We start from the raw sequence: 55,958 nt of genomic DNA on the forward strand, positions 1-55,958 counted from the left end.
GCTAGCCTTGGCCTCTGGTCAGGGAGTTACGTCCGTCCCTCAGCGGGGACCGGCCGGAGGAGGTGGGGCTGCGGTGGATCCTAGTCGACCGTGCAGTACGACAGTTCCCCCGTTCCTCCGCTCCGGACGCGCGCTTTGTGAACTAGAAGCGAGTCTTTCGACCCGCCGCCTCCTCGCCGGCCTCCCGGAAGTCCTTCCGCGCCCGCGGCACTTGACGGGGGAGCGCTGCCCTCACGCCCCTCCTGCAAAGCCCTCTGCGAGTTCTCCGCGAACTGCCGCCAGCCCACGCACCGCACGGAGCGCGGCCCGCCGCATGGACGTCCGTCCGCCTGCCCCGGCGACAGGCGTGTACGTCCCCGTCGCGGACCGCGGTGCCGTGCGTCCCGGCCGGCGGCGGCCCGTGAATGGAGCCAGTCATGTCGATGATCCGTGACCTGCGTGCCGCCGTCCCGCCCCGCCCTGCGCAGGGCGGGACCCCGTACGAGCCGTACGCGTGCGACGACACCACCCGCGACCCGTCCGCCAGCAGCGCGGTCGTGGACTGCGCCGTTCTACCACGAAGGACGGCGGGTGAGCTCGCCGTGCGGGCCGGCGGAGGCGATGCGACGGGTGCGCGCCGAGGGCGGGTTCGCCTGGATCGGGCTGCACGAGCCACGGAGCAGGAGTTCGCAGGCATCGCCCGGGAGTTCGGGCTGCACCCGCTGGCCGTGGAGGACGCGGTCCACGCCCACCAGCGGCCCAAGCTGGAGCGCTACGACGACACGCTGTTCACGGTCTTCAAGACCATCCACTATGTCGAGCACGCCGAACTCACCGCCACCAGCGAGGTGGTGGAGACCGGCGAGGGTGATGTGCTTCACCGGCGAGGACTTCATCATCACCGTCCGGCACGGCGGCCAGGGCTCGCTGCGCGCCCTGCGGCACCGGCTCCAGGAGGACCCGCAGCTGCTGGCCAAGGGCCCCCTCGGCCGTGCTGCACGCCATCGCCGACCAGGTCGTGGACGGCTACATAGCGGTCGCCGACGCCGTGCAGGACGACATCGACGAGGTGGAGATCGACGTCTTCTCCGCCCCGAGCAAGGGCGGCTCCCGCCGGGGCGGCGACGCGGGCCGCATCTACCAGCTCAAGCGGGAAGTGCTGGAGTTCAAGCGGGCGGTGACGCCACTGATGCGGCCGATGCAGCTGCTCAGCGAGCGGCCGATGCGGCTGGTGGACCCGGACATCCAGAAGTACTTCCGGGACGTCGCCGACCACCTCGCCCGGGTGCACGAGCAGGTGGTCGCCTTCGACGACCTGCTCAACTCGATCCTCCCAGGCCAACCTCGCCCAGGCATCCCGTGGCGCAGACGAGGACATGCGCAAGATCACCTCCTGGGCGGCGATCTTCGCCGTGCCCACGATGATCGCGGGGATCTACGGCATGAACTTCAAGTACATGCCGGAGCTGGGGTGGAAGTACGGCTACCCCACGGTCATGGTCATCACGGGTCGCGATCTGTGTGACCATCCACCGCGGCTTCAAGAGGAACGGCTGGCTGTAGCGGGGCTCCGTCCGTCTGCGGTCGGCGAGGATCACCAGGGCCGGCCCCCGAGGATCACCGCCAGCGCGGGATACGCCGCCGCGGCGGCGTCTGCCCCAGCCAGAGCGCGGCTATCAGCGCGGCGCCCGGGGTCTCCAGCAGGAATCGCCGTCGAGGTCCACGGACGGGCCCAGGCTCTTGACCACCCGGTTGATCAGGGAGTGGCCGAGCAGCTGCGCGGTGGGCCGTCAGCAGCACGAGCTTGCCCCAGGTGCCCCCGTCGTACCCCGCGAGGGAGGCGCCGGACACCAGACACGCGACGAGCAGCAGCACCGTGGTGGTCGAGTAGCAGATGTAGGTGTACGCGACGGTGCCCACCGTCCCGGCGCACCTCCGCACCCAGCAGGACGTACCCGGCGGCCGCCATGCCGCCTATCAGCGCGAGGGCGTCGCCCGCCAGGGCGCGCGGCGAGCCGGAGAGGTCGACGCCGGTCAGGATCACCACGCCGAGGAAGGCGAGGGCGGTGCCCGCCCAGACCAGACCCGGCTGGCGGCGGCCCGGCCGAGCCGCATCAGGACGACCGTCCATATCGGGGTGGTGGTGACCAGCGCCGTCGAGGACGCCACCGAGGTCATGGAGAGACTCGGCAGCCACACCCCGAAGTGCACGGCGAGCAGCGCCCCGCTGGCCACCGCGAGCAGCGCGGCCCGGCGGCCGACCGCCCGCAGCTCCGCGCGGTGGCGCAGCAGGACGAGCGGGTGAGCGCGCCCACCGCCATGGCGTTTCCGCCAGAAGGCGATGGCGAGCGCGGGGGCGGCGGTCATGGAGGCGATCAGCGGTGCGGAGAGGGCGATCCCGGACACGGCGACCAGCAGCAGCGCGAGGTCGAGGCGGGCGCCGGCGGGACCGGCGGCGGCCAGGGCCGCTCCCGTCGCTGCGTCTGTGGGTACGGACATCGCTCACCGCTCCAGCCTAGGCCCAAGGGTGGCTCTGCGTACCGCGATGACGGGCGCATGGGCGGACGCACCGGCGCGTGCCCCTAGAGTTGAGCGCATGACGCAGACGCTGGCGCTGATCGAAGAGGCCACGAAGAAATCAGGTCTCCTCTGGGTGCAGGGCCCGACGGGGCCGAGCCGCGCCCTGTGGCACGTCTGGCACGCCGGCGCGGCCCACGTCGTCGGCGGCCCCGGCGAACAACCGCTGGACGACCTCGGGCTCGCCGACGGGGGCGACCGCGACGGTCACCGTCCGCAGCAAGGACAAGGGCGGCCGACTGGTCACCTGGACGGCCCGGGTGGGCGAACTGCCGCCGGACGGCGAGGCGTGGGGCGAGGCGGTGGCGGAGCTCAAGGGCAAGCGGCTGAACGCGGTGGGGTTCGAGACGTTGACGGAGCGGTGGGCCCGCGAGTGCCGGGTGCTGCGCCTGGAGCCCACGGGGTCGTCGGAGCCGCTGCCCGACGCGTCGCTGGCGGCGGTGCCGCTGCCGACGCCGGCGACGACGCGGCGGGCGATGGCCGGCGGCGTTGCCGCGCCTGCTCCGCCGCGGCCGGGGAAGTAGCCCCACCCCCGCCCTTTCCCCGTTTCCCCGGGGCTCCGCCCCCTGCACCCCTGACCGGGGCTCCGCCCCGACCCCGGGACGCGGCTGCGCCGCGTTCGTCCTCAAACACCGGACAGGCCGGAATGCGCTCCCGGAACGGAGCCCCGGCCAAAGGAACCAAGGGCGCAGCACCCGCCGGGGAAGCAGAGGCGCAGCCCCGCCACGGCCCAAGGGGCGGAGCTGGGGCGCAGGGGCAGAGCCCCGCCGGGTGTGCGGGGGCGCAGCCCCCGCCAGAGACCCAGGGGGCGGAGCCCCGTTGGGCGCAGGGACACAGTGGGGAACAGCACCCCTCCCAGGGGTCCAGGGGGCGGAGCCCCCGGCGGGGTGCAGGGGCGGAGCCCCGCCCACCGTGCGGTGCGCGGGGCTCGCGCACCGACGGGGTTACGAAGGGGCGCAGCCCCTGCGGAAACGGAGAAAGGGCGGGGCGGGGGCGAACAACCCCTACCGCCCCGCCGCAGGAATCCGCGACCCGTAATCCACCATCTCCCCCTTCCCCGGCACCTTCAGCGCAAAATCCTTCCCCCAGTCCCCCAGCTCCAACTGCCCCGCCCCACCCGCCCGTTGCACCCGCAACGGATACGGCGTCCCGACGAGGGACACATCGAGCACCCCCGCCCGTCCCCTTCTCGTCCCCTGCGTTGAGGCGGATCGACCGCACTCCCCCGACCGTCCCGTGCTCCCCCCGCGACAGCTTGCCGTGCAGCCCGAGGAGCCCGTCCAGGAGGACGTTCTTGTCGGTGAAGCCGAGCAGCTGCCGGTACGCGGGGTCGCCGGACGGGACCTTCACGTACTTCCCGTTCAGCTTCGCGGCAGCACCGGACGCAGCACCCGATGCGCCCCCCGGCGCGCCCGGCTTCGCAGCACCGGAGGAACCGGCGGGAGCACCGGGCTTCGCCCCCGCCCCACCCCGCCCCCAGAACGCCGCGTCCCCCTTCACGAAGAGCTCCTCGCCGACCCGGAGCAGTTCGAAGGAGACGTCCCCCGAGGCGACCCGCCCCGTCCCGCCGTCCTTCTTCAGGCGCACGTCGATGCGGTACGTCCGCCCCTGGCTGACCACCGCCCCGGACAGATGGACCGCGTCGGCGCCCTTCGCCGCCGCCCGCGCCCTGTCCTGGATCACCGCGGGACGCAGCTTTCCCACGCCGTTGGTCCCCGCGTCGGGGTCCTCGCCGCCGCCGCAGGCCGCGAGGGCCGGGGACAGCACGGCGCACAGGGCCCCCACGAGAGCCGCGTTCCGGGTTCGCACCTGCTCCTGCCTCCTGTCGGCACGGTCAGCACTGTCAGCGCTGGCGCTGGTCAGCACTGGATACGGCAGCGTACTCGCGCCCGTTCCCCGCCACCGGCGCGGAGCGGCAGCGCGCGGCCGGTCACGTTAGCCTGAACCGGAAAACGCCGGAGGCACGGCGACGGCGGAGGAGGTGCACGGCATGGCGGCGAGCGCCCGCGTGTTCGTCTCGCACCTCTCCGGAGTGGCCGTCTTCGACCCCAACGGCGACCGGGTCGGCCGGGTCCGCGACGTCGTCGCGATGCTGCGCGTCGGCAACCGTCCGCCGCGGGTGCTGGGCCTGGTGGTGGAGGTCGCCAGCCGGCGCATCGTCTTCCTGCCCATGACCCGGGTGACGGGCGTGGAGTCCGGCCAGGTCATCTCCACCGGCGTGATCAACATGCGGCGGTTCGAACAGCGCCCCACCGAGACCCTGGTCCTCGGCGAGCTCCTCGACCGCCGCGTGCGGCTGGTGGCCGACGGCGGCGAGGTCACCGTGCTCGACGTGTCGATCACCCAGCTCCAGGCCCGCCGCGAGTGGGAGATCGACAAGGTCTTCGTCCGCCGCGGCAAGGGCGGCGCGCTGCGCCGCAAGGGCGAGACGCTGACCGTCGAGTGGTCCGCGGTGACCGGCTTCTCCCTGGAGGAGCACGGGCAGGGGGCCGCCAACCTCCTCGCCACCTTCGAACAGTTGCGTCCCGCCGACCTCGCCAGCGTGCTGCACCACCTGTCCCCCAAGCGGCGCGCCGAGGTGGCCGCCGCCCTCGACGACGACCGGCTCGCGGACGTCCTGGAGGAGCTGCCGGAGGACGACCAGATCGAGATCCTCGGCAAGCTCAAGGAGGAGCGGGCCGCCGACGTCCTGGAGGCGATGGACCCCGACGACGCCGCCGACCTGCTCTCCGAGCTCCCCGAGGCGCACACCGAACGGCTGCTGGCGCTGATGGAGCCGGGGGACGCGGCGGACGTGCGGCGGCTGATGGCGTACGAGGAGCGGACCGCCGGCGGTCTGATGACGACCGAGCCGATCGTGCTGCGCCCGGACGCCACCGTCGCCGACGCCCTCGCCCGGGTCCGCAACCCGGACCTGTCCCCCGCGCTCGCCGCCCAGGTCTACGTATGCCGGCCGCCGGACGAGACGCCGACCGGGAAGTACCTCGGCACCGTGCACTTCCAGCGGCTGCTGCGGGACCCGCCGTTCACCCTCGTCGCCTCGATCACCGACACGGAGCTGCGGCCGCTGCACCCGGACACCCCGCTGCGCGCCGTGACGAGCTTCCTGGCCACGTACAACATGGTGGCGGCGCCCGTGGTGGACTCCGGCGGGTCGCTGCTGGGCGCGGTGACCGTGGACGACGTGCTGGACCACCTGCTGCCGGACGACTGGCGCGAGACGGAGCTGCACCAGGGCGCGTTCGGCATGGACGTGCCCGAGGAACCGGGGGAGGCGGGCGACGGTGAACGCTGAAGGCCGGAACAACCCGTGGGAACGGCTGCGGGAACGGGAGCGCCAGAAGGAGCGGGAACGGCAGAAGGAACGATCCGCCGCCGCAGTGCAGCCGGTCCAGCGCGTCCGGCTGGACCAGCCGCAGTTCAAGCGGCGCGGCTGGCTGCCGGAGTACGACCCGGAGGCGTTCGGCCGCACGTCCGAGAAGATCGCCCGCTTCCTGGGCACCGGGCGGTTCATCGTCTGGATGACCGTCCTCATCGTGGTGTGGGTGGTGTGGAACACCACCGCCCCGCCGCACGTGCGGTTCGACCAGTATCCGTTCATCTTCCTGACCCTGGTGCTGTCCCTCCAGGCGTCGTACGCCGCCCCGCTGATCCTGCTCGCCCAGAACCGGCAGGACGACCGGGACCGGGTCAACCTGGAGCAGGACCGCGAGCAGAACGAACGGTCCATCGCCGACACCGAGTACCTCACGCGGGAGATCGCGGCGCTGCGCATGGGGCTGGGCGAGGTCGCCACCCGGGACTGGATCCGCTCCGAGTTCCAGGAACTGATCAAGGAGATGGAACAGCGCAGGGTATTCCCCGCGGAGAGTGAGGAACGCGACCGCTGACGGCCCTTCCCCGCGCGTCGGTGGTGCGCCGTACCATCGGGGCATGGCTACCGAGACCCCCAACTCCGTCCCCGCCGAAGAGGCGGTGCGCGCCGCGCTCGCGACGGTGAACGACCCCGAGATCCACCGGCCGATCACCGAACTGGGCATGGTGAAATCCGTCGACGTCGCGGCGGACGGGACGGTCGCGGTCGCGGTCTATCTGACGGTCTCCGGCTGCCCCATGCGCGAAACGATCACCGAGAACGTCCGCAAGGCCGTCGCCGGCGTCGCGGGCGTGACCGGCGTGACGGTCGAGCTCGACGTGATGAGCGACGAGCAGCGGCGCGAGCTGGCCACCGCCCTGCGCGGCGGGACGGCCGAGCGCGAGGTGCCCTTCGCCAAGCCCGGCTCGCTGACCCGGGTCTACGCGGTGGCCTCCGGCAAGGGCGGCGTCGGCAAGTCCTCGGTGACGGTCAACCTGGCCGCGGCGATGGCGGCCGACGGGCTCAAGGTCGGCGTCGTCGACGCGGACATCTACGGCCACTCCGTCCCGCGCATGCTGGGCGCCGAAGGCCGTCCCACCCAGGTGGAGAACATGATCATGCCGCCGTCGGCCAACGGCGTGAAGGTCATCTCCATCGGCATGTTCACCCCGGGCAACACCCCGGTCGTCTGGCGCGGCCCGATGCTGCACCGCGCGCTCCAGCAGTTCCTCGCCGACGTCTACTGGGGCGACCTCGACGTCCTGCTCCTCGACCTGCCGCCGGGCACCGGCGACATCGCCATCTCCGTCGCCCAGTTGGTGCCCAACGCCGAGATCCTCGTGGTGACGACGCCTCAGCAGGCCGCCGCCGAGGTCGCCGAGCGGGCCGGCTCGATCGCCGTGCAGACCCACCAGAAGATCGTCGGCGTCGTGGAGAACATGTCCGGGCTGCCCTGCCCGCACTGCGGCGAGATGGTCGACGTCTTCGGCACCGGCGGCGGCCAGATCGTCGCCGACGGCCTGACGCGGACCACCGGCGCCACCGTCCCCGTCCTGGGCTCGATCCCCATCGACGTCCGGCTGCGCGAGGGCGGCGACGAGGGCAGGCCCGTCGTGCTCACCGACCCCCGAGTCCCCCGCGGGCAGCGCGCTGCGCGCCATCGCCGGCAAGCTGGGCGGGCGGCAGCGCGGGCTGTCGGGGATGTCGCTCGGCATCACGCCGCGCAACAAGTTCTGACGGCGGCCGGTCCGGTCCCGGGGAGCCCGGGGCCGGACCGTTCCCCGCGGCCCGTGGACCCGGCTCCGGTCAGCCCGAGTACGCGGCGTCAGCCCGAGTACGCGGCGATGTCGCCGATCGCCGAGAAACCCATCCCGTAGGCGCTCATCCCGCGCCCGTACGCCCCGATGTGCACTCCCCCGCCCTCCGCGGAGCCGGCGAGGACCCAGCCGTACTCGGACTCGCGGTAGCGGAAGTCGGTCGAGACCCCGTCCACCGGCAGCGAGAGCGTGGACCAGGGGTCCTCGTCCAGGTGGTCCGCCAGCTCCCAGGCGAGGGCGGTCTGCTGGTCGAGCCAGTGCTGCCGCAGGGCCCGCTCCATGCGGTCGGGCCAGGTGTACGAGAGCAGGCCCGCGCCGGCGAGCCAGGCCGCCGAGGAGACGGAGGTGGCCTCCAGCACGCCCGTGCCGTCCGCGCTGCGCCGCACGGGGCGGCTGGCGACGGTCACCACCACCGAGAAGCGCTGGGCGTCGGAGGGGGGTGCCGTCCGGTCGGGACGGCCCGAGCGGAGGTTGGGCTCCGTGCCGTGGCCCGTCGAGCCGTGCTCCACGGTGCCGTCGGCCGCCGCGCCCACCTGCATCAGCCAGCGGCGTCCGGTGAACGCGTCGTCCAGGCCGTACCAGGGGAACGACGCCTGCAGATAGCCGTCGACCGGGCGCCGGACGCCGGACGCGCCCGGCGGGGCGCTTCCCCCCCGCGCCGGCGTCCTCCCGGCGGGTGCTCCCGCCCCTGCCCGACTCGTGGTCTCCATCTGCGCGGCGCCTCCTCGTTGCCCCGTCGTGCCCGGCCGGCCCGTGCGGCGGGCACCGTCAACCCCGGACAAGGGGAGGATAGCCACCCCCGTCAATGGGGCCCGGCAGGCGAGGCTCAGGTGGCGTCGGAGTCGAACGGGGGCCGCTCGCCCGGCCGGAGCGGCTCCTTCTTCTTGAGCAGGTCGGGACCGCCGGCGGAGTGCGGGGCGGGCTCCGGGTCGCGGCCGTTGACGGCGTCGGTGACCTCGGACATCTCGGACCTGAGGTCGAAGCCGTTGCGGATCTCCTTCAGGCCCAGCTCGTCCTTGTCCAGGACGTGCTTGCGGACGAAGGTCTTGGGGTTGAGGTCCTCGAACTCGAAGTCCTTGAACTCCGGCCCCAGCTCGGAGCGGATGTCCTCCTTGGCGCTCTCCGAGAACTGCCGGATCTTGCGCAGGGTGCGCGACACGTCCTGGATCATCTTCGGCAGCTTGTCCGGCCCGAAGATGAGCAGAGCGAGGACGACGAGCGCGATCAGCTCGGGAAGTCCTATGTCGAGCACCTGAAGCTCCTTGATGCGGGGGCGGCCGACGGTTTCTGGCCGCCTATCACGGTACCTGGCCCGGACGTATGCGGGGGAGACGCCCGGGCCAACATCGGGCCAAGGGTCAGCCCGAGCTCGCCGACCCCAGGGTCAGCGGCACGGTCCGTTCCTTGCCGTCGCGCTCCACGGTGAGGGTGAGCCGGTCCCCGGGCCGGTGACTGCGGATCTTGACGATGAGCTCCTGGCCGCTGTGGACGGGCGAGGAGTCGACCTTCTTGATGACGTCGCCCGGTGCGATGCCCGCCTTGTCCGCCGGGCCGCCCCGGGTCACGGGGGTGCCCCCGCCCCCCTTGGGGTTCACCCGGGCGCCGTCCCCCTGATACCCCATGTCGAGCGAGACGCCGATCACCGGGTGGGTGGCCTTCCCCGTGTTGATCAGCTCCTCGGCGACGCGCTTGGCCTGGTTGATCGGGATGGCGAAGCCCAGCCCTATGCTCCCGCCCTGGCCGCCGCCCGCCTCCGAGCCGCCGGCCGAGCGGATGGCGCTGTTGATCCCGATGACCCGGGCCCGGGTGTCCACCAGCGGTCCGCCCGAATTGCCCGGATTGATCGGGGCGTCCGTCTGGAGCGCGTCGACGTAGCTGACGTCGCTGCCGTCCTGCTTCCGGCCGCCCGCGGTGATCGGGGCGCTCCTTGGCGCTGATGATCCCCGTGGTGACCGTGCCCGCGAGGTCGAAGGGGGGCGCCGATGGCCACCACGGAGTCGCCGACGTGCACGGAGTCGGAGTTGCCCAGGGCGAGCGGGGTGAGCCCGGAGACGCCCGAGACCTTCACGACGGCCAGGTCGTAGCCGCTGTCGCGGCCGACGACGGTGGCCTTGGCGGTCTGGCCGCCGTTGAAGGTGACCACGATCTCGCCGCGCTCGCCGGCGGGCTCGACGACGTGGTTGTTGGTGAGGATGTGTCCCCGCCCGTCCAGGACGAAGCCGGTGCCGGTGCCACGGGCGGAGCTGCCGCGCACGTGCAGGGTCACCACTCCGGGCAGCGCGCGGGCGGCGATCCCGGCGACGCTGCCCGGGTCCCGGTCGCCCTTGTCGACGGGCGCCTGCGGCAGCGTCACGCGCCGCCCGCCGCCGTCCCGCTCCAGCCAGGCCCCGATCCCGCCGCCCACGCCCCCGGCGACCAGCGCCACGACGAGCGCCCCGACGACGACCTTGCGCCGCGCCACGGCCTTGCCCGCCGCGGGCGCCGCGGGCTCCGGCCGCCGCTCCACGGCCCAGGGGTCGTACTGCCAGGGGCCCTGCGGGGCGGCCGGCGCGGCGTACGGGGAGGTGACGCCGAGGACGGGGGGCCGGGCGGGGGTGGGGTACGGCTGCGCACCGGTGGCCGCGTGGCCGCCCGGCATCGGCTGCGCGCCGGCGGCTACGTGGCCGCCCGGCATCGGCTGTGCACCGGCGGCGCCCGGAGCACCGGGCGGCATCGGGGCGCCGGGCTGCGGCGCCTGAGGCCCCTGATGCCCGGCCGCCGCCGCGTAAGGCTGCGGGAAGCCGGGGCCGGCCGGCCGGGGCCCGTCCGCCGAGGGATACGGCTGCGCGCCGAGGTGCGCAGGCGCGGGCATCGTCGAGCCGTCGGCCGGACCGGGGGCGGCGACGGGCGACGCACCGCCCGTACCGGGCATCGGCGGATGCAGAAGCGGAAGTTGAGGCGCCGCGTCCGGTATCGACTCGAGCGCGGGCGAGGCGCCTGTCGGGGGCTGGACCGGCGGTGCCGGGGCCCAGGGGCCCGGGCGGCCGTACGGCGGCGTGCCGTACGGATCGGGTTCGTGCAGCGGCGCCGGCGCCGACGGGTCCCCGGCCCCGTCACCGTCGCGACGCGCACGGCTCCACCAGTGCTCCCTGCCCTCGCCCATCCCGGTCTCCCCCACGATTCGTCGGGGGCCGCGACACCGTCCCGGATGCCCGGCCCATCGGCCGATTCAACCAGGTCCGGCCGCAGGTGAGCAGGGCAGCCCGCGTCAGCGGGAGATCACCGGGAGAGGGGAGCCTGCTGGGGCATCCGGAACGGGACGGCGGCCGGCAGCGCGGCCGGGACGACCAGCGAGGCCCGGTGGACGACGGCGTCGCGCGCCGCGCCGCCCGAGGAGGATCCGAGGGCGAGCGCGGGGGCGCCGCCTCGGGGATCCCCGGCCCGGGCGCGGGGCGCGTCCTCGACCGCCCCCAGCGGCTGGGCGGCGCCGACCAGAGCGAAGGCCGCGATCGTGACGGCACCGGCCGCCGCGATCCCGAACCGCCGCCCGCGCGAGGCACGCCCCACCTCATGGACCCGGAAGCCCTGCTCATGGGGCGTCAGGCCCGCCAGGGGCACCAGCGCGAAGGTGTCGCCCCGCGGCCCGAAGGCGCTCCGGCGACGCGGCCGGTCCGCATCGCCGTCGGCGTCCGCGGCGGGCGATCCCGGCCCGGCCGGGCCGTCGATCCCCATGGCCGGCAGGGCCTGGAGCCGGGCCAGCAGCGCCTCGGAGAGCGGCGGGGGGCGCGGCCTCGGCGAACACGCTTTTGAGCCGGCGCTGGGCGTCGGCTTCCGCTTTGCACTTTCCACAGGTGGCGAGGTGGGCGAGGACCCGCTCCCGCGATTCGTGTCCCAACTCCCCGTCGACCAGGGCCGCGAGGCGGTCGCCGAGATGCTGCTCGGCGGGGGACTGACCGCCTGAACCGGTCACGCGATCCCGACCTCCCCGCTCAGCCGGGCGCCGGAGGCGACTCCCACCACGGCGCGCTGCTCGGCACGGGCGGCGGGGGACCGGTGGCGGAGCGCCTTGCGGCAGGTGGGAACGGCCGCGGTGGATGCGGCTGCGGACGGTGCCCAGCTTCACGCCGAGCGTCGCCGCGATCTCCTCGTAGGAGAGCCCCTCGATGTCGCAGAGCACGACCGCGGCGCGGAACTCCGGGGCGAGGGTGTCCAGCGCCTGCTGGACGTCCGCGTCGAAGTGCGTGTCGTTGAAGTGCTGCTGGGGAGAGGGCTCGCGGCTGGGGAGCCGCTCGGCGGCGTCGTCGCCCAGCGCGTCGAAGCGGATGCGCTGGCGGCGGCGGACCATGTCGAGGAACAGGTTGGTGGTGATGCGGTGCAGCCACCCCTCGAACGTCCCCGGGGTGTACGTGGACAGCGAGCGGAAGACCCGGACGAAGACCTCCTGGGTGAGGTCCTCGGCGTCGTGCTGGTTGCCCGTGAGGCGGTAGGCGAGACGGTAGACCCGTGCGCTGTGCGTGCTGACGATCTCCTCCCAGGTGGGAGGGGTCCACGCCTGCGAGTCCGCGTCGCTGGCGAACGTCGCGGTTGCGGGGATCCGGGTGACGGAACGGTCAGCGGTGTCGGTCACGGATTTCGGCTCGACGGCGGTCCGTCGGAAGCGACTGAGCACTCCGCGAGGGCCGCTGCACGTAGCCGCACCTCCCCTGTCGGCTCTGGTGGTGTCCAGTGGAGCCCCTACCATATCCACCTCGCCCGTTAGCTCCGGATAAGGAATTTTGACCTGCTTTTGGGTTTGATCCGCTCCCGGACCGACCAGGGGCTCCGACCGGACCCCCACAGCCCCCCTCACGCCGTCTCCTCACCGCATCAACGCACGGTCCCATCTGCGGGTTCCCGACAGCAGCGGATACAGTCACCGTTGCGTCGACACATGGGGACAGGAGAGGGCCATTACCGGCAACCGGCAGACGAGCTGGGCGTTCGCCGATGCGTACGGCGTCGAGCACATCGACGACCCGGCACTGCTCTGGGCGCACGACCGGGCCGAGGAGGCGGGGCTGCGCTCGGTGTCCTCCGGCACCGGCTCCGCGCTGCGCCTGCTCGCCGCGGCGGTGGACGCCAAGGCCGTCGCCGAGATCGGCACCGGCACCGGGGTGTCCGGCCTGCACCTCCTGTACGGCATGCGCCCCGACGGTGTGCTGACGACGGTCGACCTCGACCCCGAGTGCCAGCAGTTCGCGCGGCAGGCGTTCCGCGCCGCGGGCTTCGCCGGCAACCGCGCCCGCTTCATCCCCGGCCGCGCGTTGGATGTCCTGCCGCGCCTCGCGGACGGCGGGTACGACCTGGTGTTCTGCGACGGGGACCGGCTGGAGTACCTCGACTACCTAGCGGAATCGTTGCGCCTGCTGCGCCCCGGCGGTCTGGTCTGCTTCGAGGGCGTCTTCGCGGACGGCCGCACCGTGGACTCCGCCGCCCAGCCCGCCGAGGTGCTGCGCCTGCGCGAACTGCTGCGGGCCGTACGGGAGTCCACCGTGCTGGTGCCGTCCCTGCTGCCGGTGGGCGACGGGCTGCTGTGCGCGGCCCGGCGCGGCGGCTGACCCGGCGGGGAGCGGCCGCTCCCCGGGGCGGGAGGATTCGGAAAAGACCTTGCCCCGACAGCCGGGAACGGCTGCCGGGGCAAGCAAAGTCAGCGAAGGACCGAAGGACCGAGTCCGTGCGTCAGACGACGACGTTCTTCAGGGCGTCGGCAAGAGCCGCCGCCTCGTCCGGGGTCAGCTCGACGACGAGACGACCGCCGCCCTCGAGCGGAACCCGCATGACGATGCCCCGCCCCTCCTTGGTCACCTCGAGCGGGCCGTCGCCCGTCCGCGGCTTCATGGCCGCCATGCTCGTTCCCCTTCCTGAAACCAGCTCATCGTCAGCCGACAACCCCTTTCGAAGGGCACGTGTCACCGGCATCGAACACATTGCTTCCAGGCCATTATCCCGCATCGCGCGACCCAATGACCAACATCGGTCGGCATCCCTTCGGCAACACGCTCCGGCAAAACCACCCAATTCGGGGATTGCTCCGCAGTTGTGCACCAACTCCTTACCCGTACGGACGCCCGATTCTTTGACGCAGCTCACATGCCGCGCGCCGGAGAACTACGGCAAGCTGGCCGCGGACCGCAGCCGACCGAGGGAGGACGCACCATGGCCGACACCGTGCTGTACGAGGTGAGCGACGGGCTCGCGACGATCACGCTGAACCGGCCCGACGCCATGAACGCGATGGACACCGTCACCAAGGTCGCCCTCCTCGACGCGCTGCGCCGGGCGGCGGAGGACCGGGCCGTGCGCGCCGTCCTGCTCACCGGCACGGGACGGGCCTTCTGCGTGGGCCAGGACCTCAAGGAGCACACCGCCTCCCTGACCGCGGACCGCGAGCGCGGCACGAACCGGACCTGGGACACGGTCCGGGACCACTACTCCCCCCATCACCCTCACCATCGCGGAGATGCCCAAGCCGGTGGTCGCCGCGGTGAACGGGGCCGCGGCGGGGGCGGGGGCGGGCTTCGCCTTCGCGGCGGACTACCGGGTCGTCGCCGATACGGCGGCCTTCAACACGGCGTTCGCGGGGGTGGCGCTCACCGGCGACTCGGGCGTCTCCTGGACGCTCCCCCGCCTCGTCGGCCACGGCCGGGCCTCGGACCTCCTGCTCTTCCCGCGCAACGTCTCCGCGGAGGAGGCGCTGGAGCTGGGCATGGCGAACAAGGTCGTCCCGGCGGAGGAGCTGGCCGCGACGGCCGAGGCCGTCGCCCGACGGCTGGCCTCGGGGCCGACGGTGGCCTACGCGGCGATGAAGAAGGCGCTGGCGTTCGGGGCGGAGCGGTCGTTGCGCGAGACGCTGGGGGCGGAGGAGGAGCTCCAGGCGGTGGCGGGCGCGTCGGAGGATCACGGAGTGGCGGTGCGGGGCGTTCCTGAACAAGGAGCGCCCGACGTTCGCCGGCCGCTGAGCCCTCTCCCCGCCCCGCTGTGCCCGAAGGGGCCAGGGGGCGGGACCGGGGCACCCCCTACGGGCGACCGCCCCGCACATGGCACTCCGCCAAGTGGTCGTTCACCAGCCCGCACGCCTGCATCAACGCATATGCCGTCGTCGGCCCCACGAACCGGAACCCCCTCTTCTTCAGCTCCTTCGCCAGCGCCGTCGACTCCGCGTCGTCGCCGGGACCTCCGCCCGCCGTGCGCGGAGCACGCCCCGCCTCGGGGGCGAACGACCAGACGAGAGACGTCAGCTCCCCCGGCGCCCAAGCGGCAGCGACCCTCGCGTTGGAGAGCGCCGCCGCGATCTTCGCCCGGTTGCGGATGATCCCCGGGTCGGCCAGCAGCCGCTCCTCGTCCGCCGGTGTGAAGGCCGCCACCTCGGCGATGGAGAAGCCGGCGAAGGCGGCCCGGAACCCCTCGCGGCGGCGCAGGACCGTCAGCCAGGACAGCCCGGACTGGAACGCCTCCAGGCATATCCGCTCGAAGAGGGCGTCGTCCCCGCGCACGGGGACGCCCCACTCCGTGTCGTGGTACGCGCGGTAGTCCGCCATGGACTCCGCCTCCAGCCCCCCAGGGCAGCGCGCCAGCCCGTCCGGCCCGAGGATCACACCCTTGCTCACGATTCCTCCCCCTTCGCTCCGTCCGGAGCGGCCCCGTCGTGCCGGGCACCGGCCGCCGCCCGCGCGCCCGCCAGTGCCGCCTCCAGCCTCCGCGATCCGCGCGTCGCGCTCCGCGAGCTCCGCCGCCAGCCGGTCCAGCACGTCGTCCGTCTCCGCCATCCGGTAGCCGCGTGGCGCGACCGGGAGGCGCAGGGCGTCGACGTCGGCGCGGGCCAGCGGGCGCCCGTCGGGCAGTGGCCAGGCGATCCGGTCGGGTTCTGCCTCGGGCAGCACGCCGCCCCTGCCGCCCAGCACCGCGAGCGTGACCGCGGCCACCACCACGATCAGCGCGATGAGCAAGAACCAGAACACGGCGCTCCCCAACAGTTCTCCGACATCCGATCCGTCCACCCCGATCGTGCCATGCCGCACTGACAGTTAAGGTCACTGCTGACCACGGAGAAGGAGTGCGGGAAATGCTGCGGCTGGGGAACGACGCGAGTTCGACGCTCACGAACCGGTGATCATGGCGATCGTCAACCGGACGCCGGATTCCTTCTACGACCAGGGCGCCACCTTCCAGGACGAACCGGCACTGGCCCGGGTCGAACAGGCCGTCGCGGAGGGCGCCGCGATCATCGACATCGGCGGGGTGAAGGCCGGCCCCGGCGAGGAGGTGACGGCGGCGGAGGAGGCGCGGCGGACCGTCGGGGTTCGTCGCGGAGGTGCGCCGCCGCCACCCGGACGTGGTGATCAGCGTGGACACCTGGCGGCACGAGGTCGGCGAGGCGGTCTGCGAGGCCGGGCGCGGACGTGCTCAACGACGCGTGGGGCCGGCGTGGGACCCCCGGCTGGCCGAGGTCGCCGCCCGCTACGGGGCCGGTCTGGTCTGCACCCACGCGGGCGGCGTGGAGCCCGCGGACCCCGTCCGCACCGGGACGGAGTCACGAGGGACGTGATGGCCGACGTCCTGCGGGTGGACCCTGGGCCTGGCCGAACGGGCCGTGGCCCTGGGGGTGCGCCGCGACGGCATCATGATCGACCCGGGTCACGACTTCGGGAAGAACACCCGGCACTCGCTGGAGGCGACCCGGCGGCTGGACGAAATGACCGCCACGGGCTGGCCCCGTCCTGGTCTCGCTGTCGAACAAGGACTTCGTGGGCGAGACGCTGGGACCGGCCGCGGTCAAGGAGCGGGGTCGTCGGCACCCTGGCGACCACGGCGGTCTCGGCCTGGCTGGGCGCCCAGGTCTACCGGGTGCACGAGGTCGCGGAGACGAGGCAGGTGCCTGGACATGGTGGCCTCCATCGCCCGGCCACCGCCCGCCCGCGGTGGCCCGGAGGGGCCTGGCCTGACCCGCGGAACCAGCACACGGCGCAGGCCCGTGGGCCGGGCCGCGCCCCGGCCCCTCCGGGCCCGCGGCCGTCAGCCCCGGCCTCCTTGGTGACCAGCCCGATCGCCTCTTCCACGTCGTCGGTGAGGTGGAAGAGCTGGAGGTCATGGGCGCTGACCTTCCCCTGGGCGACCAGCGTCTCCTCGATCCAGCCCACCAGCCCGCTCCAGTACGCGGAGCACGAACAGCACGATGGGGAACCGCGTCACCTTCTTGGTCTGCACCAGGGTGAGCGCCTCGAACAGCTCGTCCAGCGTGCCCAGTCCGCCCGGCAGCACCACGAAGCCGCTCGCGTACTTCACGAACATCGTCTTGCGGACGAAGAAGTAGCGGAAGTCCACCCCGAGGTTCACATAGGGGTTGATGCCCTGCTCGAAGGGCAGCTCGATGCCGAGGCCGACGGAGACGCCCCCGGCCTCCATGGCCCCCCTTTGTTGGCGGCCTCCATCGCCCCGGGCCCGCCACCGGTGATGACCGCGAAGCCCGCCTCGACCAGGCCGCGCCCGATGGCCACGGCGGCCTCGTACTCGGGGCTGTCCCGCTGGTGCGCGCGGAGCCGAACACGCTGATCGCGGGCGGGAGTTCGGGCCAGCGCGCCGAAGCCCTCGACGAACTCGGACTGGATGCGCATCACCCGGAACGGGTCCTCGTGCACCCAGTCCGCCGTGCCCCGGGTGTCCAGCAGGTGCTGGTCCGTGGTCCCCTGCTGCATCTGGCCGTGCCGCCGCAGCACCGGTCCCCGGCGCTGCTCCCGCCTGCGCGCTCCTTCGGAATTGACCATTCCGTGCTCCCTCCGCTGCCGTTGGTGCAGTTCAGCGTAGGCTGCCCACGCTCCGCGCGATCACGCTGCGAGGAACGCGATCACGCCGTGAGCCAGCTGCGCAGCCGTTCCTCGCAGTGCAGGACCTGCTCGACGGCCACGTGCTCGTCGCGGCTTGTTGGGCGTACAGGGGGTCGCCGGGGCCGTAGTTGACCGCGGGCACCCCGAGGGCGCTGAAGCGGGAGACGTCCGTCCAGCCGAACTTGGGCCGCGCCGTGCCGCCGACGGCCGCCATGAAGGCCGCCGCGGCCGGGTGCGAGAGCCCGGGCAGCGCGCCGGGCGAGTGGTCGTCCACGATCACCTCGGCGACGCCGCAGCCCTCGAAGACCTCGCGGACGTGCGCGAGCGCCTCCTCCTGCGTACGGTCCGGCGCGTAGCGGAAGTTCACCGTCACGGCGCACTCGTCCGGAATGACGTTGCCCGCCACCCCGCCGGAGATCCGCACGGCGTTGAGCCCCTCGCGGTACTCCAGGCCGTCGATGACGGGCCGTCGGGGCTCGTAGGCGGCCAGCCGGGCCAGGATCGGCGCGGCGGCGTGGATCGCGTTGGACCCCATCCAGCTCCGCGCGGAGTGCGCGCGCTCGCCCTCGGTCCTCAGGATCACCCGCAGGGTGCCCTGGCAGCCGCCCTCGACCTCGCCGTCGGAGGGCTCCAGCAGGACCGCGAAGTCGCCCGCCAGCCAGTCGGGATGGGCCTCGGCGACGTGCCCGAGGCCGTTGAGGTGGGCGGCGACCTCCTCGTTGTCGTAGAAGACGAAGGTCAGGTCGCGGTTGGGGGCCGGCACGGTCGCGGCGATGCGCAGCTGCACGGCGACGCCGGACTTCATGTCACTGGTGCCGCAGCCCCACAGCACGCCCTTGTCGTCCAGCCGGGACGGCACGTTGTCGGCGATGGGCACGGTGTCGATGTGACCGGCGAGGACGACGCGCTCGGCGCGGCCGAGGTTCGTGCGGGCGACGACGTTGTTGCCGTGCCGGTCCACCGTCAGGTGCGGCAGCGCGCGGAGCGCCCGCTCGATCGCGTCGGCGAGCGGGCCCTCGCTACCGCTGACCGAGGGGAAGTCGACGAGTTGCGCGGTCAGGGCGGCGGCGTCGAGGGACAGGTCGAGTGCGGCATGCTCCATACAGGCGACTTTAACCCCTGCCTCCGACACCGGCCCCGTCCGTGCGAACGCCCCGAACCGGCGCCCGGTCGGGGAACGGCAGTCCGTCCGCTCCGTCAAGTAACGTGGGCGCATGTCCCCGATCTTCCCTGTCCGCCGCGGGCGGCTGCTGCGCATCGGGGCCGCCTGTGCCGTGCTGCTGGCGCTGATCGGCTACCTGGTCGCGTACTTCGTCACGGGTGGTCCGGGAGCCCCGCGCTGTACGGCGAGCGCGGACGGGGAGTCGTACTCGCTCGATCCCGAACAGGCGGGGAACGCCTCGACGATCACCGCCGTGGGCACCTCGCGCGGGCTGCCCGAGCGGGCGGTGACCATCGCCCTGGCGACCGCGATGCAGGAGTCGGGGCTGCGCAACATCCACCACGGCGACCGCGATTCGCTGGGCCTCTTCCAGCAGCGGCCGACCCAGGGCTGGGGCACCGCCCGGCAGATCACCGATCCGGTGTACGCGGCGGGCGCGTTCTACGACCACCTCGTCCGGGTGCCGGGATATTCGCGGCTTCCGTTGACGGTCGCGGCCCAGCGGGTGCAGCGCAGCGGCTTCCCGCAGGCGTACGCGAAGCACGAGCCGGGAGCGTCGTTGCTCGCGGCGGCGCTGAGCGGGCGGGCGCCTGCCGCGTTCAGCTGTTCGACCAGCCCGAGCGACGGCAAGCCCGGGGATCCGGCGGCCGTACGGGCCGGGCTGCGGCGGGACTTCGGCCCGTCCGTCCTGCCGGCCACCGGGGTGTCCGGCGGCGGGAAGAGCGGGAAGAAGGGCGACGCGTCGCCCCGCACCGTCTCCGTCCCGCCCCGTCCGGTGCCCACCACGGCGACGGACAACGGGCCGCGGCGGCGCGGCTGGGAGCTGGCCTCCTGGGCCGTGGCGCACGCCGCCGAACTGCGCGTCGAGCGCGTCTCCTTCGACGGCCGGGTGTGGACCGCGGAGAACTCGCGGGACGGCTGGCGGCGGGGTGCGGGCCAGACCGACGAGGGCCCGGTCGCGGTGCGGATCACGACCGCTCAGTAGTACGACGGCACCCCCTCCCGGGGCATCCGCCGGAACCGGAGGTTGCCGCGTGTGGCCCCTGGGACGGCACCGCACCCCGATCCCCCGAACCATCACGGCATCCCTGATGAACAAAGGGTTGTCGGCTTTTCCGGCGCCTCAACCGCCGGTCCGGTTCACCCGATTGTTCATAGATCGGATCATGCGACGCATTGCCAACTCTTTACATTGGGGCACCGCAACCTTCCTCGGGCTCGGGCGGTAGTCACAGCGTCCGCACGCCGGACAGCAACCGACTTCACCTCCGTCGAAGGAGCAACATGTCCCTCCCCCTCACGCGCCGGATCGCCCAGGCCGCCCTCCTCGTCGCGGCGGGCGCCGCCTCCGCGGTCGGCGCCGCCGGTGCGGCCAACGCGGACGCCCTCAAGGCCCCCGACGCCCTCGGCGCGGTGAGCATGGCGGACGGCGCGCAGCTGGGCAACAAGGTCGACGCGGTCTCCCACCAGGCCGGCGCGATGACGATGGACACCGGGCACAAGGCCGTGGACGCCACCGGCCAGGCGCTGCACGCCACGGGCAAGGCCACCAAGAGCGCCGTGCAGACCACCCAGCACACCACGGGCCAGCTCGCGGGCCAGGCGGGCCACACGGTCGGCGGCGCCGCGCAGGGTGTGGCCAAGAGCGGCGGCAAGGGCCTGCCCACCGACAGCCTGCCGGCCGGCAACGTCACCAAGGCGCTGCCGAACCTCGGCGGCTGAACCGGCGGTCCACCGCAGCAGCCCGGCGTGCGAGGGCCCGGGAGGAGATCCTCCCGGGCCCTCGCGTACGCCTAGCGGGCCAGGCGCCGGACCGCCGCCTCCACCCGCTCGTCGGTGGCGGTGAAGGCGATCCGCACGAAGCGGTCGCCCGCGGCGCCGTAGAAGTCGCCCCGGCGCGACGAGGATGCCGAGCTCGGCCAGCGCGCCGACGGTGTCCCAGCACGGCTCGTCCCGCGTGGCCCACAGGTACAGCGACGCCTCGCTGTGCTCGATGCGGAAGCCGGCGCCCTCGAAGGCCGCCCGCAGCGCGGCCCGGCGGTGGGCGTAGCGGGCGCGCGCTGCTCGGTGACGTGCGCGGTGTCGCCGAGGGCGGCCACGGTGGCCGCCTGCACCGGGGCGGCGACCATCATGCCGCCGTGCTTGCGGATCTGGAGCAGCTCGCCCAGGACGGGCGGCGTCACCGGCGAGGAACGCAGCGCGGTAGCCCGCCAGGTTGGAGCGCTTGGACAGCGAGTGGACGGCGACGATCCCCTCGAACGAGCCGCCGCAGACGTCCGGGTGGAGCACCGAGACGGGCTCGGTCTCCCAGCCCAGTTCCAGGTAGCACTCGTCGCTGAAGACGAGGACGCCGTGCTCGCGCGCCCAGGCGACGGTGCGCCGCAGCTCCTCGGCGGACAGGACGCGACCGGTCGGGTTCGACGGGGAGTTGAGCCAGAGCAGCTTGAGGCCCGTGGGGTCGAGGTCGGTCGGCTCGTCGTAGACGACGGGCTCGGTGCCGGCGAGGCGGGCGCCGACCTCGTAGGTCGGGTAGGCGAGGCGCGGGTAGGCGACCTTGTCGCCGGGGCCCAGCCCGAGCTGGGTGGGCAGCCAGGCCACCAGCTCCTTGGAGCCGACGACGGGCAGCACGTTGGTGTGCTCGACGCCCTTGGCGCCCAGCCGGCGCTCCACCCAGCCGGTGAGGGCGTCGCGCAGCGCGGGCGTGCCCCACACCGTGGGGTAGCCGGGGCTGTCGGCGGCGTCGGCCAGGGCACGCCGGACGAGCGCGGGCACGGGATCCACCGGGGTGCCGACGGAGAGGTCGACGATGCCGTCCGGGTGGGCGGCTGCGGTGGCCTTGTAGGGCTCCAGGCGGTCCCAGGGAAAGACGGGGAGACGGGAGGAGACTGCGCTCACGCTGGACGGCTCGCTCTCTTGCACGGGGGGGGTCCGGTAGGGGACGCGGGGGCGGGAATGCCGCGGCCCCCGTACGGCGGCGAGGGCTGTACGGGGCCGGGTGCGGTGCCTAGCGGCAGCCTCACTGGTGGTCCTGGTTCTGCGGAGGGCCAGCTCGGCGATGAAGGGGGTGGTCGCGCTCGATCAGCCCGAGCTTGGAAGCGCCACCGGGCGAGCCGACTCGTCGAAGAACTCGACGTTTCGCCTTGTAGTAGTCCTTCCACTCGTCCGGGGTGTCGTCCTCGTAGAAGATCGCCTCGACCGGGCAGACCGGCTCCACAGGCACCCGCAGTCGACGCATTCGTCCGGGTGGATGTACAAGGACCGGGAGCCCTCGTAGATGCAGTCGACGGGGCACTCCTCGATGCACGCTTGTCCTTCAAGTCGACACAAGGCTGCGCGATGACGTAGGTCACGCTGTCGTTCCTCCTCGGTAGGGGTCATCTTGCGCGGGTGAGCGCGGCGTCGTCGATGCCACACCTAGTATCTCCGTTCCGGAGCACTTGACGAACAGGAGGGGCAGGGAGAGCTGTGGAATTCACCACGGGCGGGCGGCGCTGGAGATCCGGATTAACTCGGTGATGTGGGGAAGAGGGTGTCAATTCGCGCCCTCAACGACCGTACGCGGTCCCCCGAACGGTTCACCGACACGGTCGGGATCCTCGACTCCTGGGCGGACGGCGTGCTGTGCGTCACACGCCGCAACGGGGAGACCCGTACGGATCCGCGGAGGACGCGGTGGAGTCGCGGCAAGGTCGTGCCGATGACCCCCGCCCGGCGCCGCGGGCCCGCCGCCGGCGTGCGCGAGCTCCAGGAGACGGCCTCCCGCGGCTGGCCCGCTCCGGAGACCGGCAGGCTGGGCGGCTGGACGCTCCGGCCGCCGGCGCGGCTTCACCGCCCGCGCCAACTCGGTCCTGCCGCTGGGCTGATTCCGGGGCTGCCGCTGCCGCCGCGCTGGACGGTGTCACCGCCTGGTACGCGCTGAGCGCGGCGGCTCGCCCGCGCGCGGGTCCAGGTCACCACCGGCGACCCGACGGCGGACCGGCGGCCTGGACGACGAGCTGGCCGACCCGCGGGCTGACCGAGGAGCCGGGCCGCCCTGATGCGGACGGCCGCGCTGGCCCGATCGCCGACACGGACGCCGACACGGGACCGCGGTGCGGCTGAGCCGGGAGCCCGACCGACGCCTGGCTCGACGCGTACGGGCGGACCGCGGAGACGCGACCGCGGCGCGGGCCGTCCTGACGGGCGGGCCGTCGGTGTGGTTCGCGCGCGCGTGCCCGGGGCCACGGCCATAGCCCGGTGCGTGATCGACGGCCGTGTGGCGCCGGCTTCGCCGCGCTGGAGGTCGGCCGCAGCACCGCCGGCAGGCGCTGGCGACGCTGCTGACTGGCCCGGCTGGCCCCGGCAGGCCCCTGGACGAGGGGCGCCTCGGCCGCGTACCTCCAGGTCGAGCGGGACAAACACGGGCGCGGACCTGCGCTCTACGAACAGCTCGGCTCACCACGCACCACGCCTATCAACTACCGTCGCGAGCCAGGACGTTGAGCGCCCGTCCGCACACCATAGCAGGCATGACCGACACCACGGCCGCGCGCCGGTTCGCCGAGGAGGGCCCGCGAGGAACGGCCCGACCTGGCGCTGCTGTGCCTGCTGATCGCCGCCGAGGCGGATCCCGGGGCTGGACGAGGCGGGGCTTCGACGCCGTGCAGATCGAGACTCGACGACCTCGCCCGGGCAGCTGCCCGCGCTCCGGCCGGCACGCGGCGACCGCGGCTGTGGGCCGAGCACTGGCCGACCTGCTCGGGCGTGCGGTACGGCTTCCCGGCTCGCGCGCCCGCCGACTACCGGCGGCTGGAGTCCATCGCTGCTCGACGAGGTCCTGCACGGCGCCGGCGGGGGCTGCCGATCCTGCTGTCGGTGGTGTGGCTGGAGGTGGCCCGGCGGCCGGGCCCCCGCCTACGGGGTGGCCCTGCCCGGCCACTTCGTCGTCGGCTTGCGGCGGACCGTACGGGCAGCACGCGCTCGCCGACCCCTTCGACGGCGGCCGGACGATCTCCGAGGAGGAGGCCGGTCTCCTGGTCGCCGGCGCGACCGGCACGCCGCTGTCGGCGGCGGCGTTCTCCCCCGCGGAACCGCTGGAGATCGTGCTGCGCGTCCTCAACAACATCCGCGCCTGGGCCGCCGCGCGGCCCGAGCGGAGCGGGGTGCAGCTCTGGGCCGTCGAGCTGTCCCTGCTCCTGCCGAGCCATCCGGCACGGTTGCGCTACGAGCGGGCGGAGCTGCTCGTGGAGCGCGGGGAGTTCGCGCGGGGGGCGCGGGAGCTGGAGGAGTACGCGGAGGTCATCGCGCCGGTGGAGCCGGACACGGCGGAGACGGTGCGCCACCAGGCGCGGGCGGCGCGGGCGTTGCTGAACTAGGCCCGTACTTCGCGGGTCGCTGATTTAGGTCTGTGGCCAGCGGGTTTGTGCGATGTCGGTGTCGAGTAGGTCGAGGAGGTGGAGTTGGACGCCGCGGTTGATCTGGACGGTTGGCGGGTCGGTGACGTTGCCGATCCGCAGGGTGAGTTCGCCGAGGTGGTAGAGGATCATCCGGCCGGTGGGGCGGACGCGGCGGTTGTCCGGGTAGAGGCCGGCCATGGTCTCGTCGGGGCCCAGAGCGCGTCTGACCTGTCGCTCGATCAGGCAGAAGACCAGCAGGGCCAGGCAGATCACCTGGATCAGCGCGGCGACGCGCCGGTTGTGCTGCACGAAGACCGGTGCGACCGCGAGGGGGCCCTTGAAGTCGTGGTAACGCCGTTCGACTGCGCCCTGGCCCTTGTAATGGATCAGTACCCGGGCCGGGCCGGCCTTCTCGGTCGGGACGCTGGTGATGAGCGCGTACCAGCCGTCGACGGCTGCCTCGGCCTCCAGCACGTCCTGGTCGAAGTGCCAGGCAAGACCGGGGGTGCCGTGCTCGTCCTCGGTGATCTGCCAGCGCAGGCAGGAGGTGACGCGGCGTTTGGCCGTGACGACACCGATCCGGGCGACGATCTTCTCCCGGGTCTTGTAGTGCCGTCCGCCCGCTGCGGCGGTGAGCTTGTCGAGGTCTTCGGCGGCCTTGGCCAGTCGTTTGGCCCGGGCCGCCCGCTGGCCGGCCGCAACCGCGGTGGAATGGACCAGGATCCGGCGCACCGTGAGCGCCGGGTCGCTCTTGCGGCGGCCGGTCAGCGTGTGGGTGTCCTCCAGGACCCGGTAGGTCTCCCGTTCCGCCTCGGGTTTCCTCTCGTCCCGCCCGGGCACCCAGTCGACGGGCTCGGCCCGCTCAGGGTCCAGGGCCGCGTAGACCTCGTCCTTGATCTGCGCGGCCGGGACGGGCGCGATGAACTCCACCCCGGCCTGAAGCAGGGCGGTGATGTTGGGGTAGGACACCAGCTTGGAGTCGGCGACCATCAGAAAGGTGTTGGTGCCGGCCATCGCCCGCAGGTCCTTCATCGCTCCGACGACCTGGCTGACCTCGGCCGCGGCGCCGTCGAAGACCCGGGAGTGGACGGGGATACCGCCGTCGGCGGACACAGCGAGCCCGGCCTGGACCTGTTTCAAATCCAGGCGCCGGTCCTTGGGATGCCCGTTGCAGGCGATGAGCGGGTACCGCTCGTCCTGGTCCTCGGCAGGGAAGGCGCCGTGGACGGACATGCTGGTCATGTCCCAGTGCAGCCGCGAGACGTCGATCCCGAACTCGGTGATCGCCCGAGCCCCGACCGTGCCCGCGATGACCTCCAGCTTCGGAGCGATCGCGTCCAGCGCGCGGGCCAGGCGGTCGTCGTTGAGGAGGTCCGGCGTGATGCCGAAGACTTCCTCCACCGCCCAGGTGCGGGCCCAGTCCCCGACCCGCACCAGTGGTGCGGGCGAGGTCAGCCGGTTGGCCACCAGCGCCTCGATGACCTGCCCGTGCGTCAGATGTGCGCTCGCACCGCCTGGACACACCTCATCGACGACCCCGGCGACATCCAGCCGGCGCAGAAACTCGGCAGCGACAGGCAGAGCGCCCAGACGCTTTTCCACCACGGACGTCACCACAACTTCAAGGCGCTGACGCTGAGACCGTGGCCGCGGGGACCGGGAAGTCATCGACACATCCGGACCAACGCGATACAACCGGCCCGGGACACTCCCGGACCGGTCACACCATACGAATCAACGACCCGCGAAGTTCGGGACTAGGGCGCTCCGCGTGGGCAACGCGGCTGCGCCGCGTTCGTCCTCAAACGCCGGACGGGCTGAATAGCCCGTCCGGCGTTTGAGGACAGCGCGCGCAGCGTGCTGCTGCGGAAACGGCGAAAGGGCGGGCCAGGGGCAAACTCACAACCACCCCTTCTCCCGCGCTATGCGGACCGCCTCCGCCCTGTTCCGCGCCCCCGTCTTCTGGATGACCGTGGACAGATAGTTCCGGACCGTCCCGGGCGAGAGGCACAACGCCCGCGCGACCTCCGCGTTCGTCGAACCGTCCGCCGACGCCCGCAGCACCGCCCGCTCCCGCTCCGTCAGCGGACTCGCTCCTTCCGCCAGGGCCGCCGCCGCCAGCGTCGGGTCGATGACCCGCTCCCCGCGGAGCACCCTCCGCACCGCGTCCGCCAGTTGGGCCGCCGGCGCGTCCTTGACCAGGAAGGCGGAGGCCCCGGCCTCCATCGCGCGGCGCAGATAGCCGGGGCGGCCGAAGGTCGTGAGGATGACGACCTTCACGCCGGGGAGTTCGCGGCCGAGCAGCCCCGCCGCGTCCAGCCCCGTCAGCCCGGGCATCTCGATGTCGAGCAGCGCGACGTTCACACCGGCCGCGCGCGCCGCGTCCACCACCTCGTCCCCTCGGGCGACCTGGGCGACGACCTCGATGTCCGGTTCGAGGCCGAGCAGCGCGGCCAGGGCCTCGCGGACCATGGACTGGTCCTCGGCGAGGAGAACGCGAATGATGTTGGTCGTCGTCACCGCATCAGGGTAGGTCCTGACCGGCTACGCCACCGATTCCGTGCGGCGGCTCAGCGGCACGTACGCCCGCAGCCGGAAGCCGCCTCCCGGCGCCCGGCCGGTCACCAGGCGGCCGTCCGCGGAGGGCCATCCGTTCGGTCAGGCCCGTCAGGCCGTTGCCGTGGGGCCCCTCGGGGCCACGGCCGTCGTCGCTGACGGTCAGGCAGAGCTCGTCGTCGGCCTCCGACAGCGCGATCTCGCACCGGCTCGCGCCGCTGTGCCGGACGATGTTGGTGACGGCCTCGCGCAGCGCCCAGGCGAGCGCCCCCTCCGCGTCCGGCCCGAGGTCCGGGTGGCGGCCGGCCGCACCGCCCAGGTCGGCGGTGACGCCCGCGGCGGCCAGTGCGGTGCGGGCACCGGCCAGTTCGCCGTCGAGCGTGGGCCGGCGGAAGCCGCTGACGGCCTCCCGGACGTCGACCAGCGCCTGCCGGCCGACCCGCTCGATGTCGGCGACCTGACGGGCCGCCTGCTCGGGGTGGTCGGGGAGCATCCGGCCGGCCAGCTCGCTCTTGAGCGTGATGAGGGAGAGCGAGTGCCCCAGCAGGTCGTGCAGGTCACGGGCGAGGCGCAACCGCTCCTCGTTCGCCGCGAGGTGGGCGACCGTGGCCCGCGCCTCGCGCAGCTCGCGCATGGTGCGGCCCATCTGGACGACGGCCGTCATGGCCGCGCCGCCGAGCAGGATGGCGGTGACGACCAGGACCAGCCCGGAGTCGGCCGCGTCCCTGAGCGCGCCCAGGCCGAGGGCGGTGACGGCGACCGCCGGGATGACCCGGGCCGCCCACTTGGCCGGCAGCATCACCGCGCTGGAGATGGGAGACGTACACCAGCAGCGTCAGCCATGCCTCGCCCAGCGTCGACACCATCAGCACGGCGAGGGGCGTACAGACCGGCCAGCAGGCCGATCTGGCGGCGCGGCACCCGGTGGGCGCGCGGGCGCGGGCCGAAGAGCAGGAACAGATACACCACCACGAAGCCGACGAGCCCGCCCCAGCCGAGGGCCGTGGCGACCGTCGAGTGCCGCCCGCTCATCAGGTCGGCCACCGCGTAGAAGAGATAGGTGAGCCAGAGGACCGTCCAACACGCCTTGGCCACGACCTGCCGGCGGTTCTCCGGCTGCCTGCCGATCATGATGTAGCCGTTGTCCACGGCGTTGTCCACGGCGTCGTCCGTCCCCATGGCCCTCCGTCCTCAGTTCTTGTGGGTGTCCCGGCGGTACAGCCAGGCCGCGGCGCCCGCGAAGAGGACAAGGTAGACGACGAGGATGGTGACGTCCTTCGCCCCGGGGGCGTCACCGCGCTCGATGGCCTGGCCCAGACCGGCGTAGGCGTGCGTGGGGACGTACTCCGCGATCTTCTGGAGCCACTCGGGGAAGGCGGCGGTCGGCATCCACAGACCGCCGAGCATCGACAGGCCGAAGTAGACGACCATGACGATGGGCCGCACGGCGTCGCCCGTGGCCAGGTAGCCGATGGCCACGCCGAGCGCCGCGGAAGACGCAGCTGCCGGCCCAGATCACGGCGGCCAGGGAGCCCCACTGCCAGGCGTCGAGCCGGACGCCCTTGGCGGCCGCGGCGACGACGAAGACGACCAGGATGGACGGCAGCGACACCCACGGCGGCCGAGGCGACCTTCGCCGTCACATAGCCGCGGCCCGGCAGCGCGGTCAGGCGCAGCTGGCGCACCCCAGCCCTTCTCGCGCTCCTTGGCTATCCGCTCGGCGTTGCCGATGAGGACGGAGGTGATGGCGCCGAAGGTGGCCATGGAGACCATGTAGATGACCGGGAAGGTCAGCCCCGTGTCACCGATCTTCTCGGTGTCCTTGGAGCCGGCCGCGATCAGCAGGTACAGCGCGGCCGGGTAGAGCACCGAGAAGAACATGAACTTCTTGTTGCGCAGGGTGCGGGCGATTTCGAGCTGGATCAGGGTCTTCATCGGGGTTCGCCTTGCGGAACGCGGCCGAATACATCAGCCGGGGAGTGTCGAGGGCCGGGGGTCCGGGGGTTGTCCCCCGGGAGGATCAGCATCAGGAGGCCGACTCCTCGGCGGCCGCGGCGTCGGTGATGGCGATGAACGCCTGCTCCAGGCCCAGCCCCGCGACCTCCAGGTTGCGGGGGTAGAGGCCGAGGCCGTAGAGCGCGTGGACGGTGGCGTCGGCGTCGCGCGACTGCATGCGCACGGTGCGGCCGGAGACCTCGACGGAGGTCAGGTACGGCAGGCCGCGCAGGGCCTCCGCCGGGATCTCGCCGTCCAGGTCGAAGACGATCCGGCGGGCCCCGGCCCGCGCCTTGATCTCGGCGGCGGAACCGTCCGCGAGGACCCGGCCGCGGTGCAGCACGACCACACGGTCGGCTATCGCGTCGGCCTCCTCCAGGTAGTGGGTGGCGAAGAGGACCGCGCGGCCCGCGTCCGCCTGCCGGCGCATCGCACCCCAGAAGGTCTGACGGGCCGTCACATCCATGCCGGTGGTGGGCTCGTCGAGCACGATGAGCTCGTTCTCCCCGGCCGTCGCGAGGGCGAACCGCACCCGCTGCTCCTGGCCGCCGGAGAGCTTGTTGACCAGACGGTCGGCGATCTCGGTGATGCCGGCCTGCTCCATGACCTGCTCCGCGGAGTACGCCCGGGGGTGCAAGTCACAGGCCAGGCGCACCAGTTCGCGGACCTTCACCTCCTCCATCAGGCCGCCGCTCTGCAGCATGGCGCCCACCTTGCCCTGCTGGACGGCCTGTTGCGGCGGCATGCCGAAGAGCTCGACGACGCCGGCGTCGGGGCGGCTCAGGCCGAGCAGCAGATCCAGGGTGGAGGACTTGCCGGCGCCGTTGGGGCCGAGCAGGGCGACGGTCTCGCCCGGGTAGAGGTGCAGGTCGAGATCGGCCACGGCCCGTACCGTGCCGAAGGTCTTGCTGACGTTCGCGAAGCTGACGACGGGAGCGGCTCCCGTGCGCCGGCCGTCCCCCGTGAACGTCGTCGTGGTGATGGTCATAGGTCCATCGTGACGGACCTGATCGCGGCCGGGCAGTGTCGGCCGTCGTCGGAAGATCATGACAGATGTCATGCCCGGCGTGACAGAGGTCCCGTGTGACAGCGGTCCCGTGTGACAGAGGTCCCGCGTGACAGAGGTTCCGTACGGCAGACGTCCCGTACGGCAGAGGTCCCGTGCCGCCACCCGGCACGGGACCCCTTCGCACTGCGGCCGAGGATCAGCCCTTCGTCTTGATGACGCCCACGCGCTCCGTCGGCGTCTTGCCGCGCAGCGCCTTGCCGAGGGCGCCCGCGACGTCCTGCGGCGTGACCGGCGTCTTCGTACCGTTCCCGCGCTCGATGAGCACCCCGTTGAACTTGGTGCCGTAGAGGGACTTGAGCACGTCGAGGTTGTAGTTCTCGACAAGCTTGCCGTTGACCTCCTTGACCGACAGGATCTTCGGCAGCGAGAGCTCCGGACCGAACGGGATCGAGTGGAACGGATCCGTCTGGATCGTCACCCGCCCCGACATCGCCGGCTTGGCGAACTCCTCCATCGCCCGGTCGACCTCGGTGTTGTCCACCTTCGGCTGCTGGCTCGCGACGGGCAGGGCGACCGGCGTCTCCTTGCCCGTCTCGGCACGCTCGCGGTACGCGTCCGCGACGGCCTGGACCGCCTTGCCGGTGTCGATCCCCTGGTACGGCTTGCCGTACACGGCCACGGCCTTGCCCGGCTTGAACAGGATCGTCCCGTCCTTGGCCCCGCCGGACTCGCCCGACAGCGCCTTGAGCGCGGCCGCGACCTTCTCCTCGTCGACGATCACCGTCGGCTCGGCGCTGCGGCTGCCGCCGACGAGCGAGCCGACGACGGTGACGGGGTTGTAGTCCCGGCCGGACACCGAACGGACGGTCTCCTGGGTGTCGATGGACAGGCCCGCCACCGACGGCTTGAGCTCGGCCTGCTTGCCGCCGATCGTCACCTTCAGCGGCGCGTTCGCCCGGTTGCCGAGCTTGGCGTCGAGCTTCTGCACGGCCTGCTCCTTGGAGCTGCCGCCGATGTCGACGCCCAGCACGGTGGTGCCCTGCGGCACGTCCGAGTGGTTCATCACCAGGCCGGCGCCGTAGGCCACGCCGGCCAGGACGATCACGGCACCGGCGAGCAGGACCAGCTTGGAGCGGCCCTTCTTCTTGGGCGCCGCCTTGGGCGCGGACTTCGGGGCCGTCTTCGCGGGAGGCTTCGGCACACCGGCCGGCGCGCCCTGCGCCGCGGGCGGCGGGGGAACGGCCGGGCCCCCGCCCGCCTTGGGCTTGGGCACGGCGACGCGCGGGGCACCGGCGTCGACCGGCTTCTTCGGCCCGCCGGAGCCGGGCACCGGGGGCATCCCGCTGACCAGCGTCTCCGCGGCCGGGGCGCCGGAGCGCTGTGCCTTCGGACCGGAACCCGGCCGCTGCCCGCCCTGCGGGCCGCCCTTCGGCCCCTTCTTCTTGCCCTGCTGCGCCTTCTTCCCCTGCTGCGCGCCCGGACCGGGCGGCGGCACGACCGGGGTGCCCGCGTGCGGGGTGTCCGTACGCCCGCCGGGCTGACCGCCGACGGGGAACGGCAGCCGGGGGCCCTGCTGGCCCTGTCCCGCGCCGGGCGCGGGGAACTGCTGGGTGCTCCCGGGCGCCGGCGCCTGCGGCGGAACCCCGGTGGTCAGGGCGTCGGCCGTCCAGGGCGCGCCCGCGCCGCCCTGGCTCTGCGGGGCGGCGAAGGGGTCGCCGGGCAGAGGCATGGACGCGGTGGTGGAGGGGTCGCCGGGCAGACCGGCGGCCATGGGGTCACCCGGCATGGGGTTGGTGCCGGTGGTCGACATGCCGCCGCCCGGCAGAGGGTTGGCACCCGTCGTCGACATGCCACCGCCCGGCAGGGGCCCCTGGCCCGTCGTCCCCGGGCCGCCCTGCCACGGCGCCCCCGCCCCCGCGGCGGGGGTCTGCGGCCCGGCGAACGGGTCGTCCGGGAACGGCGTCGCGCCGGTCGTGGAGGGGTCGTGCGGGAAGTGCGGGGCGCCTCCGGCCGGCGGGGCGCCTCCGATCATCGGGCCGCCCTGCATCGGGCCACCCTGTATCGGACCGCCCTGCATCGGCGCAGTGCCGCCCATCGGCGGGCCGCCCTGGACGGGCCCCTGGCCCGGGGCCGTGCCGGCGTCGCCCGGCCAGGGCTCGGCGCGCCGGGCCGCCCGCCGGGCCCTGGCACTGCCGGGGCCTCCGCCGGGCAGGCCGCCGGCGGGACCGCCGGGGGCAGCCGGACCACCGGGGACGGCGGGGCCGCCGGAGAAGGGGGCTCCGCCCTGTCCGCCCGGCCGCGGAACGTTCGCACCTGCCATCGGATTCGCGGCGGCGGCCGGGTTCGCGGCCGTCGTCGGGTCGCCCGGCAGCGGCGGGTGCGGAGCGGCTCCGCCGCCCGCGAGGTCGCGCTGCCCGAGGTCGCGCTGCCCGAGGTCGCGCTGCCCGAGACCGGCGCCGGGCGCACCCGGCCCCTGCTGCGGCGTACGGCGCGGCAGTCCGCCAGCCGGGTTGCCACCGGGCATGGCGCCGCCAGGGACGGCACCACCGGGGACAGCGCCACCGGTGGGAGTGCCGCCGGGCGGCGTCGCGGAGGCGCCCGACGACTTGCGGGGCGCGAACCAGTCGCTGGTCTTCTCGGCCGGGCGCTCCGGCTCCGGCGCGGGTGCGGGCGCCGCGGCCGCGGGCCGCTCGCTCTCCGCGCGCGGCGCGCCGTCGGCGTCGGTCGCCTCGTCACCGACGGGCGTCCGCATGACGACCGGCGGGATGGGACGCGAGCCCGGGATGTTGATGCGGATCCGGGTCGTCAGCGTGGTCTCGGTCTTCGGCGCGTCCGATGCGCCGCCCGAGGGGTACGCGGCGCCTCCGCGCCCCTGGGGCCCGGAGGACGGACTGTCAGATTCACGGCTCAAAGCAGATTCTCCCGGTTATTCTCCGCCGCCCTCTGACCTCACTGGTGGTCGCCCATGCCCACGGTCAGGGGGGCTCGGCGGCGGCACCACCATACTGGGCACCGCGGGCGCGCACTTGACGACCGCCGCATACCCCCGGGGACCGGGAGCGCGACGTACGTCCGTGCGTCATTCACGGGCCGAGCGACATCAGGGAAAAGTCCGGCGAATCGCCGGACATTTCAGTCGTCTCACCCGTCAAGTCGGTCGACGGGGCGCCCCGGTTGCGGCTTTTTCGCGAGGGTGGCGCAGATCACAGCGATGACCATGCCGCCCAGCAGGAAGACATAGGAGCCGATCCCGGCCTCGAAAAGGAAGTCGCCCTCGGGGCGGTTGAGCGAGAGCAGCAGCACGGCGATCAGCCAGCCGATGCCGGCCGCGGCACCCCCGGACCGGCCGCCGGTCACCACCGCGCCGCCGTAGCACAGACCGGCGACGCCGAGCAGCGCGAGCAGCAACCCGCCCGGGGACCAACCCGCTTGCACCAGCGAACCGGCGACCCCGACGAGGAACCCGAGGACGACGAGGCCGAGATGGGCGGCGAGCTTCCCCGCGGTGAGCGTCCCGGTCAGCACGCGTCCTCCCCGGCACCGGAGTCCGCACCCGCACCGGCGTCCATGCCCGCACCGGAGTCCACGCCCCCGGCATCGGAGTCCAGGCCCGCGAAGAGGTCGTCCTCGCGCCCCGGTCCGCCGCCCGCCCGGCCGCGGACGAGCCGGTAGTACTCGTCGGCGAACATCGGCTGGCTCAGCGCGTTGGAGAGCCCGTAGAAGTGGCCGTCCACCACCAGCTGCGTGGCGTGCGCCCGCATCGCCGCCGCCTTCGCGGCCACGTGGGGAGCGGTGCGCGGAGCGGCCGTCACCTCCTCGTCGGGCACGACCCCCGGGACGTCGCCGAGGGCGGCGACGCCGGGGAACGGCACGGCGGCGCCCGCCGCGGCCGCCTCCCGCAGCCGGGCGAAGCCCTCCTCCACGACGGAGCGGGGCACGCAGTTCCAGTAGACCTTGGCGACCTCGTACGGGTCCCCGAGGTCCCGGCGGAAGGCCTGCTCCGCGGCCAGCTCCACCGCGCGCATCGCGACGCGGTGCGCCTGGATGTGGTCGGGGTGCCCATAGCCGCCGTCCGGGTCGTAGGTGACCAGGACCTGCGGGCGCACCTCGCGAATCACCTCAACGAGGTATGCGGCGGCCTCGTCGACGTCGGCCCGCCAGAAGCAGTTCGGGCGCTCGTTCTGCGGGGCGCCCATCATCCCGGAGTCGCGGTAGCGCCCGGCGCCGCCGAGGAACCGGTGGTCGGTGACGCCCAGCTCCTTCATCGCGGCGGCCAGTTCGCCCGTGCGGTGGCCGCCCAGGAGGTCGTCCCGGTCGGCGGCCAGATGGGCGAGGCCGGGCGGGATCACCTCGCCCTCCTCGCCGAGGGTGCAGGTCACCAGCGTGACGAGGGCGCCCTCGGAGGCGTACTTGGCCATGGTCGCGCCGTTGTTGATCGATTCGTCGTCCGGGTGCGCGTGCACCAGGAGCAGTCGGCGGCCTGGAAGGTCGGTCATGGGGACAGCCTACGAGCCGGGCGGCCCCGCCGGGGAGCCGCCCGCGACGCGCCCCGCGCTCCCGGGGCCCCCGCCAGAACGTGACGGGGCCACCCGTCAGAACTTGATGCCGCCGATCATCGCCGTGATGCTCTTGGTGAACTGGTTGAGCGTGGGCGCCACGGTCGAGCTGGCGAGGTAGAACCCCAGCAGGATGCAGATGGCGGCGTGGCCCGCTTTCAGTCCCGACTTCCGGCACAGCAGGATGACGATGATCGCCAGCAGCACCACCGCCGAAATCGAGAGTGCCACAGCGGTTCACCTCCAGGGACGCGGTCGGACGAACGGCAGGACGGACGAACGGCAGAACGGACGACGCGCGCATGCCGTGAGGCACGCGGGCGGGTCACGGAAGACTTACCCACTATGCGTGAGCGATCATAACTTTCCGCGCGCGCCCGTGACTCGGTGCACGGGAGCAAACCCGGGGCGCACGGCGACTTCTCGCCGACCCCCGGCGGCCGGGCCTAGGCTCGGCCCTATGACCGGTCAGCTCTCCTTCCCCCGCCAGTACGCCCGGACCCAGCGCTACTCGCTCGGCGCGCCACGGTCGTTCACCGTGGCGCCGGACGGCTCGCGCGTCGTCTTCCTGCGCTCCCGCTCCGGCACCGACCGCTCCCACGTGCTGTGGGTGCTCGACCTCGACGACGGCCGCACCCGCCCGGCGGCCGATCCGGACGCCCTGCTGGGCGGCGCGAGCGAGGAGTTGTCCGCCGAGGAGCGCGCGCGGCGCGAACGCACCCGGGAGGGTTCGGCGGGCATCGTGGGCTACGCGGTGGACGCCGCCTGCGAGTTGGCGGCGTTCACCCTGTCGGGCCGGCTGTACGTGGCGGAGCTGCGCGGCGGCACCACCGCCGAACTCCCCGTCCCCGGACCGGTGGCGGACCCTCGCCCGGCGCCCGACGGGCGGCACGTCGCCTACGTGGCGGACGGCGCGCTGCGCGTGGTGGCGGCCGACGGCACCGGCGACCGGATCCTGGCCCGGCCCGAAGCCTCCGGTGTGACCTGGGGACTGGCCGAGTTCGCCGCCGCCGAGGAGATGGACCGGCACCGTGGCTTCTGGTGGTCGCCGACGGGCGACGCCCTGCTCGCCGCGCGGGTGGACGACCGGCCCGTGCGGCGCTGGTGGATCGCCGACCCGGCCCATCCCGCGAGCGCCCCGGCCGAGGTCGCCTATCCGGCCGCCGGGACGCCGAACGCCGAGGTGACGCTGGCCCTGCTGGGCCTGGACGGCGCGCGCACCGACGTCGAGTGGGACCGCGCCCGCTACCCCTACCTGGCCCGCGTCCACTGGTCGGCCGGCGGCCCGCCGCTGCTGCTGGTGCAGGCGCGCGACCAGCGCACGCAGGTCTGCCTGGAGGTGAACACCGCCACCGGCGCCACCCGTGCGCTCCACACGGAGGAGGACCCGGCGAATTGGCTTGAACTGTTCCCCGGCGTGCCCGCGTGGACGCCGGACGGCCGGCTGGTCCGGGTGGCGGACGAGGGCGGGGCGCGGGCACTCGTGGTGGGCGACCGGGCCCTGACGGGGCCGGAGTTGTTCGTCCACGCGGTCCTGGACATCGGCGCCGACGACGTCCTCGTCTCCGCCTCCGCCGGACCCGCAGCCACGGACCCGGAGACCGGCGAGTCCCATGTCTACCGCGTCAACGAGCGGGGCGCCGAACGGATTTCGCGGCAGGCCGGGCGGCACTCGGCGGTGCGTTCCGGCGCCGTGACCGTCCTCGTGTCGGCCGCGGCGGACCGGCCCGGCACGGAGACGGTGGTGCTCCGCGACGGCTACACCGAGACCGACACCGACCGGAAGCCCGTCGCCACCGTGGCCTCCCTGGCGGAGACCCCGGTGCTCGCGGCCCGTCCGCGGTTCGCCCGGGCAGGGGCGCGCCACATCCCCAGCGCCGTGCTGCTGCCCACCGGTTACCGGGACGGCGACGGCCCGCTGCCCGTCCTCATGGACCCCTACGGCGGCCCGCACGGCGCCCGCGTGGTGGCCGCGCAGCAGGCCCATCTGACCTCGCAGTGGTTCGCCGACCAGGGCTTCGCGGTGATCGTCGCCGACGGCCGAGGCACCCCGCACACCTCCCCGGAATGGGTGAAGGCGGTCCGCGACGACTTCGCCGGCGCCACCCTCGACGACCAGGTCGAGGCACTGCGGGCGCTGGCCGACGCGTACCCGCTGGACCTGGACCGGGTCGCCATCCGCGGCTGGTCGTACGGCGGTTACCTCGCGGCGCTCGCCGTGCTGCGCCGTCCCGACGTGTTCCACGCGGGCATCGCGGGCGCCCCGGTGACCGACTGGCGGCTGTACGACACCCACTACACCGAGCGCTATCTGGGCCTGCCGGACGAGCAGCCGGACGTTTACGACCGCAACTCCCTCGTCACGGAACGGGGGTTGACGGACGTCGCCGACGAGCACCGGCCCCTAATGGTCATCCACGGGCTGGCCGACGACAACGTGGTCGCCGCGCACACCCTGCGGCTCTCGTCGGCGCTGCTGGCCGCCGGCCGCCCGCACGAGGTGCTGCCGCTGTCGGGGGGTCACCCACATGACCGCCGTCAGGAACAGTCGGGTGCGCCGCGAACTGCTCGCTGCGCTCCGAGGCGGACTTCTGAGCGCGGTCCAACGTGGTCAAGTCACACCCAGGAGTGACGAACGCGGGAGTGTCGACTAGGCGTGATTGTGACTGCCCTCCGGAAATCGGTACAATGCACTGCACAAACGCGAGACTCCACCTCGTACACACTCTGGTGTAGGGGCACTGACTTGACACAGTGGTGACCGCCGCTCCAAGCGGATAAGTCGACACTGGAGCAGACTAGCAGCAGGGTGTCCTCGTGGACGACTATGTTGTCCTGCGAGTCATAGTGGGTCGGACCCCCGACTGTAGCGGCGAGCACCTCGTGCGGCGTACTGCCGCGCGATGCGTAGCCAGGCAGCGCAGACGACTGAGCCGCAGGGTTACACGCGCGTCGCGCGGCGTACATCACGTTGTCGACGTACAGAGCCCAGCCGTGGATCAGCACCATAGTGTAGGGTCCAGGTGGCCTCGTCGGCGACGTCACCGTCAACCCCTCGTTACCGTGACGAGGCGAGTTGCGGGTCGTAAACTGTAAACGACGGGTGCTTGCCTCGTACAGGCAACGGACCAGATTAGCGCTCTGGTGTGGATGTGGCGTGCTGTATCAGCCGCCAGTCACGGTCCACACCGGAGGACACGCCACGACGATGCCCGCGCAGTGGACCACGTTCGGACGGTGCGCAGTCTACGTGCGCCAGATGAGCGCGCCACGTAAGGCGTTAACGCGCCGTGTACCTGACACACAGCCGTCGGATGGCGCACCGGTACCAGGTCCAGCGGGCGTACGGCGTCGGCCAGCTGCCGCTCAGATGCCTCGACCTGGTCGTCGAGGGTGTGAGGCTTCGGTGCCGGCGAAGTCCGTCGCGACGACCGCCTTCACCATCCGATATGAGCGTACTGGTGCGGGGTGCCTCACGGCCGTCGCGGCTGACGATCACCGGCCGACAGCCTGCGTCGGCGAACCCCTGCGAGTGTACCGGTTCAGCTGGAGCCTGCTGTCGGCGCGGCACCACGCGGGCGGCCGGGCGGGCGCCAGCTCGTAGGGGATGACCATACTGAGAACGAGCAGCGGGCCAAGTCGCCGTCCCGCGGTAACCCGCTGGTCGGGCAGACGTAGCACGGCGCGCTGGGGATGTGGCGCGCCCTCGCCCTGGGCGAACCGCGGACGGGCCGCGATGCACCTTTGGCGAGTCTCCGCAGGGGGCAGGCACACGGTGGCGACGGGCCTCACGGTCGGTGTCGTCGGTCTCGGTGTAGCACCGTCGACGGGATGAGCACACACACGCTCTCCGTGCGGGTGACACGGTCACCGCCGCGGCCGACACTGAGGACGGTCACGGCGCACGGAACGCACCGCGAGATGCCCGTCCCAGGGCCTGCCGCGAAATCCGTCGGCGCACCCGCTCGTTGAGCGCGAGTAGACATGGGACTCTGGCCGGCCTCAGGGTCCGTGGCGCGTGGCCGGCGGATGCGCGGAGACGAGGAGCGTCGTCGGCGCCACGATGTCGGACCGCCGCGAGACGAAGCAAATCACGGCACCGTTCAGGGCCACGGTCGCCCACACCGAGTGTGCCGCGCCCTAGACGCCCGTCCGTCACCGGACCAGCGACAGACCGTCCAGAAGCGTCACACGCCTGGGCACGCCGCGGGAACAGTTCAAGCCAATCGCGGGTCCTGACTCCGTGATGTGGACGCGCACGGGTGGCGGCGCGGTGGGACGGCTGTTCACCTCCAGGCAGATACCATGGACGTGCGATCTGTTAGGATGTCGCGCGCCTGCACCAGCTCAGCAGAGGCGCGCAGCGCCACGGTAACCGAACAGTGGACGCATGCGCCATAAGGTAGTTAGCGCAGACGGTCCCACACAACTCGTACGTCGAGTGCTGCGCGAGCGGGTGTCATACAGGCCATGCAGGAAGCCAGCGTGTAGCACCTCTCGGCGTTCGGTTAGGCAAAGTCTAGAGTCCCGGTCGGCCGGATAGGCGACTCATCACGGCCGGAGGATGAGCTGCTCGCGCGGATGGGCGGGATGCCAGGCGATCCACACAGCGCTCGAGCTACGGGCCGGTCGGTCCGACTCCCGCAGCTGGCGAGCAGGCTGCTGTCGCCACGTCGCGCGACCGACCAGACAGCACAGCCACAGTGTATTGCCACGGCTCTGATCTCTCTCGGCGGCACGGACGAAACTCGCGCCAGAATACCACCCAGTCACATCCGGAAGAGCGCTTCGGGCCACGGGCACTAATGTATGCCCGGGTCGCCTGGTGCTCGTCTGGGTAGCTCGCGACCACCACGCGCTCTGCAGCGCGTAGCCGTCCGCCAAGTCCTAGGCTGACGTGCCGCCGTCAGGGCGCCGGGGCGAGGTGTCCGCACGGTCCGGGGCACGCGTGAGAGTTCGGCTGGTGGTGCCTGCCGCGCACAGACTCCGCCACGCGTACAGCGGCCGAACCGAACGTCCGACAGCAAACTCGCAAAGTGTTCTGGCAGGTCACTACCGCGTATGCCACCGATGCCTCGCACGAACCCGTCCCGGGCGTGCAGTTTCGCGACTGCGCAGCGGTCTCCTCGGCGGCCACAACGCCTCGCTCCGCACGCCGCCCAGCAGGGCCGTCCGGAGCTCGGACGCCGCGGGACGGTAGTGCAGGCTCGATCGTCGAGGTCGAGCTACCGCACATGCACGTCGGGAGCGGTACGGTGCCGTGAGCGGGAGCGCAGGAAGACGACGCGCGAGACCGTCCGGCGCGCACAGGTGAACGACCGTGGCGCGACCGATGCGAGTAGCGTCATGGTGTCCGCGTGGGCAAGGTACTGGCGAAGTGGAGAGAGTGACACGGGTTTTCTTTTTCGATAGGCGCGAGCCTCAGGCCCTGAGCCGCGGGGGTCGGCGAGAAGTCGCCGTGCGCCCCGGGTTTGACTCTCCCGATGCACCGAGTCACGGGCGCGCGCGAAGTTTGTATGATTCCGCTCACGCGTATAGTGGGTACGTTCTCGCTGACCGCCCGCGTGCCTAACTGGCTGCATGCGCAGCGCCGATCGTCCGTTCTTGCCGATTCGTCCAGTACCTGTCAGTTCGCGTCCGACACAGCTGTACATGGAGGTGAACACGCTGTGCACTCTCCATTCAGCAGGTGAGGTGCTAGCTGGCGATACATCGTCATCCTGCTGATGCGGAAGTCGGGACTGAAGCCGGGCCACCGGGCGCCATCGCTCGGCACCTCCTTGTGTTTCTACCGTCGCAGCTACGACGTGAGCGCCCCGCTCAACCAGTTCACCTCAAGAGCATCACGGCGATGATCGCGCTGGCATCAGCTCGTGACGCCGTGGCCCCTGGTCACGTTACCTAGACGGAGGCGGTGTATTAGCGTCGGGGTTCGCTGTCGTCGCAGGGCGGCTCCCGGCGGAGGCCGCACCCAGGCTCGTAGGCGGGCCCATGCATCTCGACCTCAGGCCGCCGACTGCTCCTGGTGCCACGCGCACCCGGACGGACGAATCGATCGAACAACGGCGCGACCATCGAGGAATCACTAAGTACGCCTCCGAGGTGCAGACGGCGTCACGCTGGATGACGCACCTCGGCGCGACCCATGGAGGGCGACGGTGTGGTGATCCCGCCCGGCCTCGCCATAATGGCCGCCGACCGGGCACGTCCCTCTCATGGGCTGGCCACACGCACGTGCGCAGAACTGGCCGCCGCGAGTGAATGAGCTGGGCGTCACCGACCACCGGTATCCTCGGTCACGGCAGCCGGCAGCTGCTCACCGCGACTCCGGGATGATGGTGCGCCCGCAGAACGCGCGCCCGAACTGCTTCTGGCGGGCCAGACGTCATCGACAGGGACAGCCGCATAGCCTCAGTATGAGGTGATTCAGCGAGGTGCGCCCTGCAGGTACTGGTCACCTACGACCGGACGGCGGCATTTATGGGCACACCCGACCACATACCAGGACGCACCGCGTCGCCGATGACGCGCGGTGGAGCTGCCGCGGAGCCGGCCTTCCGCCGTGGGACGAGTCGCGGGACACCGTACGAGGTCAGCCTAAGGTCTACTGTGAACTGCGTGCTCTCTGTGCTCCGTCGTGGAGGAGGGCCTCGCCCGCTGCGGAGGCGGCCGCGGCGGGACGCCGCCGTGCCGCTGCCCCGCGTCGCCGCCCTCGTGCGACGCGATCCGGGTGGTCGTGCCGACGAGGAGGTGACGGCCGCTCCGCAGACACCAGCTCCCCACGTGGCCAGGCGAAGGCTGGGCGGCGATGCGGTGTGCGCACGCTCACGACAGCTGCGTGGGGGACGCGCACTTCTACGCTCGTTCCTAACGCGCTGAGCCAGACCGATGTGTCGCCGACGAGTACTAGCGGCTCGTCCGCGGCCGGGGCGGGCACGTGCGGACCTGCGTGGCGCGAGGACGACCTCTTCGCGGGCACTGGACTCCGTGCGGGAGGCGTGGACTCCGTGCGGACGGGCACTGGACGCCGTGTGCGGGAGCGGACTCGCTGTGCCGGGAGAGGACGCACGTGTCCCACTGACCGGGACGCACTCACGCGATCGGGGAGGGGAAGCTCGCCGCCACTCTCGAGCGCCTCGTCGTCCTCGCGTTCCTCGCACGGAGGTAGTCGCCGCGTTCGCTGGTGCATAGCGGGGTTGATAGAGTGCACGGGGCGTGTGCTGCTCGCGCTGCTCGGCGTCGTCCAGGTCTCGTGCTCACGGCGGCGCGGTGGTGACCGCGGCGCGGTCCGGGGAGGTGCCTGCGGCCGGCATCGGCTGGAGCTGATCGCGTGCTGCTGCTCTCGCTCAACCGCGAGGGGCCGACTTCCTTCGAGGCCGGGATCGGCTCCTATGTCTTCCTGCTGCGGCGGCATAGGTCATCGCTGCTGATCTGATCGCGCACCCTCGCGAAAAAGCTCGCAACCGGGGCGCCACGTCGACCGACGACTGAATCGGGTGAGACGACTGAAATGTCCGGCGATCTCGCCGGACCTTTTACACTGATGTCGACTCGGCCCGTGAATGATCGCACGCGGAGTACGGTCGCGCTCCGGCTCACCGCGGGGTATGACGGCGGTCGTCAACGTGCGCGCGCCGCGGTGACCCAGTTGAGTACGGGTGCACGCCGCGAGCACCCCTGAACCGTGGGATGGGCGACCACCGTGAGTGGCATGGATAGGGCGCGCGAGAATAACCGGGCACAGAGATCTCGCTTTGAGCCGTGCAATCATGACAGTCCGTCTCAGGGCCGCCAGGGGGCGCGGAGGCTGACGCGTATACCCCTACGCGGGCGGCGCATCGGACGCTGCCACGAAGAGCTCGAGGACAGCGATGATCGACACGGATCCGCCTCAACATCCCGAGGCTCGTGTCCATCCGCCAGGTCTGTCATGCGCGACGTCGTCTCGGTGAGACGCAGGCGAACGACGACGACGGGCAGACGCGCCGACGCGCGTAGAGCGAGTACGGCCCGCGGCAGCGGCGCCCGCACGCGCGGAGATCGGAGCGCCGGCCGAGAAGACCTAGCGATCTGTTCGCGCCCCGCAGAAGTCGTCGGGCGCCTCCGCGACGCAGACGTCCTCGCGCGGCACTCCCACGGTGCGCTAGTCCCGGTAAGCTCGCAGTCCACGGGCGCGCACATGTCCCGTGTCGGCAACCGGACTGGCGGACTGCTCGACGCCGTATCGCGCGCAGCAGGAGACGGGTGCGCCCGGCGCGGTCTCAAGTGGGGTGTACCCAGCGCGTACCTCGGCAGCAGCGACACTCGGGCAGCGCGACCATCGCGTGCGAGGGCACGGCGGAGCACGCTCCGCACCGCCGCTGCCGGGCGACCCGACGACGGTCCTGCGAGAACGGCCGCAGCCGCGAATCTGATGGCAGAGTCCGCTGAACGTTACCGCGGGCTCGGGCGGACAGGGCGGGCGCCCCACTTCTCCGAGCGGACCCGCGTACCCTGGTGGTCCGGCTCAGCACCCGACGCGTGGTCCCGCGGCGAGCCTGCCCGGGCCGCGTACTTGGCCTATGGCACGGCAGTGCCAGGGCCCGGCGGGCGGCCGGCGCGCCCTGAGCCCTAGGCCGGGCGACGCGGCACGAGCGGGGCAGGGGCCGCATCATGGGCGGCCCGCCGATGGGCGGCACTGCGCCGATGCAGGGCGGTCCGATACAGGGTGGCCGATGCGAGGCGGACGCCCGATGATCGGAGGCGCCCCGCCGGCGGAGGCGCCCCGCACTTCCCGCACGACCCCTCCACGACCGGCGCGACGCCGTTCCCGGACGACCCGTTCGCCGGCGCAGACCCCGCCGCGGGGGCGCGCGCCCGTGGCAGGGCGGCCCGGGGACGACGGGCCAGGGCCCCGCCGGGCGGTGGCATGTCGAGACGACGGTGCCAACCCTCTGCCGTGCGGCGGCATGTCGACCACCGGCACCAAACCCCATGCCGGTGGGACATGGCCGCCGGTCTGCCGGCGACCCTCCACCACCGCGTCATGCCTCTTGCCGGCGACCCATTCGCCGCCCCGCAGAGCAGGGCGGCGCGGGCGCGCCCTGGACGGCCGACGCCCTGACCACCGGGGTTCCGCAGAGGCGCCGGCGCACGGGAGCACCCAGCAGTTCCCCGCGCCCGGCGCGGGACAGGGCCAGCAGGGCCACCGGCTGCCGTTCCCCGTCGGCGGTCAGCCCGGCGGCGCTACGGACACCCGCACGCGCGCGCACCCCGGTCGTGCCGCCGCCCGGTCCGGGCGCGCAGCAGGGGAAGAAGGCGCAGCAGGGCAAGAAGAAGGGGCCGAAGGGCGGCCCGCAGGGGGGTGCAGCGGCCGGGTTCCGGTCCTGAAGGCACAGCGCTCCGGCGCCCCGGCCGCGGAAGACGCTGGTCAGCGGGATGCCCCCGGTGCCCGGCTCCGGCGGCGAAGAAGCCGTCGAGCCGGTGCCCCGGCGCGTCGCCGTGCCCAAGCCAAGGCGGGCGGGGCCCGGCCGTTCCCCCGCCGCCGCGGCGCAGGGCGCGCCCTGGCCGGTGTGCCGAAGCCTCCCGCGAAGACGGCCCCGAAGTCCGCGCCAAGGCGGCGCCAAGAAGAAGGGCCGCTCCAAGCTGGTCCTGCTCGCCGGTGCCGTGATCGTCCTGGCCGCGTGGCCTACGCGCCGGCCTGTGATGAAACCACTGGACGTGCGGCAGGGCACCACCGTGCTGGGCGTTCGACATCGGCGGCGCAGCTCCAAGGAGCAGGCCGTGCAGAAGCTCGGACGCCAAGACTCGGCAACCGGGCGAACGCGCCGCTGAAGGTGACGATCGGCGGCAAGCAGTCCAGGCTCAAGCCGTCGGTGGCGGGCCTGTCCATCGACACCCAGGAGACCGTCCGTTCGGTGTCAGGCCGGGACTACAACCCCGTCACCGTCGTCGGCTCGCTCGTCGGCGCAGCCGCAGCGCCGAGCCGACGGGATCGTCGACGAGGAGAAGGTCGCGCCGCGCTCAAGGGCGCTGTCGGGCGAGTCGGCGGGGCCAAGGACGGGACGATCTGTTCAAGCCGGGCAAGCCGTGGCCGTGTACGGCAAGCCGTACCAGGGGATCGACACACGGCAAGGGGTCCAGGCCGTCGCGGACGCGTACCGCGAGCGTGCGAGACGGGCAAGGGAGACGCCGGTCGCACCCTGCCCGTCGCGAGCCAGCAGCCGAAGGTGGACAACACGAGGTCGACCGGGCGATGGAGGAGTTCGCCAAGCCGGCGATGTCGGGCGGGTGACGATCCAGACGGATCCGTTCCGACTCGATCCCGTTCGGTCGGAGCTCTCGCTGCCGAGTCCTGTCGGTCAAGGAGGTCAACGGCAAGCTTGTCGAGAACTACAACCTCGACGTGCTCAGTCCCTCTACGGCACCAAGTTCAACGGGGTGCTCATCGAGCGCGGGGAACGGTACGAAGACGCCGGTCACGCGCAGGACGTCGCGGGCGCCCTCGAGGCAAGGCGCTGCGCGGCAAGACGCCGACGGAGCGCGTGGGCGTCATCAAGACATGACGGGCTGATCCTCGGCCGCAGTGCGAAGGTCCCGTGCGGGTGGCGGCACGGGACCTCTGCCGTACGGGAACGTCTGCCGTACGGAACCCTCTGTCACGCGGGACCTCTGCTCACACGGGACCGCTGTCACACGGACCTCTGTCACGCGGGCATGACATCTGTCATGATCTTCCGACGACGGCCGACACTGCCCGGCCGCGATCAGGTCCGTCACGATGGACCTATGACCATCACCACGACGACGTTCAGGGGGACGGCCGCGCACGGGAGCCGCTCCCGTCGTCAGCTCGCGAACGTCATGCAAGACCTTCGGCACGGTACGGGCCGTGGCCGATCTCGACCTGCACCTCTACCCGGGCGAGACCGTCGCCCTGCTCGCCCCAACGGCGCCGGCAAGTCCTCACACCCTGGATCTGCTGCTCGGCCCTGAGCCGCCCCGACGCCAGGGCGTCGTGAGCTCTTCGCATGCCGCCGCAACAGGCCGTCAGCAGGGCAAGGTGGGCGCCATGCTGCAGAGCGGCGGCCTGATGGAGAGGTGAAGGTCCGCGAACTGGTGCGCCTGGCCTGTGACTTGCACACCCGGGCGTACTCCGCGGAGCAGGTCATGGAGCAGGCGGCATCACCGAGATCAGCCGACGTCTGGTCAACAAGCTCTCCGGCGGCAGGAGCAGCGGTGCGGTTCGACCTCGCGACGGCCGGGGAGAACGAGTCATCGTGCTCGACGAGCCCACCACCGGCATGGATGTGACGGCCCGTCAGACCTTTGGGGTGCGATGCGCCGGCAGGCGGACGCGGGCCGCGCGGTCCTCTTCGCCACCCACTACCTGGAGGAGGCCGACGCGATAGCCGACCGTGTGGTCGTGCTGCACCGCGCCGGGTCTCGCGGACGGTTCCCGCCGCCGAGATCAAGGCGCGGGCCGGGGCCCGCCGGATCGTCTTCGACCTGGACGGCGAGATCCCGGCGGAGCCCTGCGCGGCCTGCGTACTGACCTCCGTCGAGGTCTCCGGCCGCACCGTGCGCATGCAGTCGCGCGACGCCGACGCCACCGTCCACGCGCTCTACGGCTCGGACTCTACCCCGCAACCTGTGAGGTCGCCGGCTGGCGCCTCAGGAGCAGGCGTTCATCGCCATCACCGACGCCGCGGCCAGCCGAGAGTCGGCCTCCTGTAGGCTGACCTCCGACAACCCCCGGAACGCCCTCGACACGCCGAGCCTGATGTATTCGGCCGCGCTTCCGCTAAGGCGAACCCCGATGTAAGACCTGATCATCTCGAATCGCCCGCACCCTGCACGCCAACAAGAATTGCATCGCTTTTCTCGTGCTCTACCCGGCCGCGCTGGTAAACCTGCCTCGATCCCGAGGCCCGGCTCCAAGGACACCGACAAGAGATCGGTGAACACGGGCTGACCTTCCCGTCATCTAACATGGTCCTCCATGGCCACCTTCCGGCGCCATCACCTCCGTTCCTCATCGGCCAACGCCGAGGCGGTAGGCCCAGAGCGCGAGAGGTGAGGTGCCGCCAGCTGCCCTGACCGGGGCGCTGCCGGGCCGCGGCTTATGTGACGGCGAAGGTCGCCTCGGCCGCCCGTGGTGTTCGCATGGGCCGTCCATCCTGGTCTCTTCTTCTCGCCGCTGGCTGCGCCCTAGGCGCGATCCCGGCTCGACGCCTGGCAGTATGGGCTGCCTGGCCGCCCGTGATCTGGCCGGCACGCTGCAGTCTCGCGGCCGCTCGGACGTGTCCATCGGCTTACCTGGCCACGGCGACGCGTGCGCCACGTCATGGTCGTCTACTTCGGCCTGTCGATGCTCGGGGGTCTGTGGATGCCGACCGCCGCTTCCCCGAGTGGCTCCAGAAGATCGCGGAGTACGTCCCCCGCACGCCTACGCCGGTCCTTGGGCCAGGCCATCGGAGCGCGCGGTGCTACGCCCCCGGGGCGAAGGCGTCACCTCCTCGTCGTCCTAAAAACCTTTCCTCTTACGGCGGGCGCCGCGGCCTGGCTGTAACGCGGGACAACCACAGAACTGAGGACGGAGGGCCATGGGGACGGACGACGCGTGGACAACGCCGTGGACAACGGCTACATCATGACGGCAGGCATCCGAGAACCGCCGGCAGGTCGTGGCCCAAGGCGTGCTTGGACGTCCTCTGGCTCCACCTATCTCTTCTACGCGGTGGCCGACCTGATGAGTCGGGCGGCACTCGACGTGCACGGCCCTCGTGCTGGGGCGGGGCTCGATCGCTTCGTGGCTGGGTGTATATGTTCCCTGCTCTTCGGCCCGCGCCCGCGCCACCGGGTGCCGGCGACCGCCAGATCGCGCCTGCTGGCCGGTCTGTACGCCCCTCAGCCGTGCTGAATTTAGTGTCGACGCTGGGGCGAGCATGGCTGACGCTGCTGGTGTAAGCTCTCCATCTCCAGCGCGGTGATGCTGCTCGGCCCAAGTGGGCGGGCCCGGGTCATCCCGGCGGTCGCCGTCACCGCCCTCGGCCTGGGCGCGCTCAGGGACGCGGCCGACTCCGGGCTGGTCCTGGTCGTCACCGCCATCCTGCTCGGCGGCGCGGCCATGACGGCCGTCGTCCAGATGGGCCGCACCATGCGCGAGCTGCGCGAGGCGCGGGCCACGGTCGCCCACCTCGCGGCGAACGAGGAGCGGTTGCGCCTCGCCCGTGACCTGCACGACCTGCTGGGGCACTCGCTCTCCCTCATCACGCTCAAGAGCGAGCTGGCCGGCCGGATGCTCCCCGACCACCCCGAGCAGGCGGCCCGTCAGGTCGCCGACATCGAGCGGGTCGGCCGGCAGGCGCTGGTCGACGTCCGGGAGGCCGTCAGCGGCTTCCGCCGGCCCACGCTCGACGGCGAACTGGCCGGTGCCCGCACCGCACTGGCCGCCGCGGGCGTCACCGCCGACCTGGGCGGTGCGGCCGGCCGCCACCCGGACCTCGGGCCGGACGCGGAGGGGGCGCTCGCCTGGGCGCTGCGCGAGGCCGTCACCAACATCGTCCGGCACAGCGGCGCGAGCCGGTGCGAGATCGCGCTGTCGGAGGCCGACGACGAGCTCTGCCTGACCGTCAGCGACGACGGCCGTGGCCCCGAGGGGCCCCACGGCAACGGCCTGACGGGCCTGACCGAACGGATGGCCCTCGCGGACGGCCGCCTGGTGACCGGCCGGGCGCCGGGAGGCGGCTTCCGGCTGCGGGCGTACGTGCCGCTGAGCCGCCGCACGGAATCGGTGGCGTAGCCGGTCAGGACCTACCCTGATGCGGTGACGACGACCAACATCATTCGCGTTCTCCTCGCCGAGGACCAGTCCATGGTCCGCGAGGCCCTGGCCGCGCTGCTCGGCCTCGAACCGGACATCGAGGTCGTCGCCCAGGTCGCCCGAGGGGACGAGGTGGTGGACGCGGCGCGCGCGGCCGGTGTGAACGTCGCGCTGCTCGACATCGAGATGCCCGGGCTGACGGGGCTGGACGCGGCGGGGCTGCTCGGCCGCGAACTCCCCGGCGTGAAGGTCGTCATCCTCACGACCTTCGGCCGCCCCGGCTATCTGCGCCGCGCGATGGAGGCCGGGGGCCTCCGCCTTCCTGGTCAAGGACGCGCCGGCGGCCCAACTGGCGGACGCGGTGCGGAGGGTGCTCCGCGGGGAGCGGGTCATCGACCCGACGCTGGCGGCGGCGGCCCTGGCGGAAGGAGCGAGTCCGCTGACGGAGCGGGAGCGGGCGGTGCTGCGGGCGTCGGCGGACGGTTCGACGAACGCGGAGGTCGCGCGGGCGTTGTGCCTCTCGCCCGGGACGGTCCGGAACTATCTGTCCACGGTCATCCAGAAGACGGGGGCGCGGAACAGGGCGGAGGCGGTCCGCATAGCGCGGGAGAAGGGGTGGTTGTGAGTTTGCCCCTGGCCCGCCCTTTCGCCGTTTCCGCAGCAGCACGCTGCGCGCGCTGTCCTCAAACGCCGGACGGGCTATTCAGCCCGTCCGGCGTTTGAGGACGAACGCGGCGCAGCCGCGTTGCCCACGCGGAGCGCCCTAGTCCCGAACTTCGCGGGTCGTTGATTCGTATGGTGTGACCGGTCCGGGAGTGTCCCGGGCCGGTTGTATCGCGTTGGTCCGGATGTGTCGATGACTTCCCGGTCCCCGCGGCCACGGTCTCAGCGTCAGCGCCTTGAAGTTGTGGTGACGTCCGTGGTGGAAAAGCGTCTGGGCGCTCTGCCTGTCGCTGCCGAGTTTCTGCGCCGGCTGGATGTCGCCGGGGTCGTCGATGAGGTGTGTCCAGGCGGTGCGAGCGCACATCTGACGCACGGGCAGGTCATCGAGGCGCTGGTGGCCAACCGGCTGACCTCGCCCGCACCACTGGTGCGGGTCGGGGACTGGGCCCGCACCTGGGCGGTGGAGGAAGTCTTCGGCATCACGCCGGACCTCCTCAACGACGACCGCCTGGCCCGCGCGCTGGACGCGATCGCTCCGAAGCTGGAGGTCATCGCGGGCACGGTCGGGGCTCGGGCGATCACCGAGTTCGGGATCGACGTCTCGCGGCTGCACTGGGACATGACCAGCATGTCCGTCCACGGCGCCTTCCCTGCCGAGGACCAGGACGAGCGGTACCCGCTCATCGCCTGCAACGGGCATCCCAAGGACCGGCGCCTGGATTTGAAACAGGTCCAGGCCGGGCTCGCTGTGTCCGCCGACGGCGGTATCCCCGTCCACTCCCGGGTCTTCGACGGCGCCGCGGCCGAGGTCAGCCAGGTCGTCGGAGCGATGAAGGACCTGCGGGCGATGGCCGGCACCAACACCTTTCTGATGGTCGCCGACTCCAAGCTGGTGTCCTACCCCAACATCACCGCCCTGCTTCAGGCCGGGGTGGAGTTCATCGCGCCCGTCCCGGCCGCGCAGATCAAGGACGAGGTCTACGCGGCCCTGGACCCTGAGCGGGCCGAGCCCGTCGACTGGGTGCCCGGGCGGGACGAGAGGAAACCCGAGGCGGAACGGGAGACCTACCGGGTCCTGGAGGACACCCACACGCTGACCGGCCGCCGCAAGAGCGACCCGGCGCTCACGGTGCGCCGGATCCTGGTCCATTCCACCGCGGTTGCGGCCGGCCAGCGGGCGGCCCGGGCCAAACGACTGGCCAAGGCCGCCGAAGACCTCGACAAGCTCACCGCCGCAGCGGGCGGACGGCACTACAAGACCCGGGAGAAGATCGTCGCCCGGATCGGTGTCGTCACGGCCAAACGCCGCGTCACCTCCTGCCTGCGCTGGCAGATCACCGAGGACGAGCACGGCACCCCCGGTCTTGCCTGGCACTTCGACCAGGACGTGCTGGAGGCCGAGGCAGCCGTCGACGGCTGGTACGCGCTCATCACCAGCGTCCCGACCGAGAAGGCCGGCCCGGCCCGGGTACTGATCCATTACAAGGGCCAGGGCGCAGTCGAACGGCGTTACCACGACTTCAAGGGCCCCCTCGCGGTCGCACCGGTCTTCGTGCAGCACAACCGGCGCGTCGCCGCGCTGATCCAGGTGATCTGCCTGGCCCTGCTGGTCTTCTGCCTGATCGAGCGACAGGTCAGACGCGCTCTGGGCCCCGACGAGACCATGGCCGGCCTCTACCCGGACAACCGCCGCGTCCGCCCCACCGGCCGGATGATCCTCTACCACCTCGGCGAACTCACCCTGCGGATCGGCAACGTCACCGACCCGCCAACCGTCCAGATCAACCGCGGCGTCCAACTCCACCTCCTCGACCTACTCGACACCGACATCGCACAAACCCGCTGGCCACAGACCTAAATCAGCGACCCGCGAAGTACGGGCCTAGTTCAGCAACGCCCGCGCCGCCCGCGCCTGGTGGCGCACCGTCTCCGCCGTGTCCGGCTCCACCGGCGCGATGACCTCCGCGTACTCCTCCAGCTCCCGCGCCCCCCGCGCGAACTCCCCGCGCTCCACGAGCAGCTCCGCCCGCTCGTAGCGCAACCGTGCCGGATGGCTCGGCAGGAGCAGGGACAGCTCGACGGCCCAGAGCTGCACCCCGCTCCGCTCGGGCCGCGCGGCGGCCCAGGCGCGGATGTTGTTGAGGACGCGCAGCACGATCTCCAGCGGTTCCGCGGGGGAGAACGCCGCCGCCGACAGCGGCGTGCCGGTCGCGCCGGCGACCAGGAGACCGGCCTCCTCCTCGGAGATCGTCCGGCCGCCGTCGAAGGGGTCGGCGAGCGCGTGCTGCCCGTACGGGTCGCCGAAGCCGACGACGAAGTGGCCGGGCAGGGCCACCCCGTAGGCGGGGGCCCCGGCCCGCCGGGCCACCTCCAGCCACACCACCGACAGCAGGATCGGCAGCCCCCGCCGGCGCCGCAGGACCTCGTCGAGCAGCGAGGACTCCAGCCGCCGGTAGTCGGCGGGCGCGCCGCGGAAGCCGTACCGCACGCCGAGCAGGTCGGCCAGTGCCTCGGCCCACAGCCGCGGCGCCGCGTGCCGGCCGAGCGCGGGCAGCTGCCCGGCGAGGTCGTCGAGCTCGATCTGCACGGCGTCGAAGCCCCGCTCGTCCAGCCCGGGATCCGCCTCGGCGGCGATCAGCAGGCACAGCAGCGCCAGGTCGGGCCGTTCCTCGCGGGCCTCCTCGGCGAACCGGCGCCGGCCGGTGGTGTCGGTCATGCCTCTATGGTGCGACGGCGCTCAACGTCCTGGCTCGCGACGGTAGTGATAGGCGTGGTGCGTGGTGAAGCCGAGCTGTTCGTAGAGCGCGTCCGCGCCCGTGTTGTCCCGCTCGACCTGGAGGTACGCGGCCGAGGCGCCCTCGTCCAGGGCCTGCCGGGCCAGCCGGGCCATCAGCAGCGTCGCCAGCCCCTGCCGGCGGTGCTCCGGGCCGACCTCCAGCGCGGCGAAGCCGGCCCACCGGCCGTCGATCACGCACCGGGCTATGGCCGTGGCCCCGGGCACGCGCGCGAACCACACCGACGGCCCGCCCGTCAGGACGGCCCGCGCCGCGGTCGCGTTCTCCGCGGTCCGCCCGTACGCGTCGAGCCAGGCGTCGTCGGGCTCCCGGCTCAGCAGCACCCGGTCCGTGTCGGCGTCCGTGTCGGCGATCGGGGCCAGCGCGGCCGTCCGCATCAGGGCGGCCCGCTCCTCGGTCCAGCCGCGGGCGGCCAGCTCGTCGTCCAGCCGCCGGTCCGCCGTCGGGTCGCCGGTGGTGACCTGGACCCGCGCGGGCAGCCCGCGCTCCGCGTACCAGGCGGTGACCCGGTCCAGCGCGGCCGGCAGCGGCAGCCCGGAATCGCCCAGCGGCAGGACCGAGTTGGCGCGGGCGGTGAAGCCGCCGGCGGCCCGGAGCGTCCAGCCGCCCAGCCTGCCGGTCTCCGGAGCGGGCCAGCCGCGGGAGGCCGTCTCCTGGAGCTCGCGCACGCCGGCGGCGGGCCCGCGGCGCCGGGCGGGGGTCATCGGCACGACCTTGCCCGCGACCACCGCGTCCTCCGCGATCCGTACGGTCTCCCCGTTGCGGCGTGTGACGCACAGCACGCCGTCCGCCCAGGAGTCGAGGATCCCGACCGTGTCGGTGAACCGTTCGGGGGACCGCGTACGGTCGTTGAGGGCGCGAATTGACACCCTCTTCCCCACATCACCGGAGTTAATCCGGATCTCCAGCCGCCCGCCCGTGGTGAATTCCACAGCTCTCCCTGCCCCTCCTGTTCGTCAAGTGCTCCGGAACGGAGATACTAGGTGTGGGCATCGACGACGCCGCGCTCCCGCGCAAGATGACCCCTACCGAGGAGGAACGACAGCGTGACCTACGTCATCGCGCAGCCTTGTGTCGACTTGAAGGACAAGGCGTGCATCGAGGAGTGCCCCGTCGACTGCATCTACGAGGGCTCCCGGTCCTTGTACATCCACCCGGACGAATGCGTTCGACTGCGGTGCCTGTGAGCCGGTCTGCCCGGTCGAGCGATCTTCTACGAGGACGACACCCCGGACGAGTGGAAGGACTACTACAAGGCGAACGTCGAGTTCTTCGACGAGCTCGGCTCGCCCGGTGGCGCTTCCAAGCTCGGGCTGATCGAGCGCGACCACCCCTTCATCGCCGAGCTGCCTCCGCAGAACCAGGACCACCAGTGAGCTGCCGCTAGGCACCGCACCCGGCCCCGTACAGCCTCGCCGCCCGTACGGGGCCGCGGCATTCCCGCCCCCCGCCCCTACCGGACCCCCCCGTGCAAGAGAGCGAGCCGTCCAGCGTGAGCGCAGTCTCCTCCCGTCTCCCCGTCTTTCCCTGGGACCGCCTGGAGCCCTACAAGGCCACCGCAGCCGCCCACCCGGACGGCATCGTCGACCTCTCCGTCGGCACCCCGGTGGATCCCGTGCCCGCGCTCGTCCGGCGTGCCCTGGCCGACGCCGCCGACAGCCCCGGCTACCCCACGGTGTGGGGCACGCCCGCGCTGCGCGACGCCCTCACCGGCTGGGTGGAGCGCCGGCTGGGCGCCAAGGGCGTCGAGCACACCAACGTGCTGCCCGTCGTCGGCTCCAAGGAGCTGGTGGCCTGGCTGCCCACCCAGCTCGGGCTGGGCCCCGGCGACAAGGTCGCCTACCCGCGCCTCGCCTACCCGACCTACGAGGTCGGCGCCCGCCTCGCCGGCACCGAGCCCGTCGTCTACGACGAGCCGACCGACCTCGACCCCACGGGCCTCAAGCTGCTCTGGCTCAACTCCCCGTCGAACCCGACCGGTCGCGTCCTGTCCGCCGAGGAGCTGCGGCGCACCGTCGCCTGGGCGCGCGAGCACGGCGTCCTCGTCTTCAGCGACGAGTGCTACCTGGAACTGGGCTGGGAGACCGAGCCCGTCTCGGTGCTCCACCCGGACGTCTGCGGCGGCTCGTTCGAGGGGATCGTCGCCGTCCACTCGCTGTCCAAGCGCTCCAACCTGGCGGGCTACCGCGCTGCGTTCCTCGCCGGTGACGCCGCCGTCCTGGGCGAGCTGCTCCAGATCCGCAAGCACGGCGGCATGATGGTCGCCGCCCCGGTGCAGGCGGCCACCGTGGCCGCCCTCGGCGACACCGCGCACGTCACCGAGCAGCGCGCCCGCTACGCCCACCGCCGGGCCGCGCTGCGGGCGGCCTTCGAGGGCGCCGGCTTCCGCATCGAGCACAGCGAGGCGTCGCTGTACCTGTGGGCCACGCGGGACGAGCCGTGCTGGGACACCGTCGGCGCGCTGGCCGAGCTCGGCATCCTCGTCGCGCCGGGCGACTTCTACGGCGCCGCGGGCGACCGCTTCGTGCGGATCGCCTTCACCGCCACCGACGAGCGGGTGGAGGCGGCGGTCCGGCGCCTGGCCCGCTAGGCGTACGCGAGGGCCCGGGAGGATCTCCTCCCGGGCCCTCGCACGCCGGGCTGCTGCGGTGGACCGCCGGTTCAGCCGCCGAGGTTCGGCAGCGCCTTGGTGACGTTGCCGGCCGGCAGGCTGTCGGTGGGCAGGCCCTTGCCGCCGCTCTTGGCCACACCCTGCGCGGCGCCGCCGACCGTGTGGCCCGCCTGGCCCGCGAGCTGGCCCGTGGTGTGCTGGGTGGTCTGCACGGCGCTCTTGGTGGCCTTGCCCGTGGCGTGCAGCGCCTGGCCGGTGGCGTCCACGGCCTTGTGCCCGGTGTCCATCGTCATCGCGCCGGCCTGGTGGGAGACCGCGTCGACCTTGTTGCCCAGCTGCGCGCCGTCCGCCATGCTCACCGCGCCGAGGGCGTCGGGGGCCTTGAGGGCGTCCGCGTTGGCCGCACCGGCGGCGCCGACCGCGGAGGCGGCGCCCGCCGCGACGAGGAGGGCGGCCTGGGCGATCCGGCGCGTGAGGGGGAGGGACATGTTGCTCCTTCGACGGAGGTGAAGTCGGTTGCTGTCCGGCGTGCGGACGCTGTGACTACCGCCCGAGCCCGAGGAAGGTTGCGGTGCCCCAATGTAAAGAGTTGGCAATGCGTCGCATGATCCGATCTATGAACAATCGGGTGAACCGGACCGGCGGTTGAGGCGCCGGAAAAGCCGACAACCCTTTGTTCATCAGGGATGCCGTGATGGTTCGGGGGATCGGGGTGCGGTGCCGTCCCAGGGGCCACACGCGGCAACCTCCGGTTCCGGCGGATGCCCCGGGAGGGGGTGCCGTCGTACTACTGAGCGGTCGTGATCCGCACCGCGACCGGGCCCTCGTCGGTCTGGCCCGCACCCCGCCGCCAGCCGTCCCGCGAGTTCTCCGCGGTCCACACCCGGCCGTCGAAGGAGACGCGCTCGACGCGCAGTTCGGCGGCGTGCGCCACGGCCCAGGAGGCCAGCTCCCAGCCGCGCCGCCGCGGCCCGTTGTCCGTCGCCGTGGTGGGCACCGGACGGGGCGGGACGGAGACGGTGCGGGGCGACGCGTCGCCCTTCTTCCCGCTCTTCCCGCCGCCGGACACCCCGGTGGCCGGCAGGACGGACGGGCCGAAGTCCCGCCGCAGCCCGGCCCGTACGGCCGCCGGATCCCCGGGCTTGCCGTCGCTCGGGCTGGTCGAACAGCTGAACGCGGCAGGCGCCCGCCCGCTCAGCGCCGCCGCGAGCAACGACGCTCCCGGCTCGTGCTTCGCGTACGCCTGCGGGAAGCCGCTGCGCTGCACCCGCTGGGCCGCGACCGTCAACGGAAGCCGCGAATATCCCGGCACCCGGACGAGGTGGTCGTAGAACGCGCCCGCCGCGTACACCGGATCGGTGATCTGCCGGGCGGTGCCCCAGCCCTGGGTCGGCCGCTGCTGGAAGAGGCCCAGCGAATCGCGGTCGCCGTGGTGGATGTTGCGCAGCCCCGACTCCTGCATCGCGGTCGCCAGGGCGATGGTCACCGCCCGCTCGGGCAGCCCGCGCGAGGTGCCCACGGCGGTGATCGTCGAGGCGTTCCCCGCCTGTTCGGGATCGAGCGAGTACGACTCCCCGTCCGCGCTCGCCGTACAGCGCGGGGCTCCCGGACCACCCGTGACGAAGTACGCGACCAGGTAGCCGATCAGCGCCAGCAGCACGGCACAGGCGGCCCCGATGCGCAGCAGCCGCCCGCGGCGGACAGGGAAGATCGGGGACATGCGCCCACGTTACTTGACGGAGCGGACGGACTGCCGTTCCCCGACCGGGCGCCGGTTCGGGGCGTTCGCACGGACGGGGGCCGGTGTCGGAGGCAGGGGTTAAAGTCGCCTGTATGGAGCATGCCGCACTCGACCTGTCCCTCGA

At 72.7% G+C, this 55,958-nt stretch carries 30 protein-coding genes and 20 pseudogenes; 21 read left to right on the forward strand and 29 right to left on the reverse strand.

The annotated features are described in order from the left end of the window. Positions 1-416: 416 nt before the first annotated feature. Positions 417-1,542 (forward strand): annotated as a pseudogene (locus ABD794_RS10180) (magnesium and cobalt transport protein CorA). Positions 1,543-1,596: 54 nt separating this feature from the next. On the opposite strand, the gene ABD794_RS18840 reads toward ABD794_RS10180, so the two are convergent. Next, on the reverse strand, positions 1,597-1,899 hold the full coding sequence (locus ABD794_RS18840) for a hypothetical protein (RefSeq protein ID WP_425585986.1): 303 nt from the start codon (positions 1,897-1,899) through the stop codon (positions 1,597-1,599). Positions 1,900-2,019: 120 nt separating this feature from the next. Next, positions 2,020-2,478, reverse strand: a complete 459-nt coding sequence (locus ABD794_RS18845) for a hypothetical protein (RefSeq protein WP_425585987.1) — start codon at positions 2,476-2,478, stop codon at positions 2,020-2,022. Between the two features lie 97 nt (positions 2,479-2,575). On the opposite strand from ABD794_RS18845, the pseudogene ABD794_RS10190 reads away from it, so the two are divergent. Continuing rightward, positions 2,576-3,072: pseudogene (locus tag ABD794_RS10190) on the forward strand (hypothetical protein); the annotation flags it as partial. A 488-nt stretch (positions 3,073-3,560) separates the two neighbouring features. Here the strand turns inward: ABD794_RS10190 and ABD794_RS10195 are convergent. Next, a pseudogene (locus tag ABD794_RS10195) lies at positions 3,561-4,365 on the reverse strand (hypothetical protein). A gap of 181 nt (positions 4,366-4,546) precedes the next feature. On the opposite strand from ABD794_RS10195, the gene ABD794_RS10200 reads away from it, so the two are divergent. The 3 genes and pseudogenes from ABD794_RS10200 (at position 4,547) to ABD794_RS10210 (ending at position 7,648) form a co-directional block, all read left to right on the forward strand. Continuing rightward, a complete protein-coding gene (locus ABD794_RS10200) occupies positions 4,547-5,851 on the forward strand; it encodes a magnesium transporter MgtE N-terminal domain-containing protein (RefSeq protein WP_344962524.1) in 1,305 nt (434 codons plus the stop codon). Between the two features lie 25 nt (positions 5,852-5,876). Next, positions 5,877-6,446 carry a DUF1003 domain-containing protein gene (locus ABD794_RS10205; RefSeq protein WP_425585988.1) on the forward strand — a complete coding sequence of 190 codons (570 nt, stop codon included), beginning with the start codon at positions 5,877-5,879 and terminating at the stop codon, positions 6,444-6,446. A 43-nt stretch (positions 6,447-6,489) separates the two neighbouring features. Then, positions 6,490-7,648 (forward strand): annotated as a pseudogene (locus tag ABD794_RS10210) (Mrp/NBP35 family ATP-binding protein). Positions 7,649-7,736: 88 nt separating this feature from the next. Here ABD794_RS10210 and ABD794_RS10215 read toward each other — a convergent pair. The 6 genes and pseudogenes from ABD794_RS10215 to sigE form a co-directional block, all read right to left on the reverse strand. After that, a complete protein-coding gene (locus ABD794_RS10215; RefSeq protein WP_344962526.1) occupies positions 7,737-8,438 on the reverse strand; it encodes a hypothetical protein in 702 nt (233 codons plus the stop codon). Positions 8,439-8,554: 116 nt separating this feature from the next. Further along, positions 8,555-8,980: a sec-independent translocase gene (locus tag ABD794_RS10220; RefSeq protein ID WP_344962528.1), complete on the reverse strand. Its 426-nt coding sequence runs from the start codon at positions 8,978-8,980 to the stop codon at positions 8,555-8,557. A gap of 106 nt (positions 8,981-9,086) precedes the next feature. Beyond that, positions 9,087-9,644, reverse strand: coding sequence for a S1C family serine protease (locus ABD794_RS10225; RefSeq protein WP_344962561.1), 558 nt, complete (start codon positions 9,642-9,644; stop codon positions 9,087-9,089). Continuing rightward, a pseudogene (locus ABD794_RS10230) lies at positions 9,572-10,870 on the reverse strand (S1C family serine protease); the annotation flags it as partial. The gene ABD794_RS10225 and the pseudogene ABD794_RS10230, both read right to left, overlap by 73 nt. Before the next feature lie 206 nt (positions 10,871-11,076). Continuing rightward, positions 11,077-11,677 (reverse strand): annotated as a pseudogene (locus ABD794_RS10235) (zf-HC2 domain-containing protein); the annotation flags it as partial. Continuing rightward, positions 11,674-12,334 (reverse strand): annotated as a pseudogene (gene sigE, locus ABD794_RS10240) (RNA polymerase sigma factor SigE). The pseudogenes ABD794_RS10235 and sigE, both read right to left, overlap by 4 nt. Before the next feature lie 322 nt (positions 12,335-12,656). Between sigE and ABD794_RS10245 the strand changes: the two are divergent. After that, positions 12,657-13,304 carry an O-methyltransferase gene (locus ABD794_RS10245; protein WP_344962562.1) on the forward strand — a complete coding sequence of 216 codons (648 nt, stop codon included), beginning with the start codon at positions 12,657-12,659 and terminating at the stop codon, positions 13,302-13,304. Positions 13,305-13,425: 121 nt separating this feature from the next. Here ABD794_RS10245 and ABD794_RS10250 read toward each other — a convergent pair whose 3' ends face one another. Next, positions 13,426-13,593: a DUF3117 domain-containing protein gene (locus tag ABD794_RS10250; protein WP_004950282.1), complete on the reverse strand. Its 168-nt coding sequence runs from the start codon at positions 13,591-13,593 to the stop codon at positions 13,426-13,428. 309 nt (positions 13,594-13,902) lie between these two features. On the opposite strand from ABD794_RS10250, the pseudogene ABD794_RS10255 reads away from it, so the two are divergent. Beyond that, positions 13,903-14,705 (forward strand): annotated as a pseudogene (locus ABD794_RS10255) (enoyl-CoA hydratase/isomerase family protein). A gap of 57 nt (positions 14,706-14,762) precedes the next feature. On the opposite strand, the gene ABD794_RS10260 reads toward ABD794_RS10255, so the two are convergent. Further along, positions 14,763-15,284, reverse strand: coding sequence for a DNA-3-methyladenine glycosylase I (locus ABD794_RS10260; protein ID WP_344962563.1), 522 nt, complete (start codon positions 15,282-15,284; stop codon positions 14,763-14,765). Between the two features lie 574 nt (positions 15,285-15,858). Here ABD794_RS10260 and ABD794_RS10265 point away from each other — a divergent pair. Further along, positions 15,859-15,984, forward strand: a pseudogene (locus ABD794_RS10265) (dihydropteroate synthase); the annotation flags it as partial. Between the two features lie 106 nt (positions 15,985-16,090). Beyond that, a pseudogene (locus ABD794_RS10270) lies at positions 16,091-16,780 on the forward strand (dihydropteroate synthase). Here ABD794_RS10270 and ABD794_RS10275 read toward each other — a convergent pair. Both ABD794_RS10275 and dapE read right to left on the reverse strand, forming a co-directional pair. After that, positions 16,764-17,507: pseudogene (locus tag ABD794_RS10275) on the reverse strand (LOG family protein); the annotation flags it as partial. The pseudogenes ABD794_RS10270 and ABD794_RS10275 sit on opposite strands and share 17 nt — an antisense overlap. Before the next feature lie 80 nt (positions 17,508-17,587). Continuing rightward, positions 17,588-18,669, reverse strand: a pseudogene (dapE, locus tag ABD794_RS10280) (succinyl-diaminopimelate desuccinylase). A 112-nt stretch (positions 18,670-18,781) separates the two neighbouring features. Between dapE and ABD794_RS10285 the strand changes: the two are divergent. Beyond that, positions 18,782-19,714, forward strand: a complete 933-nt coding sequence (locus ABD794_RS10285) for a VldE C-terminal domain-containing protein (RefSeq protein ID WP_344962530.1) — start codon at positions 18,782-18,784, stop codon at positions 19,712-19,714. Between the two features lie 179 nt (positions 19,715-19,893). On the opposite strand, the gene dapC (ABD794_RS10290) is transcribed toward ABD794_RS10285, so the two are convergent. Continuing rightward, on the reverse strand, positions 19,894-21,624 hold the full coding sequence (gene dapC, locus ABD794_RS10290; protein ID WP_344962532.1) for a succinyldiaminopimelate transaminase: 1,731 nt from the start codon (positions 21,622-21,624) through the stop codon (positions 19,894-19,896). A 121-nt stretch (positions 21,625-21,745) separates the two neighbouring features. Then, positions 21,746-22,079 (reverse strand): annotated as a pseudogene (gene fdxA / locus ABD794_RS10295) (ferredoxin). 179 nt (positions 22,080-22,258) lie between these two features. On the opposite strand from fdxA (ABD794_RS10295), the gene ABD794_RS10300 reads away from it, so the two are divergent. After that, positions 22,259-22,648 carry a hypothetical protein gene (locus ABD794_RS10300; protein ID WP_344962533.1) on the forward strand — a complete coding sequence of 130 codons (390 nt, stop codon included), beginning with the start codon at positions 22,259-22,261 and terminating at the stop codon, positions 22,646-22,648. 589 nt (positions 22,649-23,237) lie between these two features. Beyond that, positions 23,238-24,083: pseudogene (locus ABD794_RS10305) on the forward strand (transglutaminase family protein). A 24-nt stretch (positions 24,084-24,107) separates the two neighbouring features. On the opposite strand, the gene ABD794_RS10310 reads toward ABD794_RS10305, so the two are convergent. The 9 genes and pseudogenes from ABD794_RS10310 to ABD794_RS10355 all read right to left on the reverse strand — a co-directional run bounded on the left by ABD794_RS10310 (position 24,108) and on the right by ABD794_RS10355 (position 34,451). After that, on the reverse strand, positions 24,108-25,709 hold the full coding sequence (locus tag ABD794_RS10310) for an IS1634 family transposase (protein ID WP_344961949.1): 1,602 nt from the start codon (positions 25,707-25,709) through the stop codon (positions 24,108-24,110). Between the two features lie 294 nt (positions 25,710-26,003). Beyond that, positions 26,004-26,609, reverse strand: coding sequence for a response regulator (locus ABD794_RS10315; RefSeq protein ID WP_344962565.1), 606 nt, complete (start codon positions 26,607-26,609; stop codon positions 26,004-26,006). Positions 26,610-26,648: 39 nt separating this feature from the next. Further along, positions 26,649-27,791, reverse strand: a pseudogene (locus tag ABD794_RS10320) (sensor histidine kinase). 60 nt (positions 27,792-27,851) lie between these two features. Next, a pseudogene (locus ABD794_RS10330) lies at positions 27,852-28,595 on the reverse strand (ABC transporter permease). Positions 28,596-28,686: 91 nt separating this feature from the next. After that, a complete protein-coding gene (locus ABD794_RS10335) occupies positions 28,687-29,643 on the reverse strand; it encodes an ABC transporter ATP-binding protein (RefSeq protein WP_344962539.1) in 957 nt (318 codons plus the stop codon). Between the two features lie 217 nt (positions 29,644-29,860). After that, positions 29,861-32,575, reverse strand: a complete 2,715-nt coding sequence (locus tag ABD794_RS10340; protein ID WP_344962540.1) for a mediator complex subunit 15 domain-containing protein — start codon at positions 32,573-32,575, stop codon at positions 29,861-29,863. A 230-nt stretch (positions 32,576-32,805) separates the two neighbouring features. After that, positions 32,806-33,189: a DUF6113 family protein gene (locus ABD794_RS10345; protein WP_344962542.1), complete on the reverse strand. Its 384-nt coding sequence runs from the start codon at positions 33,187-33,189 to the stop codon at positions 32,806-32,808. Then, a complete protein-coding gene (mshB, locus tag ABD794_RS10350; protein ID WP_344962543.1) occupies positions 33,183-34,160 on the reverse strand; it encodes an N-acetyl-1-D-myo-inositol-2-amino-2-deoxy-alpha-D-glucopyranoside deacetylase in 978 nt (325 codons plus the stop codon). The genes ABD794_RS10345 and mshB overlap by 7 nt, the downstream gene beginning before the upstream one ends. 96 nt (positions 34,161-34,256) lie before the next feature. Beyond that, positions 34,257-34,451: a hypothetical protein gene (locus tag ABD794_RS10355; protein ID WP_344962544.1), complete on the reverse strand. Its 195-nt coding sequence runs from the start codon at positions 34,449-34,451 to the stop codon at positions 34,257-34,259. Between the two features lie 229 nt (positions 34,452-34,680). Here ABD794_RS10355 and ABD794_RS10360 point away from each other — a divergent pair. After that, positions 34,681-36,874: pseudogene (locus ABD794_RS10360) on the forward strand (S9 family peptidase). Between the two features lie 6,369 nt (positions 36,875-43,243). Here ABD794_RS10360 and ABD794_RS10365 read toward each other — a convergent pair. After that, positions 43,244-43,531 carry a hypothetical protein gene (locus tag ABD794_RS10365; protein WP_344962545.1) on the reverse strand — a complete coding sequence of 96 codons (288 nt, stop codon included), beginning with the start codon at positions 43,529-43,531 and terminating at the stop codon, positions 43,244-43,246. Between the two features lie 106 nt (positions 43,532-43,637). On the opposite strand from ABD794_RS10365, the gene ABD794_RS10370 reads away from it, so the two are divergent. The 6 genes and pseudogenes from ABD794_RS10370 (at position 43,638) to ABD794_RS10395 (ending at position 50,545) form a co-directional block, all read left to right on the forward strand. Further along, positions 43,638-44,033, forward strand: a complete 396-nt coding sequence (locus tag ABD794_RS10370; RefSeq protein ID WP_344962547.1) for a hypothetical protein — start codon at positions 43,638-43,640, stop codon at positions 44,031-44,033. Positions 44,034-45,090: 1,057 nt separating this feature from the next. Then, positions 45,091-45,924: pseudogene (locus tag ABD794_RS10375) on the forward strand (ATP-binding cassette domain-containing protein); the annotation flags it as partial. Between the two features lie 897 nt (positions 45,925-46,821). Continuing rightward, positions 46,822-47,121: a hypothetical protein gene (locus tag ABD794_RS10380; protein ID WP_344962549.1), complete on the forward strand. Its 300-nt coding sequence runs from the start codon at positions 46,822-46,824 to the stop codon at positions 47,119-47,121. Positions 47,122-47,190: 69 nt separating this feature from the next. Then, positions 47,191-48,003: a sensor histidine kinase gene (locus tag ABD794_RS10385; RefSeq protein WP_425585989.1), complete on the forward strand. Its 813-nt coding sequence runs from the start codon at positions 47,191-47,193 to the stop codon at positions 48,001-48,003. A gap of 72 nt (positions 48,004-48,075) precedes the next feature. Beyond that, positions 48,076-48,649 (forward strand): annotated as a pseudogene (locus tag ABD794_RS10390) (response regulator transcription factor). Between the two features lie 294 nt (positions 48,650-48,943). Continuing rightward, complete coding sequence (locus ABD794_RS10395) at positions 48,944-50,545, forward strand: IS1634 family transposase (protein ID WP_344961949.1); 1,602 nt, start codon at positions 48,944-48,946, stop codon at positions 50,543-50,545. A 24-nt stretch (positions 50,546-50,569) separates the two neighbouring features. Here the strand turns inward: ABD794_RS10395 and ABD794_RS10400 are convergent, their stop codons facing one another. Further along, the gene (locus ABD794_RS10400) at positions 50,570-51,403 is read right to left on the reverse strand and encodes a transglutaminase family protein (protein WP_344962551.1); all 834 of its coding nucleotides are present in this window, start codon (positions 51,401-51,403) and stop codon (positions 50,570-50,572) included. 21 nt (positions 51,404-51,424) lie between these two features. Then, entirely contained in the window at positions 51,425-52,414 is a 990-nt protein-coding gene (locus ABD794_RS10405; protein ID WP_344962553.1) for a GNAT family N-acetyltransferase, read from the reverse strand. Between the two features lie 114 nt (positions 52,415-52,528). Here ABD794_RS10405 and fdxA (ABD794_RS10410) point away from each other — a divergent pair. Together fdxA (ABD794_RS10410) and dapC (ABD794_RS10415) are read left to right on the forward strand one after the other, a co-directional pair. Further along, positions 52,529-52,858, forward strand: a pseudogene (gene fdxA / locus ABD794_RS10410) (ferredoxin). Positions 52,859-52,974: 116 nt separating this feature from the next. Then, positions 52,975-54,072 (forward strand): succinyldiaminopimelate transaminase, encoded by a 1,098-nt coding sequence (dapC, locus tag ABD794_RS10415; protein ID WP_344962555.1) that lies wholly within the window; start codon positions 52,975-52,977, stop codon positions 54,070-54,072. 71 nt (positions 54,073-54,143) lie between these two features. Here the strand turns inward: dapC (ABD794_RS10415) and ABD794_RS10420 are convergent, their stop codons facing one another. Together ABD794_RS10420 and ABD794_RS10425 are read right to left on the reverse strand one after the other, a co-directional pair. Continuing rightward, the gene (locus tag ABD794_RS10420) at positions 54,144-54,581 is read right to left on the reverse strand and encodes an ATP-binding protein (RefSeq protein ID WP_344962557.1); all 438 of its coding nucleotides are present in this window, start codon (positions 54,579-54,581) and stop codon (positions 54,144-54,146) included. Positions 54,582-54,880: 299 nt separating this feature from the next. Then, positions 54,881-55,813, reverse strand: a complete 933-nt coding sequence (locus ABD794_RS10425) for a VldE C-terminal domain-containing protein (protein ID WP_344962530.1) — start codon at positions 55,811-55,813, stop codon at positions 54,881-54,883. Positions 55,814-55,958 lie beyond the last annotated feature (145 nt).

This window comes from Streptomyces thioluteus (genome assembly GCF_039535865.1).

Bases quoted from the DNA above. Each gene is read 5' to 3' on its own strand.
- ABD794_RS18845 (WP_425585987.1), bottom strand. From the start codon at position 2,478: ATGTCCGTACCCACAGACGCAGCGACGGGAGCGGCCCTGGCCGCCGCC.
- ABD794_RS10200 (WP_344962524.1), top strand. From the start codon at position 4,547: ATGGCGGCGAGCGCCCGCGTGTTCGTCTCGCACCTCTCCGGAGTGGCC.
- ABD794_RS10215 (WP_344962526.1), bottom strand. From the start codon at position 8,438: ATGGAGACCACGAGTCGGGCAGGGGCGGGAGCACCCGCCGGGAGGACG.
- ABD794_RS10250 (WP_004950282.1), bottom strand. From the start codon at position 13,593: ATGGCGGCCATGAAGCCGCGGACGGGCGACGGCCCGCTCGAGGTGACC.
- ABD794_RS10260 (WP_344962563.1), bottom strand. From the start codon at position 15,284: ATGGCGGACTACCGCGCGTACCACGACACGGAGTGGGGCGTCCCCGTG.
- ABD794_RS10285 (WP_344962530.1), top strand. From the start codon at position 18,782: ATGTCCCCGATCTTCCCTGTCCGCCGCGGGCGGCTGCTGCGCATCGGG.
- ABD794_RS10335 (WP_344962539.1), bottom strand. From the start codon at position 29,643: ATGACCATCACCACGACGACGTTCACGGGGGACGGCCGGCGCACGGGA.
- mshB (WP_344962543.1), bottom strand. From the start codon at position 34,160: ATGACCGACCTTCCAGGCCGCCGACTGCTCCTGGTGCACGCGCACCCG.
- ABD794_RS10370 (WP_344962547.1), top strand. From the start codon at position 43,638: ATGCCCCCGGTGCCCGGCTCCGGCGGCGAAGAAGCCGTCGAGCCGGTG.
- ABD794_RS10385 (WP_425585989.1), top strand. From the start codon at position 47,191: ATGCTGCTCGGCCCAAGTGGGCGGGCCCGGGTCATCCCGGCGGTCGCC.
- ABD794_RS10400 (WP_344962551.1), bottom strand. From the start codon at position 51,403: ATGACCGACACCACCGGCCGGCGCCGGTTCGCCGAGGAGGCCCGCGAG.
- ABD794_RS10420 (WP_344962557.1), bottom strand. From the start codon at position 54,581: ATGTCCCTCCCCCTCACGCGCCGGATCGCCCAGGCCGCCCTCCTCGTC.
- ABD794_RS10425 (WP_344962530.1), bottom strand. From the start codon at position 55,813: ATGTCCCCGATCTTCCCTGTCCGCCGCGGGCGGCTGCTGCGCATCGGG.